The sequence below is a fragment of the Nocardioides sp. S5-5 genome (assembly GCF_054954065.1).
On sequence record NZ_CP199913.1, the window covers coordinates 4553991 to 4610276 of the forward strand.

General features: G+C 71.7%; 50 protein-coding genes and 1 pseudogene (2 of these 51 running past the window's edge). 19 read left to right on the forward strand and 32 right to left on the reverse strand.

Annotated features, from left to right (window positions below; all coding sequences use genetic code 11):
• Positions 1-536: the 5' portion of an isochorismatase family protein gene (locus ACUP6Y_RS22010; RefSeq protein WP_139622343.1), read on the reverse strand. It extends 100 nt beyond the left edge of the window; only the first 536 of its 636 coding nucleotides appear in the window; it begins with the start codon at positions 534-536; the stop codon falls past the left edge of the window.
• Between the two features lie 107 nt (positions 537-643).
• Between ACUP6Y_RS22010 and ACUP6Y_RS22015 the strand changes: the two genes are divergently transcribed.
• A complete protein-coding gene (locus ACUP6Y_RS22015) occupies positions 644-1597 on the forward strand; it encodes a GlxA family transcriptional regulator (RefSeq protein ID WP_462553116.1) in 954 nt (317 codons plus the stop codon).
• A gap of 210 nt (positions 1598-1807) precedes the next feature.
• Here ACUP6Y_RS22015 and ACUP6Y_RS22020 read toward each other — a convergent pair whose 3' ends face one another.
• The 9 genes and pseudogenes from ACUP6Y_RS22020 to ACUP6Y_RS22060 form a co-directional block, all read right to left on the reverse strand.
• Complete coding sequence (locus ACUP6Y_RS22020) at positions 1808-2605, reverse strand: CbtA family protein (protein ID WP_462553118.1); 798 nt, start codon at positions 2603-2605, stop codon at positions 1808-1810.
• Positions 2571-2774 (reverse strand): CbtB domain-containing protein, encoded by a 204-nt coding sequence (locus tag ACUP6Y_RS22025; RefSeq protein ID WP_367919492.1) that lies wholly within the window; start codon positions 2772-2774, stop codon positions 2571-2573. Before ACUP6Y_RS22025 ends, ACUP6Y_RS22020 begins: the two co-directional genes overlap by 35 nt.
• On the reverse strand, positions 2771-3157 hold the full coding sequence (locus ACUP6Y_RS22030; protein ID WP_218865836.1) for a nitrile hydratase accessory protein: 387 nt from the start codon (positions 3155-3157) through the stop codon (positions 2771-2773). Before ACUP6Y_RS22030 ends, ACUP6Y_RS22025 begins: the two co-directional genes overlap by 4 nt.
• A gap of 47 nt (positions 3158-3204) precedes the next feature.
• Entirely contained in the window at positions 3205-3804 is a 600-nt protein-coding gene (gene nthA, locus ACUP6Y_RS22035; RefSeq protein ID WP_462553121.1) for a nitrile hydratase subunit alpha, read from the reverse strand.
• On the reverse strand, positions 3801-4508 hold the full coding sequence (nthB, locus tag ACUP6Y_RS22040; RefSeq protein WP_462553123.1) for a nitrile hydratase subunit beta: 708 nt from the start codon (positions 4506-4508) through the stop codon (positions 3801-3803). The genes nthA and nthB overlap by 4 nt, the downstream gene beginning before the upstream one ends.
• Entirely contained in the window at positions 4505-6046 is a 1542-nt protein-coding gene (locus ACUP6Y_RS22045) for an amidase (protein WP_462553125.1), read from the reverse strand. Before ACUP6Y_RS22045 ends, nthB begins: the two co-directional genes overlap by 4 nt.
• Before the next feature lie 139 nt (positions 6047-6185).
• Positions 6186-7331, reverse strand: a pseudogene (locus ACUP6Y_RS22050) (acyl-CoA dehydrogenase family protein).
• Positions 7332-7381: 50 nt separating this feature from the next.
• Positions 7382-8716, reverse strand: a complete 1335-nt coding sequence (locus ACUP6Y_RS22055; protein WP_462553126.1) for an NAD-dependent succinate-semialdehyde dehydrogenase — start codon at positions 8714-8716, stop codon at positions 7382-7384.
• Between the two features lie 50 nt (positions 8717-8766).
• Positions 8767-10071 (reverse strand): IS256 family transposase, encoded by a 1305-nt coding sequence (locus tag ACUP6Y_RS22060; RefSeq protein WP_462553128.1) that lies wholly within the window; start codon positions 10069-10071, stop codon positions 8767-8769.
• Between the two features lie 519 nt (positions 10072-10590).
• Between ACUP6Y_RS22060 and mobF the strand changes: the two genes are divergently transcribed.
• The 5 genes from mobF to ACUP6Y_RS22085 all read left to right on the forward strand — a co-directional run bounded on the left by mobF (position 10591) and on the right by ACUP6Y_RS22085 (position 16620).
• A complete protein-coding gene (gene mobF / locus ACUP6Y_RS22065) occupies positions 10591-13275 on the forward strand; it encodes a MobF family relaxase (RefSeq protein WP_462553130.1) in 2685 nt (894 codons plus the stop codon).
• 262 nt (positions 13276-13537) lie between these two features.
• On the forward strand, positions 13538-13753 hold the full coding sequence (locus tag ACUP6Y_RS22070) for a helix-turn-helix domain-containing protein (RefSeq protein WP_462553132.1): 216 nt from the start codon (positions 13538-13540) through the stop codon (positions 13751-13753).
• A 9-nt stretch (positions 13754-13762) separates the two neighbouring features.
• Positions 13763-14026, forward strand: a complete 264-nt coding sequence (locus ACUP6Y_RS22075) for a helix-turn-helix domain-containing protein (RefSeq protein ID WP_179728248.1) — start codon at positions 13763-13765, stop codon at positions 14024-14026.
• Positions 14027-14052: 26 nt separating this feature from the next.
• Complete coding sequence (locus ACUP6Y_RS22080; RefSeq protein ID WP_462553134.1) at positions 14053-15237, forward strand: tyrosine-type recombinase/integrase; 1185 nt, start codon at positions 14053-14055, stop codon at positions 15235-15237.
• An 84-nt stretch (positions 15238-15321) separates the two neighbouring features.
• Positions 15322-16620 carry an ISL3 family transposase gene (locus tag ACUP6Y_RS22085; RefSeq protein WP_462551837.1) on the forward strand — a complete coding sequence of 433 codons (1299 nt, stop codon included), beginning with the start codon at positions 15322-15324 and terminating at the stop codon, positions 16618-16620.
• A 79-nt stretch (positions 16621-16699) separates the two neighbouring features.
• Here the strand turns inward: ACUP6Y_RS22085 and ACUP6Y_RS22090 are convergent, their stop codons facing one another.
• The gene (locus tag ACUP6Y_RS22090) at positions 16700-17662 is read right to left on the reverse strand and encodes a 1,4-dihydroxy-2-naphthoyl-CoA synthase (protein ID WP_462553136.1); all 963 of its coding nucleotides are present in this window, start codon (positions 17660-17662) and stop codon (positions 16700-16702) included.
• 145 nt (positions 17663-17807) lie between these two features.
• Here ACUP6Y_RS22090 and ACUP6Y_RS22095 point away from each other — a divergent pair, with 145 nt between their 5' ends.
• From ACUP6Y_RS22095 to ACUP6Y_RS22105, 3 genes are read left to right on the forward strand one after another with little or no spacing between them, the layout of a single operon-like run.
• Entirely contained in the window at positions 17808-18179 is a 372-nt protein-coding gene (locus ACUP6Y_RS22095; RefSeq protein ID WP_462553138.1) for a MerR family transcriptional regulator, read from the forward strand.
• The gene (locus ACUP6Y_RS22100) at positions 18176-18502 is read left to right on the forward strand and encodes a thioredoxin family protein (protein WP_462553140.1); all 327 of its coding nucleotides are present in this window, start codon (positions 18176-18178) and stop codon (positions 18500-18502) included. The genes ACUP6Y_RS22095 and ACUP6Y_RS22100 overlap by 4 nt, the downstream gene beginning before the upstream one ends.
• 28 nt (positions 18503-18530) lie before the next feature.
• Positions 18531-18977 (forward strand): nitroreductase family deazaflavin-dependent oxidoreductase, encoded by a 447-nt coding sequence (locus tag ACUP6Y_RS22105; protein ID WP_462553142.1) that lies wholly within the window; start codon positions 18531-18533, stop codon positions 18975-18977.
• A gap of 18 nt (positions 18978-18995) precedes the next feature.
• Here the strand turns inward: ACUP6Y_RS22105 and ACUP6Y_RS22110 are convergent, their stop codons facing one another.
• The 10 genes from ACUP6Y_RS22110 to ACUP6Y_RS22155 all read right to left on the reverse strand — a co-directional run bounded on the left by ACUP6Y_RS22110 (position 18996) and on the right by ACUP6Y_RS22155 (position 31875).
• Positions 18996-19604 carry an ACT domain-containing protein gene (locus tag ACUP6Y_RS22110; protein ID WP_462553144.1) on the reverse strand — a complete coding sequence of 203 codons (609 nt, stop codon included), beginning with the start codon at positions 19602-19604 and terminating at the stop codon, positions 18996-18998.
• A 68-nt stretch (positions 19605-19672) separates the two neighbouring features.
• Positions 19673-21442: an exodeoxyribonuclease V subunit alpha gene (gene recD, locus ACUP6Y_RS22115; protein WP_462553146.1), complete on the reverse strand. Its 1770-nt coding sequence runs from the start codon at positions 21440-21442 to the stop codon at positions 19673-19675.
• Positions 21439-24789, reverse strand: coding sequence for a UvrD-helicase domain-containing protein (locus ACUP6Y_RS22120; RefSeq protein ID WP_462553148.1), 3351 nt, complete (start codon positions 24787-24789; stop codon positions 21439-21441). The genes recD and ACUP6Y_RS22120 overlap by 4 nt, the downstream gene beginning before the upstream one ends.
• On the reverse strand, positions 24786-28181 hold the full coding sequence (recC, locus tag ACUP6Y_RS22125; RefSeq protein WP_462553149.1) for an exodeoxyribonuclease V subunit gamma: 3396 nt from the start codon (positions 28179-28181) through the stop codon (positions 24786-24788). The genes ACUP6Y_RS22120 and recC overlap by 4 nt, the downstream gene beginning before the upstream one ends.
• Positions 28182-28192: 11 nt before the next feature.
• Positions 28193-28330: a hypothetical protein gene (locus tag ACUP6Y_RS22130; RefSeq protein WP_462553151.1), complete on the reverse strand. Its 138-nt coding sequence runs from the start codon at positions 28328-28330 to the stop codon at positions 28193-28195.
• Positions 28300-29355 carry a TetR/AcrR family transcriptional regulator gene (locus ACUP6Y_RS22135; protein WP_462553153.1) on the reverse strand — a complete coding sequence of 352 codons (1056 nt, stop codon included), beginning with the start codon at positions 29353-29355 and terminating at the stop codon, positions 28300-28302. The genes ACUP6Y_RS22130 and ACUP6Y_RS22135 overlap by 31 nt, the downstream gene beginning before the upstream one ends.
• On the reverse strand, positions 29355-30311 hold the full coding sequence (locus ACUP6Y_RS22140) for a patatin-like phospholipase family protein (RefSeq protein WP_462553155.1): 957 nt from the start codon (positions 30309-30311) through the stop codon (positions 29355-29357). Before ACUP6Y_RS22140 ends, ACUP6Y_RS22135 begins: the two co-directional genes overlap by 1 nt.
• Complete coding sequence (locus tag ACUP6Y_RS22145) at positions 30308-30877, reverse strand: sugar O-acetyltransferase (RefSeq protein ID WP_462553157.1); 570 nt, start codon at positions 30875-30877, stop codon at positions 30308-30310. The genes ACUP6Y_RS22140 and ACUP6Y_RS22145 overlap by 4 nt, the downstream gene beginning before the upstream one ends.
• A gap of 12 nt (positions 30878-30889) precedes the next feature.
• Positions 30890-31378 (reverse strand): PGPGW domain-containing protein, encoded by a 489-nt coding sequence (locus ACUP6Y_RS22150; RefSeq protein WP_462553159.1) that lies wholly within the window; start codon positions 31376-31378, stop codon positions 30890-30892.
• A complete protein-coding gene (locus tag ACUP6Y_RS22155) occupies positions 31375-31875 on the reverse strand; it encodes a nuclear transport factor 2 family protein (protein ID WP_462553162.1) in 501 nt (166 codons plus the stop codon). The genes ACUP6Y_RS22150 and ACUP6Y_RS22155 overlap by 4 nt, the downstream gene beginning before the upstream one ends.
• Before the next feature lie 48 nt (positions 31876-31923).
• Here ACUP6Y_RS22155 and ACUP6Y_RS22160 point away from each other — a divergent pair, with 48 nt between their 5' ends.
• Together ACUP6Y_RS22160 and ACUP6Y_RS22165 are read left to right on the forward strand one after the other, a co-directional pair.
• A complete protein-coding gene (locus ACUP6Y_RS22160; protein ID WP_462553164.1) occupies positions 31924-33507 on the forward strand; it encodes an adenylate/guanylate cyclase domain-containing protein in 1584 nt (527 codons plus the stop codon).
• A 62-nt stretch (positions 33508-33569) separates the two neighbouring features.
• Positions 33570-35282 (forward strand): FAD-binding dehydrogenase, encoded by a 1713-nt coding sequence (locus ACUP6Y_RS22165; RefSeq protein ID WP_462553165.1) that lies wholly within the window; start codon positions 33570-33572, stop codon positions 35280-35282.
• Positions 35283-35321: 39 nt separating this feature from the next.
• Here ACUP6Y_RS22165 and ACUP6Y_RS22170 read toward each other — a convergent pair whose 3' ends face one another.
• On the reverse strand, positions 35322-36470 hold the full coding sequence (locus ACUP6Y_RS22170; RefSeq protein ID WP_462553167.1) for a zinc-binding dehydrogenase: 1149 nt from the start codon (positions 36468-36470) through the stop codon (positions 35322-35324).
• 106 nt (positions 36471-36576) lie between these two features.
• Positions 36577-38400, reverse strand: a complete 1824-nt coding sequence (locus tag ACUP6Y_RS22175) for a phosphoenolpyruvate carboxykinase (GTP) (RefSeq protein ID WP_462553169.1) — start codon at positions 38398-38400, stop codon at positions 36577-36579.
• Between the two features lie 232 nt (positions 38401-38632).
• Here ACUP6Y_RS22175 and ACUP6Y_RS22180 point away from each other — a divergent pair, with 232 nt between their 5' ends.
• Both ACUP6Y_RS22180 and ACUP6Y_RS22185 read left to right on the forward strand, forming a co-directional pair.
• On the forward strand, positions 38633-39475 hold the full coding sequence (locus ACUP6Y_RS22180; RefSeq protein WP_462553171.1) for a hypothetical protein: 843 nt from the start codon (positions 38633-38635) through the stop codon (positions 39473-39475).
• Positions 39476-39624: 149 nt separating this feature from the next.
• Positions 39625-39810, forward strand: coding sequence for a hypothetical protein (locus ACUP6Y_RS22185; RefSeq protein WP_462553172.1), 186 nt, complete (start codon positions 39625-39627; stop codon positions 39808-39810).
• Between the two features lies 1 nt (position 39811).
• On the opposite strand, the gene ACUP6Y_RS22190 is transcribed toward ACUP6Y_RS22185, so the two are convergent.
• Positions 39812-40309: an Lrp/AsnC family transcriptional regulator gene (locus tag ACUP6Y_RS22190; protein ID WP_462553173.1), complete on the reverse strand. Its 498-nt coding sequence runs from the start codon at positions 40307-40309 to the stop codon at positions 39812-39814.
• Between the two features lie 119 nt (positions 40310-40428).
• Here ACUP6Y_RS22190 and ACUP6Y_RS22195 point away from each other — a divergent pair, with 119 nt between their 5' ends.
• On the forward strand, positions 40429-41781 hold the full coding sequence (locus ACUP6Y_RS22195; RefSeq protein WP_462553174.1) for a pyridoxal phosphate-dependent decarboxylase family protein: 1353 nt from the start codon (positions 40429-40431) through the stop codon (positions 41779-41781).
• A 45-nt stretch (positions 41782-41826) separates the two neighbouring features.
• Here the strand turns inward: ACUP6Y_RS22195 and ACUP6Y_RS22200 are convergent, their stop codons facing one another.
• Positions 41827-42456 (reverse strand): TetR/AcrR family transcriptional regulator, encoded by a 630-nt coding sequence (locus tag ACUP6Y_RS22200; RefSeq protein WP_462553175.1) that lies wholly within the window; start codon positions 42454-42456, stop codon positions 41827-41829.
• Positions 42457-42591: 135 nt separating this feature from the next.
• Between ACUP6Y_RS22200 and ACUP6Y_RS22205 the strand changes: the two genes are divergently transcribed.
• Positions 42592-44127 carry a FadD3 family acyl-CoA ligase gene (locus ACUP6Y_RS22205; RefSeq protein WP_462553176.1) on the forward strand — a complete coding sequence of 512 codons (1536 nt, stop codon included), beginning with the start codon at positions 42592-42594 and terminating at the stop codon, positions 44125-44127.
• 26 nt (positions 44128-44153) lie between these two features.
• Complete coding sequence (locus ACUP6Y_RS22210; protein WP_462553177.1) at positions 44154-44897, forward strand: SDR family NAD(P)-dependent oxidoreductase; 744 nt, start codon at positions 44154-44156, stop codon at positions 44895-44897.
• A 22-nt stretch (positions 44898-44919) separates the two neighbouring features.
• Here the strand turns inward: ACUP6Y_RS22210 and ACUP6Y_RS22215 are convergent, their stop codons facing one another.
• Positions 44920-45369 (reverse strand): Lrp/AsnC family transcriptional regulator, encoded by a 450-nt coding sequence (locus ACUP6Y_RS22215; protein WP_462553178.1) that lies wholly within the window; start codon positions 45367-45369, stop codon positions 44920-44922.
• 131 nt (positions 45370-45500) lie between these two features.
• On the opposite strand from ACUP6Y_RS22215, the gene ACUP6Y_RS22220 reads away from it, so the two are divergent.
• Positions 45501-46598, forward strand: a complete 1098-nt coding sequence (locus ACUP6Y_RS22220; RefSeq protein WP_462553179.1) for a Glu/Leu/Phe/Val dehydrogenase family protein — start codon at positions 45501-45503, stop codon at positions 46596-46598.
• Entirely contained in the window at positions 46595-50110 is a 3516-nt protein-coding gene (locus tag ACUP6Y_RS22225; RefSeq protein ID WP_462553180.1) for an indolepyruvate ferredoxin oxidoreductase family protein, read from the forward strand. Before ACUP6Y_RS22220 ends, ACUP6Y_RS22225 begins: the two co-directional genes overlap by 4 nt.
• Here the strand turns inward: ACUP6Y_RS22225 and ACUP6Y_RS22230 are convergent.
• The 5 genes from ACUP6Y_RS22230 to ACUP6Y_RS22250 form a co-directional block, all read right to left on the reverse strand.
• A complete protein-coding gene (locus ACUP6Y_RS22230; protein ID WP_462553181.1) occupies positions 50053-51249 on the reverse strand; it encodes a M20 family metallopeptidase in 1197 nt (398 codons plus the stop codon). The two genes, ACUP6Y_RS22225 and ACUP6Y_RS22230, sit on opposite strands and share 58 nt — an antisense overlap.
• Positions 51246-52148 carry a DUF1028 domain-containing protein gene (locus tag ACUP6Y_RS22235; protein ID WP_462553182.1) on the reverse strand — a complete coding sequence of 301 codons (903 nt, stop codon included), beginning with the start codon at positions 52146-52148 and terminating at the stop codon, positions 51246-51248. Before ACUP6Y_RS22235 ends, ACUP6Y_RS22230 begins: the two co-directional genes overlap by 4 nt.
• Before the next feature lie 73 nt (positions 52149-52221).
• A complete protein-coding gene (locus ACUP6Y_RS22240) occupies positions 52222-53217 on the reverse strand; it encodes an LLM class flavin-dependent oxidoreductase (RefSeq protein WP_462553184.1) in 996 nt (331 codons plus the stop codon).
• A 1-nt stretch (position 53218) separates the two neighbouring features.
• Positions 53219-53767, reverse strand: a complete 549-nt coding sequence (locus ACUP6Y_RS22245) for a YybH family protein (protein WP_462553185.1) — start codon at positions 53765-53767, stop codon at positions 53219-53221.
• A gap of 35 nt (positions 53768-53802) precedes the next feature.
• A complete protein-coding gene (locus ACUP6Y_RS22250) occupies positions 53803-54606 on the reverse strand; it encodes an alpha/beta fold hydrolase (RefSeq protein ID WP_462553186.1) in 804 nt (267 codons plus the stop codon).
• 76 nt (positions 54607-54682) lie between these two features.
• Between ACUP6Y_RS22250 and ACUP6Y_RS22255 the strand changes: the two genes are divergently transcribed.
• Entirely contained in the window at positions 54683-55567 is an 885-nt protein-coding gene (locus ACUP6Y_RS22255; protein WP_462553187.1) for a MerR family transcriptional regulator, read from the forward strand.
• Here the strand turns inward: ACUP6Y_RS22255 and ACUP6Y_RS22260 are convergent.
• Positions 55551-56286 carry the 3' portion of a purine-cytosine permease family protein gene (locus ACUP6Y_RS22260; RefSeq protein WP_462553189.1) on the reverse strand. It continues 767 nt past the right edge of the window, so the window shows 736 of its 1503 coding nt (coding positions 768-1503); the start codon falls outside the window, past its right edge — the gene reads right to left on this strand; it ends in the stop codon at positions 55551-55553. The two genes, ACUP6Y_RS22255 and ACUP6Y_RS22260, sit on opposite strands and share 17 nt — an antisense overlap.

The window sequence follows — 56286 nt, forward strand, 5'->3', positions numbered from 1 at the left end:
CTGGCGACCGCTGCGAAGTTGGAGTGCAGCAGCACGAGCAGGGCCTGGTGCAGCTCGTCGGCGGAGACCTTGCCCGCCTCGTTGGCCAGGTGGATCGCACCGCTCGCATCAGAGAGGATCTCCGCAGCCAGGCCGAGCTCCTCGGCGCCCACCGCTGTGGCGATGTCGCAGTTGTTGGTCATAAAGCCGACGATGGTGATGGTGTCGACCTCCTGCTCGAGCAGCCATGCGGCGACGTCGGTGCCAGCGAAGACGCTGCCCTTGTCCTTGGTCACCCGCTTCCAGGAGGGCTTCAGGCGCCGCTCGATCTCGGGGCGCAACGACCAGCTGTGGCTTCCGACGGCGAAGACCGGCGCGCCCTCGGGCAGCTCGTGCTGGACGACGACCACGGGCATGTCCTGGCGCTCCGCGGTATCGAGCGCGGCCAGGATGTTGGCAAGAGACTGCTCGCGTGACGGGGACTGGATCTGGAGGATGCCGTCGAAGTACTCCTGCTGGACGTCGACGACGATCAGCGCGCGGCGGGGCGTGGACACAGAGACTCTCCTGCTTTAGGTGGGTGGGGCCTTCCCCTCCACTCTGGTCGCTGCGAGGCGGTACCGTGAGTGGCACGAAAGACGACCTTCGATGAGATCGGGCCACAATGCGCATCGTCGTGCACGCCTTCGACGGCATAACCATGTTCCACCTTGCCGCTCCGCTGCTGGTTTTCGGCGAGGTCAGCCGCCTCGGTCTGGCCGAAGGATGGACTCCCGTCGTGTGGACCGCGGACGGGCACGGCATCCGGACCGCCGAGGGGCTCCGGGTCGAAGCTGTCGCAGGACCCGACGTCGTCGAGGACGCCGACCTCGTGGTGATGCCGTCGTGGCCGAGCGACCTCCCGCCAACCGACGCGGTCCTGGCCGACAGGATCCGCGCCGCGCAGGCGCGGGGCAGCCACATCGCAGGGCTGTGCCTCGGAGCCTTCCCCGTCGTGGACAGCGGGGTCCTCGACGGAAGGGATGTCGTCACCCACTGGGGCGCGGTCGAAGAGCTCGCCAAGCGACGCCCGGATGTGACCGTCACGCCGGCAGCGCTCTATCGGGACCACGGCGACGTCCTCACGTCCGCCGGCACGGCGTCGGCAATCGACGCGTGTTTGTCGATCGTGCGCTCGCAGCTCGGATCGACCGCGGCAGCCACCGTCGCTCGCCATCTCGTCGTCGCGCCCCACCGCGAAGGCGACCAGGCTCAGTACGTCGACCGCCCCATACCGGCGGCGGGGGGCGTGGGCGACCTCGGAACCACAATCGACTGGGCCCTCGCCCACCTCGATGAGCGACTCTCGGTCGACGACCTGGCAGCCCACGCCCGGATGAGCCGGCGCAACTTCACGCGCCGATTCGCGGAGGTCACCGGCACAACACCAGCACGATGGGTCCTCACTCGTCGTCTCGACGAAGCTCGCCGCCTCCTCGAGACGACGACCTGGCCGATCTCCCGCATCGCAGAAGAGTGCGGCTTCAGCAGCGTCGTGACCTTCCGGCAGAACTTCACTACGGCGTTCGCGACGACGCCGACTTCCTATCGACGGCGATTCGCGCCAGCTGGACCATAGGCGTCACCGGTTGCGAGCCGCGCCAGTCCTCCGCGAGGCAGCACGTCGAAGTCTCCGATCAGCAGCCCGACCAGAGCAGGAGTCGCGCGACGATCTCGTCCAACGAGACCCGGCATGGCCGGTCTACGACGTCTCCATCAGAGGCGCCGCGCGGAGCCGAGGATGACTCATCCTCCGATTTGACGACGGGCGCACGGCGTCGCCTCCAGCTCATCGACCCCGAGCCATCAAGCTCACCGACTCACGCTCTCGTTCGCGATGCAGCAACACGCCATGAACGATCCCCATCGTCGTCCACAGGGCGGCCGTCTGCACCAGCGATCCGACACGGAAGTCCCAGACGAGATCAGCAGGAATTACCGAAGGCACTCGCTCCTCGACGTGCGGCACCGAAAAGACGACCAAGGCGCCGATCGCGACCGCCGCTGCAGTCAGGAGCCAGCGCCCCTCCGGCGCGATGCCCCTGTCGACCGCTGCCCGATGGAGCGCGAATACGACTCCGACGAAGAGCACGCCGACCAAGATGATCAACAGATACATCAGCGTCCGCCGGCCCACGGTGTCCGAGCTGCCGATCCCGGGCGGATTAGCCGGCACCATCACTCTCGGCACGGCAGCGACGACGGTGAACGCCAGCGCCGCGAGGCTCAGCGCCCTTCCCAGATCCGTCTCCTCAGAGAAGCGGTGCTGCACACACGCGTAGATCACGGCGAATGCAAGTCCGAGGAGCACGCCAACGACGAGAACGGTGATCGTGCCCCCGATCTGCTGCTGCAGGCGCGTCACCGTGGCGCCGTGTTCGTGAGAACCCCCGGCCTCGTGCCGGCCGTGCATCTCCTCCTCGAGCAGGATGGCTCGGCCGATGACCGGTTCGACCATCAGCCAGAGGACCACGACAGACGCTAGGCCGCCCGCTGCTCCCGCGACCGCACCACACCTGAGGCGCAGCCCCCAGGACGTCGCAGCCACGGTGTCAGTCGCACGGCACGCCGAGTGCATGCCGTCCATCGTGCGTGACCTCGTGCAGCCACGAGCCCATCTCGGCAGAGAGGAGAGAGTCGTTCCCCTGGAGGATCAAGAACACGGCAAGCAGCGCCACGGCCGCGAGTGCCGACGCCCAGAGCGGCACGGCCGACGGGGTGGGACGATGGGCGAGGGGGGTGGATTCGATGTTCACGGTGCCTCCGGGATCGACGTCGTCCTCGCGGGGTCGACGGCGATCGGCTCGTAATGCGGTTCGTGATGGTTGCGGTTCTTGGGGGTGGCGAGGACGTCGCACGTCCGTCGATCCACAGCGTTCCGGTCGACGGCCCCTCGCCCGGCCAGCACTGACTCGAGCGCCCGGACCCAGTGCTGGTAGTACGACCACGACGCATCGGTGTCGTCGGCGGATTCCTCCCACTCCCGAATGGACGCGATGAGCTCCTGCTGGAACTCGGCCCAGGCATACCCACCCGCCTCATGCGCGGCGACCACGAGCGCGAAGGCACGCAGCTCCCACGGCTCGTCGAACGCAAGATCGTTGGACCGGCCGGGGAGATCGCCGATCAGCTCGTCCACGCTGCGCCGCTCTCCGGCCGTCGACTCCGACCCCACGGCTGACGTCGTCATGACACTGCCTCGATGGGAGCGACGCCGATCATCGAGTCGCGGGTGACCAACCCGGCGAGCTGTTCCTCCGACCACCCCTCGGTACCCGGCGGACGCTGGGGCAGCACCCAGTAGCGGATCTCGGAGCTGGAGTCCCAGACGCGGATCTCCCTGGTTTCTGGGATCTCGTATCCGAAGTCCTCGGCCAGCACCTGTCGCGGCGCTCGGACCATGCGCGAGCGATACTGCGGCTCCTTATACCAGTTGGGCGGCAGGCCAAGGACGGGCCACGGGTAGCAGGAGCACAGCGTGCAGACGATGGCGTGGTGCACCTCATCGGTGTCCTCGATCACCACCATGTGCTCGCCCTGCCCCCCACCGATGCCCAGCTCGGCGCAGGCCGCAGTCCCGTCCTGAAGGAGCCGCTCCTTGAACTCCGGATCGGCCCAGGCCTTCGCCACCGCCTTCGCGCCGAGTTGCGGGCCGACCTCGTTCTCGTAGATGTCGACGTAGCGGTCGATCATCTCGGTGGTCAGCAGGCCCTGCTCGATCAGCATCGACTCCAGGGCCTTCACCCGCGCCGCGATCGCCTCCGACGTGCGGTCGGCTTCGCTCATGTTCCCGCTCCTTCGCTCACTCGCACCAGCTCGATGTAGGGTTCCCAGACGTCGAACGTCGAGGAGGTCCGGGGATCGGCGTATTCCTCGCCCCATAGCTCGGTGCCCTCGAGCCGGATCGTGTAGAGGTGGTGCGGATCCTCACCACGGTCGTTGCCGGCCGAGTCTGGGAACACGAACGAGCCGCGGTACGCAACGACCGTCCCGACCTTGCCGCGGACGTAGCGGGCCAGGCGCGTGTGGCCCAGGGGTGCGATGCCACGGACCCGGACGACGTCGCCCACCGCAAAGCCGATCGGCGCCTCGGTCGGTCGCGACGCCGGGGCACCGTGCGTCGAGAGCGCATCGACGATCTCGATCAGCTGCGGCTTCGGCTCATGGACCGGGAGCGCCGCGTCCGGGTGGTCCAGGAAGTACTGCGTCCGACGGTCCAGCTCGTCGGGGTCGATGTGACCCTTGGCGATGCCGTGATGCTCAAACGAATGGAGCCAGTGCTCGTAGTACGACGAGCTGAGATAGGTCACGGGGTCCATCAGCTCGATGCCGTGCCGGAAGGAATCCAGGCCAAACCAGCCGCCGATCATGCAGGACAGCTGCATGGTGAAGACGACCCGCTCCCAGTCATGGAAGAACGGCGGTTCTGAAGGGGATGCCTCGGTCGGCCCGAGGCCATCGGTCCCGCCAAGGTCGAATACTCCGTTCATGCGTGGTCCTTCGTTCGTTCCCATCGCTGGAATCCGCCCACCTCGGCTTCGAAAGCATGGGCGACGCGGAGCACAGCGGCGTCGTCGAATTTCCGGCCGATGATCATCATCCCTACCGGCAGACCCCCGGCCATGCCAGCGGGCACTGAGCACGCGGGGTGGCCAGTCACGTTGAAGGCGGCGGTGTTGGCGAGCATCTCGGTACCGCGAGCGAGGATCTCGGGAATCTCTGCGCCAGGTCCCGGAAGTGGCGTCGCTCGAATCGGCGACGTCGGCATCACCAGCACGTCATAGTGACGCAGGGCGTCGTCGTAGGCGGCGGAAAGCGTGGGCTCGAGGTTACGCGCCATCGCGTAGTGCCTGCCGTGGGCAGTGTTGCGGGCGTGGCGGCCGGCAAGCATCGTCAGGTGGAGCGACTCGGAGAACGCGGCGGGGTCCCTCTGCCGCCGCGAGCCGTAGTAAGACATCAGCTCGGGGTCGTACCGGCCCTTCCACCCAGAGCCGAAGGTGTTGCCGTCGACGAGCTGCGCGAGGGCGCCTTCGAAGGCAATGACGCTGAACAGCGCAGCGGCGTGAAGGTGCAAGGGGATGGACACCTCTTCCGCGACCATTCCCGCTGATCGGAGGAATCCGACAGCAGCACGAACCGTCTCGTCGACCTCAGGCTCGGAGTTGGCATGTCCGAAACCCTCAGTGACCACTCCGACCCGCAGGCCGGCCACTCCTTCGTCGAGCCGTCCGGCATAGTCGGTCGGCTCCAGGAAGGACGGCTGGCGTGGGTCGAGGCCATCGGTTCCGGCGATCACGGTGAGCATCTGGGCAGCATCCGTGACCGTCCGGGCCGTGGGCCCGAGGTGGTCCAGCGTGAGCTCGACCGGCACCGCGCCGGTATAGGGCACGAGTCCCCAGGTGGGCTTGTGCCCGACCACGCCGAGGCATGCGGCCGGGATGCGGATGGAGCCTCCCTGGTCGCCCGACACTGCCATGTCGGCCTCGCCCGTCGCGACGAGCACGCCACTGCCGCTCGACGAGCTCCCCGTCGAGCGGCTCGGATCCCAGGGATTGCGCACCGGACCGGTCTTGCTGGTGTGCGATCCCGCGGACATGCAGAGGTCTTCGCACACGGACTTCCCCACGATCACGGCGCCGGCCCTCAGCAGTCGGGAGACCACCGTCGCGTCCTCTCGAGGGGTGAAACCCTCGAGCATCCGCGAGCCGTTCATCATGGGTACGCCCGCGACGCTGGTGTTGTCCTTGATGACGATGCGCCGGCCAGCCAGCGGACCGTCATTGCACTCCTGGATCTCAGTCTGGACATACCACGCCCCCAACGGGTTGTCGTCGTCCGATGGACGGGTCCAGGTCCGGTCCGGCGCTGCTGGCACATGCTCGGCGTAGAGCAGCTCGACGAGGTCCCATGCGGCCATCGATTCGTCGGCCGCGACACGGTAGTGCTGCAGGTCATCCGGCGAGACGTCGAAACCGTAGGCTGCGGCGATCTGGGCGAGGGCCGACGCGGTGGGCCGCTCCATCGGCATGTTCAATCCTCTTCTCCTCCCGGGCGTATGTGGCGATCCTCACGCCGGAGGCGCGGTCAGGGGAACAGAGACACCCCAGAGCCGGAGGACAAGGCTTCTCGGAATACGCAAGCCCGTCGTCCGACCGCGGCGGAGGCGGTCACAGACCGAGGTCGCGCCCGATCAGCTCCTTCATGATCTCGTTCGAGCCGGCCCAGATCTTCGTGATCCGAGCGTCCCGCCAAGCGCGACCCACGCGATACTCGTTCATGAACCCGTAGCCGCCGTGCAGCTGTACGCAGCGGTCGAGCACCTCCGACTGCGCCTGGGCTGCCCACCACTTGGCCTTCGCGGCATCGATGGCGGTGAGCTCTCCCCGCACGTGGGCCATGACGCACTTGTCGACGTATGCCTCCGCGACCTCGATCTGGGTGAAGAGCTCGGCGAGCAGGAACTTGTTGTGCTGGAAGGTTCCGACAGGTTGCCCGAACGCCTCGCGCTCCTTGGTGTAGACCAGCGTCTCCTCAAGGATCTGCTTGGCATGAGCGACATTGCTGATGGCGGACCCGAGTCGCTCCTGCGGGAGCCACTGCATCATGTGGATGAAGCCGTGGTCGAGCTCGCCGATGAGCTCCGCATCCGTGACCCGCACGTTGTCGAAGAACAGCTCTGCCGTGTCCGACTCCTCCTGGCCGACCTTATCGAGCTTGCGGCCGCGGGAGAAGCCCTCCTTGGTGGTCTCGACCGCGAAGAGCGAGATCCCGCGCGCCTTCTTGTCGGGGCTGGTCTTGGCCGCGACCAGGACCAGGTCGGCGGAGTAGCCGTTGGTGATGAACGTCTTGGAGCCGTTGATCACCTACTCGTCCCCGTCACGGACCGCGGTGGTCTTCAACGCGGCCAGGTCCGATCCCCCGCTCGGCTCCGTCATCCCGATCGCACACAGGATCTCGCCCGACGCGATACCTGGCAGCCAGCGCTTCTTCTGCTCCTCGGTGCCCAGCTCGACGAAGTAGGGCACCACCGTGTCCGAGTGGATGCCCCAGCAGCTGTTGAGGGCCGCGACGACCTTCGAGGTCTCCTCCCCCAGCACCGCCGCGAACCGGAAGTCCTCGGCGCCGCTGCCGCCGTACTCCTCCGGGATGCCGAGGCCGAGCAACCCCTGCTCGCCCGCTGCAAGCCATAGCTCGCGAGGGAAGGCCTTGTTCTCCACGTAGGAGTCAAGATTCGGAATGACCGAGCGCTCCATGAATTCCCGGACGGACTTCCGGAACGCCTCGTGGTCACTGTCGTAGATCTCGCGTCTCACGTGCTGCTGCCTTGCCTTTCGTGATGTGGTGAGTCGGCGTTTCCGCACACTCAGCGGACGATCCGGATCATCTTCCGGTTCAGGAACTCCTCGATGCCGAGCCGGCCGAGCTCACGGCCGAAGCCCGATCGCTTGACACCACCGAAGGGCATCTCGGGTCCCATCGCGTTGACCCCGTTGATGAAGACCATGCCGGCGTCCAGCCGGGTCGCGACCCGACGCGCCTGCTCGGCGTCCGTGGTGAAGATGTAGGAGCCGAGTCCGTAGTCGGTGTCGTTCGCGACCCGGATCGCCTCCGCCTCGTCTCGAACCTTGAACACCATTGCGACCGGCCCGAACAGCTCTTCGCGAGCGACGGCGCTGCTCTCGACGCCCGTGAGCACACCGGGGGCGAACCAGGCACCTCCCTGCTCCTCGGCGCCGGCGAGGGTCGCGCCGTCAGCGACGGCCTGCGACACCTGCTCCTCCAACCGCTCCGCCGCAGCACCGGACGACAACGGCGCCGCGGGCATCGCCGTCAGCCGCGCACTGAACTTCGTCACGAAATCGTCGTACAGGTCCTCGTGGACGATCATGCGCTTGCCTGCGTTGCACGCCTGGCCGCCGTTGGCCACACGTGCCATCACGGCCGCGTCCACGGTTGCGTCCATGTCATCGGTGCTGAGCACGATGAACGGGTCGGAACCACCGAGCTCGAGGACGACCTTCTTCAGGTGCCGGCCGGCGATCTCGGCGACTGCCGCGCCGGCCCGCTCGGATCCGGTCAGCGACACACCCTGGACGCGGCGGTCGGCGATCACGGCCTCGATCTGGGCGTTCGTCGCGTAGATGTTGTTGTACGCGCCGGCCGGGAAGCCGGCGTCGGCGAAGAGCTGGGCCAGCGCGGCGGCGGACTCCGGGCACTGTGGGGCGTGCTTGAGGACGATCGTGTTGCCGGCCACCAGGTTCGGCGCGGCGAAGCGGGCGACCTGATAGACGGGAAAGTTCCACGGCATGATGCCGAGCAGCACTCCGAGCGGCTGCCGCTGGATGAGGGCGGAGCCGCCGCCCCACTGGACCGGGATCTCCTCGTCGGCGAGGAAGGCCTCTGCGTTCGCCGCGTAGTAGGCGAAGATGCTGGCGCTGAAGTCGACCTCCATGAGCGCCTGGTCGAGCGGCTTTCCCATCTCGCGGCTGATGATGGCCGCGAGCTCGTCCCGCCGCTCCGTGTGGAGCTCGGCGGCGCGCCGCGTGCACCTCGCCCGGTCGCTGACGGCGGCGTCGCGCGCCCAGGTCTCGTAGGCCTCGGACGCGTTCGCCACGGCTGCCATCACGTCGTCGTCGGTGGCCGTCGGATAGGCGCGGACCTCCTCGCCCGTTGCGGCCCAAGGCGCTGACGTGCACATGCCCCGCGCCTGAGCACGCGAGCAATAGTCAAGACCTGTGGATCGGCGTGTCATGCGGCGTGAGCGTCACCTCCTGATTCGTGGCTCGAGGGCTGCCCGTCTTGGTCGTTGGGGCGTTCGACGAGTACTCCGTTCTTGAACGTTGCGCCGGCACGGACGAGCGCGACGAGGTGGGGTGCGTTCACGGCACGCCACCTGGCCTGTGCGGACTCGATCAGTTTGAACGCCATCGCGATCCCGGCCGCTCGGGAGCCGGGCCCCTTGGTGATCCGCTGACGCAGCCGCACGGTCGCGAACGTCGACTCGATCGGGTTGGTGGTTCGTAGGTGGACCCAGTGCTCGGCGGGGTAGTCGTAGAAGGCGAGCAGCACGTCGAGGTCATCGGCGACCTTCGCGACGGCCTTGGGCCACTTCGTGCCGTAGTCGGCGGCGAACGCCTTCACCGCCGACCTCGCGTGGTCCTTGTCCTCGGCGTTCCAGATCTGCGCCAGTGCCGTCTTCGCGCCCGGCTGGGCCGACTTCGGGAGCGCGTTGAGGACGTTGGCGATCTTGTGGAACCAGCAGCGCTGCTCGTGGGTTTCGGGCCAGACCTCGCGCAGCGCGGCCCAGAACCCCAGCGCCCCGTCACCGACCGCGAGGACCGGTGCCCGCATCCCACGCCGCTTGCACGAGCGGAGCAGGTCGAGCCAGGACTCGGTGGACTCGCGGTGTCCGTCGTCGAGCGCGATCAGCTCCTTCGAACCGTCGGCACGCACGCCGATCATCACCAGCAGACATACCTTGTCCTGCTCCAGGCGGACCTTGAGGTGGATCCCGTCGACCCACACGTACACGTAGTCGGGCCCGGCCAGGGAGCGCTTGTTGAACGCGGCCGCCTCGTCTTGCCAGTCCTTGGTCAGCCGGGTGATCGTCGCTGGCGACAGGCCGTGGCTGGTGCCCAGGAACTGGGTCAACGCTGGCCCGAAGTCACCGCTGGACAGGCCGTGCAGGTACAGCAGCGGCAACACCTCCGCCACCCGCGGCGACTTCCGTGCCCACGCTGGCAGGATCGCCGAGGCAAACCGTCGCCGCTCCCCGGTCGCCTCGTCGATGCGCTTGTCGTTGACCCGCGGCGCCCGTACCGGGACCGCACCCGCGGCCGTGGTCACCTCCCTCGGCTGGTGGAACCCGTTGCGGACCACCAACCGCCGACCCTGCTCATCGACCTCGTCAGCGAACGCCTCGACATAGGCGGCAACCTCGGCCTGCAACGCCGCAGCAAGCATCTGCCGAGCGCCGTCGCGGACGATCTCATCAAGCAGCGACCCACCGGCCGCCTCGTTGGACGCCGAAGCGTCGTGAACTACCTTGAGCATGGACGTACCTTCCCGAGCCGGCGCGCCAACGCCGACCCCGATCCGAACTTGAGCATGGGCTTCGATCTTGCTCGGGAGGTACGTCCACTTCACGTCACCTCGCCGAGAGCCATCCACAGGTTCTGATCATTGCTCTGAGCACGCACACTCGAAGAGACGTTCAGCTCGGTGCGTTCGTTTCGCTCCTGGCAGTCGCCGCTGTCCGGGAGGACGGCGGCCCGACTTACGTAAGCCATGGCTACTGGCGTTGGAAGTCGAGCAGGTTCTAGATCCCGAGTCTCGTCGTAAGACCTCGGAGCCGTCAGCACGATCACACCAGCACGCTTCGGATCGTTGTCGTCCCGCCCCTGATGACGTCCATTGACGAGTTCACCTACCACTTCCGGCAACGCCCTTCACAACCTCCCCACCGAGCGGCACGCATGCTACGAAGGTTCGTAGTTCGGTCCGTCCCCTTGGGACGGGCCGTGCGTCATTTCTGGGGTGATTGACGAGTTGTGACGGGCGGTGACTCGGGCCATGCACGGTGGGGTGAAGTTCTACCGCGGCTGCGCGAAGGCAGCCCGGACCTACGTGGAGGCAGACCGCTCGCGGGCCGATGACTACTACCTGACTGAGGGTTCCGGGGTGGCGCAGCGCTTCGTCGCGACGCGAATTCCTGACGGTGGCACGACCGTCGCCGCGACCGGCGACCTCGACGGGGACGGGTACGAGGCATGGGTCGCGGGCTACGACACCAACCGGCATCCGAAGGGCCGGCTGCGCACGGACGAGAAGGGGCTGCGGTTCGTCGAAGTCGTTGTCAATGGTCCGAAGACGTGGTCGCTGGCCGCGTCGCTGCACCCTGAGATCGCCGACGCCTACGACGCCGCGCAGGACCGGGCGGCGGTCGAGATCATCGGCTGGCTGGCCGAGCACTCCACCACCCGGGTCGGACCACGCGGCCTGCAGGTCCAGGTCCCGGTCGAACGGCTTGAGGCCGCGGTGGTGCGGCACTACACCTCCCGCGCCGGCGACCCGCACCGCCACCTTCATCTCCAGGTCAACGCACGGGTGTTCGCCCAAGGCCGGTGGCGGGCCCTGCACTCGGTCGGAGTGGTGGACTCGATCGAGGCCATCAACGGCATCGGGCACGCCGCCGTCATGTGCGACCCCGAGTTCCGTCAGGTTCTTGCTGCCTACGGGTACACGCTCGCCCCCGACTCCGGCGAGATCGCGGAACTGGCTCCGTTCGCCGGCGAGTTCAGCCACCGCGCGGCGCAGATCGGCCGGCACGTCGACCGGTACGAGGCCCAGTGGCGCGCCGAGCACCCCGGCCAAGAGCCCGGCACCGGGCTGCGGCGGGCCTGGGACCGGCGGGCGTGGGCCGAGGCGCGGCCGGACAAGGTGGTCCCGACCGACGGCTCCGAGCTGGTCGCCCGGTGGCGCGAGGAGCTCCACGACCTCGGGTTCCGACCGCCCATCGTTGCCGCAAGGTTGTCGACTGCCTCGGTCGGTGGGATCGATCGCGACGGCGTCACCGATCTGGTGCTCACCCGGCTCGGGTCACGTCGCTCGTCGTGGAACAGCGCGGACGTCCGCGGCGAGGTCGAACGGATCGTCGCGACCGCCGGCGTCGTCGTAGAACCGGTCGTGCGACGCGAGCTGGTCGAAGACCTCACCGCCCGAACCGTCGGCGCCTGTCTTCGGCTGGTGGACCGTGAAGACGTTCCCGATCACATCCGCTCGCTGACCTCCGAGCGGGTGCTCGCGGTCGAGACGGACCTGATCGGCCTCATCGCGCGGCGCGCTGACCAAGGCGGTCAGGATCCGTCGGCGACGCGACCGGTCCGGATCGGTCCCGTCGTCGCCCGGCGGCGCCTCGACGCCGGTCAGCGGCAGGTGGTCGCGACGCTCGTTGGTCGCAGTCCGTTGGTAGTCGTCGAGGGCGCCGCCGGCGCGGGCAAGACCACCACACTTGCGGCGACCGCTGCAGTCCTCGGGATGGAGGAGCGCCGGATGATGGTGGTGACGCCGACCCTGCGCGCCGCGCGCGTTGCCGAGGCCGAGGTCGGGTCGACTGCGTCATCGGCGGCCTGGCTCGCCCACCAGTACGGCTACCGGTGGGACGCCGACGGCCGCTGGACCCGCGAACCATTCGACGCCCGTACCGACCGACATCTCCTCGACCCACGAGCACGACTGACGCCGGGCGACCTGCTGCTCGTCGACGAGGCCGGGATGCTCGACCAGGACACCGCCCACGCCCTATTCACCATCGCCGACGAGACCGGCGCCCGGCTCGCTCTCATGGGTGACCGCCACCAGCTACCCGCCGTCGGCCGCGGCGGTGTTCTCGACCACGCCACCCGTTGGGCACCCGCCCATGCCCAGGTCGCGCTCGACACGGTCCACCGGTTCACCGATCCGGCCTACGCCGAGCTGTCCCTGCTGATGCGCACAGGCAACCGCCCGGTGCACGTCTTCGACGAGCTCCTCGGCCGCGGCGCCATCGTCATCCACCGTAGCGACGTCGAACGCACCGCCGCCCTCATCGGGGCCGGGGCCGACGGTGACACCGTCATTACCGACACCCGGGACCAGGTCGCCGACCTCAACGCCGGCATCCGCGACCGCCGCCACGCCGACCACCGCTCCGGGCACGGTGCCGACTCCAGCGACGCTCCGGTCGGTCGCACCCGGTCCGGCGAACCACTCTGGATCGGCGATCAGGTCACCACCCGACGCAACGACCGCGACCTCGACGTCGCCAACCGCGACCGCTGGACCATTACCGGAACCGATCACCATGGCACCCTCCAGATCCGAGGCGACCGAGGCACCCGAGCCCTCCCCCGCGACTACGCACAGGCCCATGTCGAGCTCGCCTACGCCACCACGGTCCACGGCGCCCAGGGCGACACCGTCGACCACGCCCACTTCGCCCTCAACGAGACCACCGGCGCCGCCGCGACCTACGTCGCCATGACCCGCGGCCGGCACTCCAACACCGCCCATCTCGTCGCCGACAGCGTCGAGGACGCCCGTCAGCAGTGGCTCACGACGTTTGCCCGTGACCGGGCCGATCTCGGCCCCGCCCGTGCGCGCGAACGTGCCCTGGACGACATCGACCGCTACGGCCCCACCCCACGCCCAAGGCGACCCGAGTATCAGCTTCCCCTACCCGTCCGGCAGGTTCCCCCCAGCCCGACCATCGGCTTCTGAACCTCCCCGCACCCGTCACCGGCACCGTCACCGGCACCGCGTCAAGACCATCTGGAAAACGACTTAGGGGAACCTGCTGACCTGCGCAAACACCAGGTTCCCCCCAGGTATCCCCCTCCTCGAGGCGCAAAAGGGGGGTACCTGCGTCGTCATCATCGGTCCGTCCGGGATCGCACCCGTCGAGATCACTCGTCAGGAACTGATCGCTCCCAGTGCCTCTCCGGACCTAGGTGACTATCCACGACACCGAAGGGACCACCTGATGAACCCGATCGACATCCCCACCGAGTGGAACGACAGCGCGCTGCTCACCTTCGAGGAGTTCTGCGCCCTCATCCACATCCCCCAACGCACCGTCCGCGACTGGCGCCGACGCGGCGTCGGCCCACGCTTCTGGCGCTTCAACGGCACCGGCCGGCTGTACACGACCGTCGCCGAAGTCCGGCGCTTCACCAATCCCGTCAACGCCTCGCGCTAGGAGTGCCCGATGTCCACTGCCCGTCCCGACAACGACGACCACGCGAACGACGAGATGCTCACCATCGACGAGGCTGCGGCTTTCCTCCGGGTCCCCGTCGCGACCATGCGCTACTGGCGCTACTGCGGCACCGGCCCGTTCAGCTTCAAGATCCAGCGCCACGTCCGCTACTGGCGCGCCGACCTCGTGCTCTGGCGCGCAGAGCAGGGTCGTCAGCCCGAGGGTTCTCCACAGGCTGCGCGGAGCGCACGACGCTCCGCCGCCGACGACTGACACTGGAAGTCAGGAAGGGAGCAGCCATGGCCGGAAACATTGCCAAGCGGCCCGACGGTACCTGGCGCGCCCGCTACCGCGACGAGCAAGGGCGCGAGCGGTCCCGCCACTTCGACCGCAAGATCGACGCGCAGCGCTGGCTCAACGAGGTCGGGTCCGCCGTCCTGACCGGGACCTACGTCGATCCCGACGCGGGGAAGGTGACGTTCCGAGAGTTCTATGAGCGATGGTCGGCCCGGCAGCTGTGGGTGTCCTCGACCCGGACCAACGCCGACCTCGCCACCCGATCGGTGCCCTTCGCCGACCTGGCGATGCGAAGCATTCGTCGCTCGCACATCGAGGAGTGGGTGAAGGACCAGAGCAGTCGTCTCGCGGCCACGACCATCAAGACACGGTTCGTCGTCGTCCGCTCGGTCTTCCGGGCCGCGGTCACCGAGCGGGTGATCACCGCTGACCCGTGCACAGGCGTCGTCCTGCCCCGACGCCGCCGGGCAGACGCCGCGATGAGGATCCCCACGGTCGAGGAGGTGGGACGTCTGCTCGAGCACGCCGACAGCGAGCGGGTCTCGACACGCAAGGGCTTCCGCGCCTACGTCGCGCTCTGCGCCTTCGCCGGCCTGAGGAAGGCCGAGGCCGCCGCAGTACAGCTCGGCGATCTCGACCTGGCGCGCGGGCAGCTCGCGGTCACCCGGCAGCTCCAGCGGGAGGGGTCGACGTACGTCCTGCGTGCTCCCAAGTACGGCTCGGAGCGAACCGTCTACCTGCCCGACCAACTCGTGAGCATCCTCGCCCGTCACGTCCGCGACCACGTCAGGGAGCGCACCACGGAGCACTGGCTGTTCACCGTCGGCGACGAGCCGATGTACGACAACGCCATTCACTGGCGGTGGCGGGCCACCCGCTCAGCCGCCCACCTCGCCCGCATCCGGCTCCACGACCTGCGCCACTTCTACGCCTCCGGCCTGATCGCGGCCGGGTGTGACGTCGTCACGGTGCAGCGGGCACTCGGCCACTCCAGCGCGACCACCACGCTCAACACCTACAGCCACCTGTGGCCGACGGCCGAAGACCGCACCCGGGCGGCAGCCGCCGACCTGATGCGGCAAGCGCTGGCGACGCCCGCCGGAGGCGCGTCTGAGGGCCCAGCGGAGGGACCTCTCTCGAATTTTGCGGACTTTTTCGGCTCTCCTGACGTACCTGTGGGTGTCTGAGCGCGCCTGAACGAGCCGCACGCCGCTTCCTGTCTAGGTTTCTGAGCTGTCTAGGAACAGGAACCAGGTGCACAGGAGAGCGGCGTGCGTGATGTCAGCCTATGGCGAGGCGTGTTCGGGGTCGAGAAGACGGTGATCGAGAAGGTCGAGTACGACGAGGACGCCCAGGTCCTGATCGCTCATGTCCGACCCACCAGCAGGCAACAGGGCCGGTGCGGGATCTGTCGGCGTCGGTGTCCTGGCTACGACACCGGGCCGGGACGGCGTCGCTGGCGGTCGCTCGACCTGGGCACGACGGTCGCGATGCTCGAGGCAGACACCCCTCGGGTCCGCTGCCGCGACCACGGTGTCGTGGTCGCGCATGTCCCGTGGGCTCGGCACGACGCCGGTCACACGCTGGCCTTCGATGATCAGGTCGCCTGGCTGGCGACGCGGGCCTCGAAGACCACCGCGACCGAGTTGATGCGAATCGCGTGGCGCACTGTCGGGGCGATCATCACCCGGGTCTGGGCTGACATCGATGCCCAGCATGATCGTCTGGCCGGCCTACGGCGGATCGGGATCGACGAGATCTCCTACAAGAAGGGCCACAAGTACTTGATGGTCGTGGTCGACCACGACACCCGACGCCTCGTATGGGCCGCCCCGGGACGCAACTCAGCGACCGTGCGGGAGTTCTTCGACCTCCTCGGCCCCGAACGCTGCAAGCTGATCACCCACGTGAGCGCGGATGGAGCCGACTTCATCGACGCCATCGTCGCCCAGATGTGCCCGGCCGCGGTCCGGGTCGCTGACCCGTTCCACATCGTGAAGTGGGCCACCGACGCCCTCGACGAGGTCCGCCGCGAGGCATGGAACGACGCCCGCAAGCAGGCCAGGAAGGAGCCGAAGCGTGGTCGTGGACGCCCACCCGCGGACGCGCCGCCCCGGCCCGGCAACGAGCGGGCCAAGACGCTCAAGGGTGCCCGGTACTCGTTGTGGAAGAACCCCGAAGACCTCACCGAGAACCAGCAGACGATGCTGGCCTGGATCGCTGCGACCGACCCGAGGCTGTATCGGGCCTACCTGCTCAAGGAAGGGCTCCGGATGGTGTTCCGGGTGCCCTACAAGGCCGCCGTCGCTGCGCTGGACCGCTGGGTCAGCTGGGCCCGTCGCTGCCGGATCCCAGCGTTCGTGAAGCTGCAGAAGAGCATCGTCAAACACCGCGCCCGGATCCTCGCAGCGATCGAGCACGGCCTGTCCAACGGGCTCATCGAGTCGACCAACACCAAGATCCGCCTCATCACCCGCATGGCCTACGGATTCCACTCCGCCCACGCTCTGATCGCCCTCGCGATGCTCAACCTCGGCGGCTACCGCCCAGCACTCCCCGGCCGAAACTGACCCACAGATGCGTCAGGAGAGCCACTTTTTGCGGACTAGAGAGGGTCCGCAACGCTCTGACCTGCGCAAACAGGCCGATTCAGTAGTACCAGGGGTACGCCGACCAGTCCGGCTCCCGCTTCTCCAGGAACTGGTCGCGCCCCTCCTGCGCCTCATCGGTCATGTACGCGAGCCGGGTGGCCTCGCCGGCGAACAGCTGCTGGCCGACGAGTCCGTCATCGAGCAGATTGAAGGAGTACTTGAGCATCCGCTGGGCGGTGGGGCTCTTGCCGTTGATCAGCCGGCCCCACTCGAGGGCGGTGGCCTCGAGCTCGGCATGGGGGACGGAGCGGTTGGCGGCGCCCATCCGGACGGCGTCGTCGGCGTCGTACTCCTGGCCGAGGAAGAAGATCTCGCGGGCGAACTTCTGGCCGACCTGACGCGCGAGGTACGCCGAGCCGTAGCCCCCGTCGAAGGAGCCCACGTCGGCGTCGGTCTGCTTGAAGCGGGCGTGCTCGGCCGACGCGAGGGCGAGGTCGCAGGTGACGAACAGACTGTGGCCGCCACCGGCCGCCCAGCCGGGTACGACGCAGATGACGACCTTCGGCATGAATCGGATCAGCCGCTGGCACTCGAGGATGTGCAGCCGGGCGAGCTTGGCCCTGTCGATCGGGCTGGGCTCCTCGGCGCCGGTGTCGCCAGAAAGATGCGCACCGCCGGCCTCAGCGGCAGCGTCCTCGTACTGGTAGCCGGCACGGCCACGGATCCGCTGGTCGCCGCCGGTGCAGAAGGCCCACTTGCCGTTCTTGGCGCTGGGGCCGTTGCCGGTCAGCAGCACGCAGCCGACGTCACCGGAGGTGCGGGCGTGCTCGAGGGTGCGCAGCAGCTCGTCGACGGTGTGCGGGCGGAAGGCGTTGAGGACGTCGGGGCGGTCGAAGGCGATCCGGACCGTGCCGTGCGCCTTCGCGCGGTGGTAGGTCAGGTCGGTCAGGTCCTCGAAGCCGGGGACGACGTCCCACTGGCTCGCGTCGAACGTCTCGCTCACGCCCTCGATCGCACTCATGGCACCGAACGCTAGACGGTATGACGTGACCCACTTGGGTTAGGTCGCGGTGGGACCTAACCCAAGTGGGTCACGTCATACCGTCTAGTCCCTCCCGGATCCGCGGCTTGACCTTGCCCCTGGGGGCAGGGTCTACGGTCGACGCGTGCTCATCAAGGACCTCGCCGAACGCGCCGGCGTCAGCGTGAAGGCGGTGCGCTACTACGAGTCGCGCGGTCTCATCACGCCCGGCCGGGCGGCCAACGGCTACCGGGAGTACGACGACGCGGACGTACTCGTCGTACGCGAGATCCGGGCGCTGCTGTCGCTGGGTCTCACCGCCGACGAGACGGTGCCGTTCGTCGAGTGCCTGCGGGCCGGCAACGAGCGGGCCGACGTGTGTCCCTCGTCGCTGGACGCGTACCGGCTGCGGATCGCCGAGATCGACCGGCGGATCGAGGAGCTGAGCCGGCTGCGTGGCGAGCTGTCCGGACTGTTGAGCGACGCCGAGAGCTACCGACCCGAGGAGAAGCGATGAGTAGCCTGCAGGAGATCACCGACGCCGACTTCGAGGCCGAGGTGCTGACCTCGGAGGTGCCGGTCCTCGTCGAGTGGTGGGCCGAGTGGTGCGGGCCCTGCCGCCAGCTCGGGCCGGTGCTGGAGCGGCTGGACGAGGAACGGGGCGACGCGCTGCGGGTCGTCCGGATCAACCAGGACCAGCAGCCGCTGCGCGCCGCGGAGCACCGAGTGCTGGGGCTGCCGACGATGATCCTGTTCCGCGACGGTGTGCCACTCCTGCAACTGGCCGGCGCCCGTACGAAGGCCGCGATCGAGCGCGCGGTCGACGGCGCTCTGGAATAGCGGTGCCCGGCGTGGTCTTGTGGTGGACATGACCCTTCACGGTGAGTACGAGCCCAGCAGTCAGCAATGGGTCCGCGACCAGGTCGCGGCGTACGAGGCATCCGGTGGCCGCGAGGCCAACACCCTCCAGGGCGGCACGGACCCGATCGTGGTGATCACCTCGGTCGGCGCCAAGTCCGGCAAGCTCCGCAAGAACCCGGTCATGCGGGTCGAGAAGGACGGCGTGTACGCCGCCATCGCGTCCAAGGGCGGCGCCCCGGACAACCCGAGCTGGTACGAGAACTTCGTCGCGAACCCGCTCGTCGACCTCCAAGACGGCCCGGAGCCGAAGGCGTACACGGTGCGCATCGCCGAGGGCGAGGAGCGCCGCCAGTGGTGGGACCACGCCGTCGCGACCTGGCCGACCTATGCGTCGTACCAGGAGAAGACCGACCGCGAGATCCCCGTGTTCCTGCTGGAGCCGGCCGACGCCTGAGCTTGGACGACTGGCCGGTCAGCTGTTCGCGATGGTGACGGCGAGGCCGCACAGGTGACCGAGCCGCATGATCTCCGAGTCGGCGAACTCCGGTCCGCCGCGCCGGCCGATGACGACGATCTCGTTGCCGTCGAGCCGCGCCGCGGCGAACAGGGTGACTTCGTCCTCGGGCGCCTCGAGGCGGGTCGGGGACTCGAGCTCGACGAACTCGAGCTCGTCGGGCGCGGCGCTGGTGCCGTAGGCGACGCCCTTCGCGCGGTGGACCCGGGCCGCCCAGTCGACGCGGAAGGTCGCGGGCAGCAGGTCGATCAACCTGTCGAAGGCCTCCCCGGGGGAGGCGGTGAGCTCCTCGACGGCCTCGAGGTCCATGACCAGGTTGCCGCCGGCGGGGTACCGGCTGATCCAGAGCACCTCGACGGCCTCGAGCGCGTTGCACGCCGAGACCACCGAGTCCGGCATCATCCCCTGGTCGAGCTCGAGAAGCACGTCGTCGACGGCGGTGCCGTCGTCGCGCTTCTCGACGATCTCGATCGCCTCGATGTCGCCGCCCGCCATACCGATCGCCGTCGCGACGCGACCCAACGACCCGGGGACATCGGGCAGCAGTACGCGGAGCAGGAAGGGCATGGTCTCGACACTAACCCGGTCAGGTTTCGGCCCGGTTGCGGGCCCACCGGTTGGTCCCGGCGCCCGATTCAGGGCGCGAGGCGGTGGCGCAGGCCGGTGGCGCGCTGGGCGGTCGTCGTCACCGCTGCGCGTACGGCGGCCTCCGAGCCCACCACGAGCAGGCTCGCCCGCGCCCGGGTGACGGCGGTGTAGAAGAGCTCGCGGCTGAGCAGGCGCGAGCCCTCCTCGGGCAGCAGGACGGCGATCCGGGTGGCCTGGCTGCCCTGGCTCTTGTGGATCGTCATCGCGTGCATCGTCTCGATCGCGTCGAGGCGGGCCGGGGCGAACGGGCGGGGCGCCCCAGCGCCGGCGATCCAGGCCCGGGGCCGACCGGCCGGGTCGGTCACGACGACGCCGGTCTCGCCGTTGTAGACGTCGAGGGCGTAGTCGTTGCTGGTGACCAGGAGCGGGCGACCGGCGTACCAGGCCGAGCCGAGCGGCGCGCCGAGCTCGGCGGCCAGCCACTGCTCGACGTGGCGGTTCCAGACGCGGACGCCGTAGGGACCGTCGCGGTGGGCGCAGAGCAGCCGGAAGCCCTCGATCTCGGCGAGCGCGGCCTCGGGTCCCGCATCGACGGCGGCCGAGCGGACCCGCAGCGCGGCGGCGGTGCATTCGGCCTGCAGCGCGGCCACCGGGTCGTCGGTCTCGATCCACCGGACCTCACCGGTGCCGGCGCGCAGCACCTCGAGCACCCGGTCGACCGCGTCGGGCGAGTCGTCGCGCAAGGCCGCGGCCAGCCCCTTGATCTCCTCCGTGGAGCGGTGGTTCTCGGTGAGGGCCACGACGGGCGGGTCAGGGTGGGCGGCGAAGCCGGCGACCAGGTCGGAGAGCACCGCGCCGGCCCCCACCGAGGTGAGCTGGCGCGGGTCGCCGACCAGGACCAGCCGGCTGTCGGGGCGCACCGCCTCGAGCAGTCGGGCCATCATGGTCAGGTCGACCATGGACGCCTCGTCGACCACGACCAGGTCGTACTTGAGCCGGTTGGCGCGGTCGTGGCGGAACCGGGTGGCGTTGTCGGGCCGCCAGCCCAGCAGCCGGTGGAGGGTCACGCCCTGCGGCGGCGGCATCTGGTCGGGTCCCTCGCCGAGGGCGCCCAACGCGCGCAGCTCCTCCTCGACGGCCTGCTCCAGCCTGGTCGCGGCCTTGCCGGTCGGCGCGGCCAGCGCGATCGACATCCGCCGCTGGTGGGCGACCGCGAACTGGTCGGCCAGCGCGAGCACCAGCCGCGCGACCGTGGTGGTCTTGCCGGTGCCGGGACCGCCGGTCAGCACGGTGGTGCGGTGCCGGGCGGCGTGCTCGACGGCGGCCGCCTGCTCGGCGCTGAGATGGTCGCCGCTGACCCGCCGCAGGGTCGCCGCCAGCACGCCCTCGTCGACCACCGGCCGGCCGAGGGCGATCCGGGCGGCGAGGTCGTCGGCGACCTGGCGCTCGAGCCGGTGGTAGCGGTCGAGGTAGACCAGGTCGTGCTCGACGTGCAGCACCCCGGCGGCCACCAATGCGGACCCCCCGATCGCAGCCACCCAGTCGGTCCGGTCGGGCCAGGAGAGGTCGGTCCCGTCGAGGTCCGGCAGGGCGTCGAGGTCGAGGCCGACCGAGCCGCCCCGGACCGAGCGGACCGCGAGCGCGACCGCCAGCAGCACCCGCTCGTCGTCCTCGCCGGCCAGCGCGGCCACCCGTTCGGCGACCCGGACGTCGGCCGCGTCCACCACTCCCGCGACGTTGAAGGCGCCGAGCAGCCCGTCGACCCGACGGGCCAGGCGCGGGTCGTGGGCCGAGGTCGGCTCGAAGATCTCGGTCATGGCCGCACCCCGTCGAGCAGGTCGGACAGGGCCACCACGAGCGCGACCGGCGGGCGCCAGGTGAAGATGCCGCACGGGTCGCCGTCGACCCGCGGCGTCTCCGGACCGCACATGCCGCGCAGGTAGAGGTAGGCCACGCCGCCGAGGTGGCGCGCGGGGTCGTAGCCGGGCTGGCGCCAGCGCAGGAAGCGGTGCAGCACGACGGCGTACAGCAGCGCCTGGAGCGGATAGTCGGAGTGCCCCATCGCCTCGTCGAGGGCCCTCGGCCGGTACGCGCCCGCGGTCAGCGGCTCGTCGGTAGGTCCGAGCCAGTTGGTCTTGTAGTCGATGACGACATAGCGCGGCTCACCGTCGGCCGAGGGCAGCCGGAGCACCACGTCGATCGAGCCGGTGAGGTAGCCGCGCAGCACCTGGCCGCCGAGCAGCGGGTTGTCGAGCGCGTCGGCGTACGCCCGGACCGGGTCACCCTCGGGCAGCTGCGCCCGCAGCAACGACGCGACGTCGCCGAGCAGCACCTCGTCACTCGAGCGCGCCTGGTGGACCGGGTGGTCGCCGCCGGAGAGCGGCAGCTCGAAGTCGAGCTCGCAGAGCCGGTCGGTCGTGCCGATCCGCCGCAGCGTGGTGTCGTCCATCAGCGGCCCGAGCGGGGTGTCGAGCACCGCGACCAGGGCGTCGGCGAGGATGTCGGGGTCGAGCGCGACCGGCCACCAGGTCAGCTGCTCCTCGATGTGGCCGAGCAGCTCGGCACGCAGGTCGGGCACCGCCGGGTCGGCATGCTCCAGGACCGCGTGGACCAACGAGCCGAAGGTGGCGCCCACCGGAAGCCCCGCCATCGGCGAGGGTACGGCGAGCGCCGGGTCGGGCGTCGCGACCTCGACCACCGGCGGCAGGTCCTCGTCGTCCTTCGGCGCGACCTCGGGCTCGCTGCCGACGCCGGGGACGGGAGCGCCGAGGTCGACATGGCTCAGCGCGGAGTAGGAGGTGCGCCGCCAGCCGGTGTCGACGGCGCGGGTGAAGTCGCGGGCGCCCAGCGCGGCCGGCGGGTCCCGCGGCACCGGCGGCAGCGCGGGCCCGGGCTCGGCGACCTCGGGCACGAACGCGCCCCGGTCGCGCCAGGTCGCGAAGAGCCGCGTCGCCGCGTCCTCGTCGGGCACCGCCGGGTCCACCGGGACCACGCCGCTCAGGCCGTCGCCGTCGGCGGCCGGACCTCGCAGCAGCAGCCGATGGAGCGGCGAGGCCTCGGCGTTGCGGGTCGGCGCCCACCAGGCGACGACCTGGCACTGTGCGCGGGTGAGGGCGACGTAGAGCAGTCGCAGCCACTCGCCGTTCTCCTCGTCGCGCCAGCGCCGCACGTGACCGCTCCAGTCGGGGCCGGCGCCGGCGACGTCGAGGCACCGACGACCGGACGCGTCGTGGAACAACGGCTTGTCGGGCTTGCCGACCCAGCGGTCGGCGAGCGAGGGGAGGTAGACGACGGGGTACTGCAGGCCCTTGCTGGCATGGATCGTCACCAGCTGCACGGCGTCGGCGTCGGAGTCGAGGCGCCGGGTCCGCTCGGCCCCCCGACCGTCGCGCGCCTCGAGCACCTGCTGGCGCAGCCAGGCGAGCAGCGCCACGGCACCCATCTGCTCGCGCAGCGCGGCCTCGTGGAGCACCTCGCCGATGTGGCGCAGGTCGGTGAGGGTGCGCTCCCCGCCGACCTGGCTCAGCAGCCGCTCGGGCATGCCGCCCGACGTGGCGGCCTCCACGACCGCGGCGACCCCGCGGCGGCCGAGCGCCTCGGACCACGACCGGAGCCGGTCGCCGAGGTCGTCGCTGAGATCGTCGCCACCGGCGTCGAGCGTCGCGGCGTCGTAGCCCAGGAAGGAGGTGAGCGCCGCGGCCCGCACCCGCGGAGTGCGGTGGGGCTGCTCGAGCGCCTCGAGCAGCGAGAGCCACTCGACGGCGGCCGGGGTCGCGAACACGCTGCCGCCGCCGGCGATCACGGCCGCGACGCCGACCTCGAGCAGGGCGCTGCGAGCGGCGGCGAGGTCGGCGTGGCGGTAGCAGATGACCGCGATGTCGTCGGGACGCAGCGCACGTCCGGCGAAGGTCGCGCCGCTGGTGACCAGCGCCCGGATGTCGTGGGCGAGGTCGCGGGCGATGTGGGGCCGGACCTGGTTGACCGGAAGGGCGGTGCTGCCCCGCTTGCGGAAGGTCTCGCGACGCACCACCCGCATCCGGAACGGCGCCGGCTTCGGCGCCCCTGCCAGCCGCGGCTCCTGGTGGTGGGCCTGCACGTCGTGGACCACGATCCGCGGGTCGCCGAGCTCGGCACCGCCGAGCAGCCGACCGAAGCCGGCGACCAGGCCGGCGTCGCTGCGCCGGTTGACCGCGAGGGTCTGGCGGGTGGTGGCGGTCTCCGCGGCGGTGAGGTACGTCGTCACGTCGCCGCCGCGGAAGGCGTAGATCGCTTGCTTGGGGTCGCCGATCAGCACCATCGTGGCGTGGCCGCTGAACGCCCGGTCGAAGACCTTCCACTGCACCGGGTCGGTGTCTTGGAACTCGTCGACGAGCACGATCCGCCACCGCGCGCGCATCCGCGCCCTGGCCGGGGAGCCCTCCTCCTCGAGCGCGTGGGCGAGCTGGTCCAGCAGGTCGTCGTAGGACAGCACGCCGAGGCGGCGCTTGCGGCGGCCGATCTCCTGGCGCACCGCCGTCGCGAACGCCACCCGCCGCCCGGCCGGGTCGTCGCGGGGCAGGTCGGCGGGCTCCAGGTCGGCCTGCGAGTCGCCCACGACCCGGCGCGCGATGGCGAGCCCCTCGGCGTGGGTGAAGGCCGGCGCGGTGCCGGCGGGGAGCTGGGCGAAGGCGCGCAGGTAGAGGTCGTCGACCACCTCGACCAGCATGTCGTCGAGGTTCTCGACCAGCCGCGCCCGGGCGTCGGTGTCGCCCGCGACACCGAGCGAGTCGAGCACCAGCGAGCAGAACTGGTGGATGGTGGCGATGGTCGCGGCGTCGAAGTCCGCGAGCGCCTGCGCGACCCGGCGGTGCCGGATCAGACGCTCCTCGGGCGGGCAGTCGAGGAGCTGCTCGATCACCTCGGTGGGCTCGTCGTCGGGCGTTCCGGCGAGAGCCCGCTCGGCCTCGACCAGCTGGCGGCGTACCTGCTCGCGCAGCTCCTGGCTCGCCGCCCGCCCGAAGGTGACGACGAGCAGCTGCTCGAGCGGCACGCCCTCCTCGGCGACGTAGCGGGTCACCAACGCGCCGATGGTCCAGGTCTTGCCGGTGCCGGCGCTGGCCTCGAGCAGGGTGGTGCCGGTCGGCAGCGGGCCACGGATGTCGAAGGGGGTCATCGGGGTGGTCACAGCGGACCCACCTTCTCGGCACCGGCGAGCAGCGGCTCCCACAGCGTCCACGCGTACGACGGCAGCCCGGCGTCGACCAGCACCGACACGGGGGCGTCGTGCCCCCAGATCCGGCGGTGCGCGGCGTCGTCGTCCTCGCCGGCGATGCCCCACTGGTTGAACGGGTCGGTGGTCCAGGCGCGCGCGGCGGCCTCGACCGGGTCGATGTCCATCCCCCGCAGCTCCTTGGCCCGGGCCTCGGCCCAGGCGTGCGCGGTCTTGAGCGGGATCGGGAGCGGACGGGTCGCGCCCTCGTCGTAGAGCGCGACGACGGCGGCCAGCCACTCGGCCGCGCGGTGGTCGAGGGGGCCGCACAGCGCGCGCTGGGGACCGCTCCGGCCACGGGCGATCGCGTGACCGGTCCAGTTCTCGTCGGGGTGGCTGGCGCTGAGCGCGACGACCTGGAGCCAGGAGGCGAGGCGCTGCTTGGGACCGGGCCGGGAGTAGCCGACGTCGACGAGCTGGCTGCCGTGGACGCGGGGGACGGTGCCGGTGAGCCGGCGGCCACCGCCCAGGTCGACATCGACGTCGACGCTGCGCGCGGGGGCCGAGCGCAGCGGCGCGCTCTGCTGGAGCAGGGCCTGGCAGTCGCGGACGACGTCGCCGAGGGCGTCGCGCCCGAGGGCGAAGGGGGGCAGCGAGCCGCGCAGCTGCTCGGCGAGCATCACCGCCTCGCCGGTGGTGGCCGGGTCGTCGGAGGAGAGCACGGCGCGCAGCAGCCGGTCGCCGATCGCCCACTTCTCGAGGTTGTCGAGATCGACGGGGATCGCGTCGGCGACCTCACCGGGCTCGAACGGCGTGGCGATGTCGAGGCGGCCGCGCAGGAAGGTGCGCGCCGGGCGATGGACGAAGTCCACCAGATCGGCGAGCGACACGTCCTGCCGCGCCCGCGCGGGCAGCGCCCCGTCGAGGAACGCCGGGACCGGCGTCCGCTCCCGCACCGACGCCCGCGCTCCGGCGAGCGAGGCCCGGTCGAAGCTGAACGGCCCCGGACCGACGAGCTCGCCGGGCAGGTGGTTGCGCGGGTCGAAGCCCTGCAGCGGATGGCGTACGACGACCCGCTCGCGCACGGGCGCGGCGGCGGTGCGGTCGAGCGCGTCGAGCAGCTCACCCAACGGCACCGCCGGGGGTCGCTCCTGTCCGGTGTGCTCGGCGGCGCCGGTGTAGGTGACGACCAGCCGCTCGCCGGCCGCGAGGATCGCGTCGAGCAGCAGCTGGCGGTCCTCGCCACGCAGGTCGCGCTCGCCGACCCGTGGCCGGCGGCCGAGCACGTCGTCGCCGTTGACCCCGCTGGTGCGCGGGAAGACCCCGTCGTCGAGGCCGACCAGGCACACCACCCGGTGGGGCACCGAGCGCATCGGGACCATGGTGCTGACCGTGAGCATCCCGGTGCGGAAGTTGCCACGGGTGGGGCGGCCGGCCAGCCGGCCCTGCAGGAGGGCGCGCACGTCGGCCAGCCGCAGCGGTACGTCGGGATCGCTCTCATCGGCGCTCGCCCGGGCGCGGGCCAGCTCGCGCTCGAACTGCGGGACCTGCCAGGCGTCGTCGTCCTCGACCTCGCACAGGTCGCGCACGCCCGCAGTGAGCGCGGCGAACCACTGCTCCGCGGCGGTCGCGGCGTCGAGGGCGGCCAGGCACGCGCCGAGCCGGGCGACGGCCTCGCTCAGTCGGCCGACCAGCTCAATCTCGCCGCTGGCGATGTCGTCGACCGGCAGCCCGCGCCCGACGTGGCGGTGCTCGTCGTCGCTCATCGCGACGCCGAGCAGCAGCCGGTCGAGCCCGGCCCGCCAGGTGTTGTGCTCGAAGCCCTCCATGGCGTACGCCGCTCGCTGGGTCGCGTCGATCCCCCACCGAACCCCGGCCTCGGCCACCCAGCGGGTCATCCGGGCGAGGTCGTCGTCGGTGAACCCGAACCGCCGCCGGCACACCGGCCGGGCCAGCAGGTCGAGCACCTGGGACGCGGTCGCCCGGCCGCCCGCGAGCTCGACCAGCACCACGGCGACCGCGAGCAGCGGGTTGGTGCTGCTGGTGGCGCGGTCGGCGAGCCGGACCCGCAGCTGGTGGGCCGGGTGCAGCCCAGCGGCACCTGGGCCGCCGGATCCCTCGCCGATCAGCTCGCCCATGCCGAAGCCCGCGGAGATCAGCGGCGCATAGGTCTCGATGTCGGGGCACATCACGACGATGTCGCGCGGCTCCAGGGTCGGGTCGTCCTCGAGCAGGCCGACGAGCAGCTCGCGCAGCACCTCGACCTGACGCGCCGGACCGTGGCAGGCATGCACCTGAAGGGACCGGTCGTCGGCCCGCAGCACCCGCGCCGCCCGGTCCTCGGCGGACAGCGCGGCGTTGGCCCGCAGGTCGGCCTGCAGCCAGCCCAGCAGGTCGTCGGGCGCCTCCGGATCGGGCGCCGCGCCGGCGTCGGTCGCCTCCCCCGCCCGCACCCGCCCCCCCAGCACGCTCGCGAGCTCCCGGGCGTCACGGCCGAGCGAGGCGAGCAGCGGGTGGCGGGCCAGCTCGGCGGACGTGGACGCGTCCCGCGCGCCCACGGCGACGCCGGCGGAGACGACGGCCGACCACAGCGCGGCCGACGGCTGCGCCAGCCAGAGGTGGACGTCGCGATGAGCGGCCAGCGCGACGAGCAGGTCGATCTCGGTCTCGGGCAGCCGGGTGTGGCCGAACAGCGAGAGCCGGCCGGGCAGGTCGAGCCCGGCGACCTCGCCGGCCCGCAGCGCCGCGCAGACCCGGTCGTGGCGCACGTCGGGAGACTCCGCGTGCCCCGCCGCGGCCATCCGCGCGAGCAGCCGGCGCCACAGCTCGGCCTCCCACATCAGGTCCGGCGCCAGCGGCTCCGCCGCGCCGTCGGTGTCGCGGCCCTCGCGCCAGTCGCGGACCAGCGCGGGCCGCTGGACGGCGTACGACGCGAACAGCTCCGCGAGGCGACGCGCCACCGACCACCGGCGGCTGCGGCGCAGCTCGCCCTCCTCGCCGTCGAGACCGTGACCGAGGTGGGTCGCCAGGGTCGCGCACCACGACTCGCCGAGCGACTCGTCGATGGTCGCGAGCAGCGGCCAGACCAGACGGTCGGGATGCCAGGGGTCGTCGCGGTCGCGGCCGAGCAGCAGCCCGACCAGCGAGGCCGGCTGGAGGAAGCGCACCCCCGCGCAGACCCCGTCGCCCCCGGCCGGCCCGGCGCCGAGCCGGTGGGACAGCCGCTGGGTGAGCCAGCGCTCGACACCGCGCGCCGGCACCACCACGACCTCGCTGGCGAACGGGTCGGCCAGCGGCGTCGCCAACAGCCCGCCGAGCTCGTCGGCGAGCAGGTCTGTCCGCGCGGCGCGGTGCAGCTGGAGGGTCATCGCGGTCGAGGCTAGAGGAGACGTTCGGCAGAACCCGACGGTGTCCCCAGGACGGCCCGGCCGATCCGCAGCAGCGCGTCGCACTGGGCCGCCTCGGCGAGCGGCAGCCGCAGCCGCATCAGGTTGACCACCGTCTGCGTGGTCCGCACCAGCGCGTGTGCGTCGGATCGCGCCAGCTCGGGACGGCACGCGACGAGCAGCACCACCCACTCCTCGACATAGTCCCGCTGCATCCGCCGGATCGGCGCCCGCTCGTCCTCGGGGACGTGGACCAGCTCGTGAACAGCGCGGCCAGCGCGTCCCCCTGGGCGACGTTGATCCGCACCAGCGAGGCCAGCGCCTTCTCCAGCGCCTCCGCCGGGTCGCCGGTGGTGGCCAGGACGCCGGCGAGGTCGAACTGCATCGCGTCCAGGCAACGGGCGAGCACGTGGGTCAGCAGCGCCGACTTCCGCGGGAAGTGGTGGTAGAGCGTCGGCCCGGAGATCCCCGCCGCGGCACCGATGTCGTCCATGCCGACGGCGTGGAAGCCCCGTTCCGCGAAGAGACGTACGGCGGCCGAGAGCGCCGCCTCGCGCCGCGACGCCGGCCGCAGCCCACTGCCGGGGCCTGGCAGCCGCGGCACGACCGCACCGCCCGGCAGCAGGTCGGCCAGCTGAGCCACCGCGCTGGCCGCCCCCACCATCAGCTGACGCGCCCGGTCACGGTCGACCCGCGCCCGCTCGAAGGCTCGCCCCTCCGTGAGCACGGAATGCACCGCCCAGGCCGGCACCTCCCCACCGACGACGCGCCGGAGGGGCTCCAGGGCGTCGCGGTAGCGCACCTCCAGACCCGCCGCGCGATCCGGCTCCAAGAACACCTGCCCGCGCTGCCACACGCTGCCGGGCCGGTCGGGACGCAGCAGCAGCGTCGCTGCGTGGTCGAGCAGCGCGGGCAGGCCGGCCGGACCGTCGTACGCCTGCTCGAGCAGCTCGATCTCCTGCTCGACCGCGGCAGCGAGGAGGTCGGACTTCCCCTTGAAGTGCCGGTAGAGCGCGGAGGCCGAGACGCCCACCTCCGCGGCGATGTCGGCGACCGACGCGTCGTGGAAGCCGGCCCGCTCGAACTGCCGCGCGGCGGCCGCGACGATCAGCTGCTTGCGGTTGCGCGGGCGACGCTGCGGGACGGTCTCGGGCATCAGCCGGGCAGCCGGTCGAGGTACTCGGCCATCACCAACCGGCCCCGCTCGATCGCGTCCTCGATCGCGAACAGGTCGGCGCTGAGCCGCGACACGTCCGGCGAGCCGAGCGGCGGGCGCACCTCCACCAGCGTCGGCACCTCAGCGAGCGTGCCCGCGGCGAGGCGGAGGTCGTCGGCGGCGTACGAGCGGAACCGCTCGACGTGCGCGGCGCCGGCGGCCCGCCCGTGCCGCAGGAAGTACGGCGCCAGCAGGGCCCGCTCCAACCGGGACGGCGGCACCGCGCGCTGGTCGGTACGGCGGGTGCGCAGCACCAGCACGTGGGTGGCGCCCTGGGCCAGCGCGGTGCGGTACGGCACGCCCTCGGACAGCCCGCCGTCGACATACCTCCGGTCGCCCAGGCGCACCGGCCGTCCCGCGAGCAGCGGGATGCAGGAGCTCGCCCGCAGCGCGGTCTGGGCACCGAGCCGGTCCACGACGTACGGCGCCAGGTCGGTCTCCTTGCCGGTGGCGGCGTCGGTCGCGATCGGGTGGAAGCCGATCGGGTTGGCGACGATCGCGTCGAAGTCCATCGGCGTGATCGACTCGTAGACGTGGTGGACCAACCGGCGCAGGTCGACCACCGGGCCGCCGCGGAACAGGCGCCGCGGGTCGGTCACCCTGGCCTCCGCGACCTCGGGCCAGGCCCAGCTGCGCAGCCAGCGCCGTGCTTCGCCGGTCAGCAGCCAGGCGCCGTTGAGCGCGCCGCCGGAGGTCCCGTAGACGTGGTCGAAGCAGTCGGTGAGCCCGGCCTCGTCGAGGGCGAGCGCCATCCCGGCGGAGTACGCCGCCCGGCTCCCGCCGCCCTCGATGGCCAGGGCGATCCGGAACCCGTCGCTGCGCTGCCCGGGCCGGCTGCCCGCATGCCGCCGCTCCCGGAGCGCCGCCAGCAGGGATGTCGTGAGGGGCCGCCTCATGCGGGCAGCTCTCGCACCACCCGGGCGGGGTTGCCGACCGCCAGCACGCCGGCGGGCAGGTCGCGGGTCACGATCGAGCCGGCCCCGACCACCGTGTCGGCGCCGATGGTGACGCCGGGACAGACGATCACGCCGCCGCCGAGCCAGACGTTGTCGCCGATCGTGATCGGGGCGGCGTTCTCCCACTTGTCGCGGCGCGGGCCGGCCGCGAGCGGGTGCAGCGGGGTGAGCAGCTGCACGTTGGGCCCGATCTGCACGTCGTCGCCGATGGTGATGTCGGCGACGTCGAGGGCGACCAGGCCGAAGTTCGCGAAGACCCGCGCCCCCACGCGGATCTGGCTGCCGTAGTCGACCCGCAGCGGCGGGCGGATCGCGCTCTCCTCGCCGATCCCGCCGAGGAGCTCGCCCAGGATCGCCGTACGCCGCTCGCGCTCGTGGATGCCGGTCGCGTTGTAGGCCTCGGTCAGCTCCTGGGCCCGGATGTGGTCGGCGACGATCTCGGGGTCGTCGGCGAGGTAGAGGTCGCCGGCGAGCATCCGCTGCCTCATCGAACGCGGGTCGTCCACGGGTCCGTCCCCTCAGTCGTCATGGTGCCGCCGTACGTCGGCCTCGCTGATCTCACCCTCGAGCGCGGCCCGGGCCTCGGGCTTCCCGTGGAAGCGGCGGTACGAGTAGACCAGCAGGCCCAGCGCGATGGCGCAGGACAGCAGCAGGGTGATGCCGGTCCACATGCCGCCGGGCAGCCACCAGCGCTCGCCGACCGGCCACCAGTCGGGCAGGTCGGGGTCGACCAGCCAGACCACGCCGAACGCGCCGATCGCGAGCGCGCCGATCGTGGAGGCGATGATCCGCGGCCAGGTCTCGACGCCCTCCGCGGCCGCGCGCAGCGCGCGCAGCAGGACGGGGTCGAGGAGCCGCTCGGCCCAGGTGTACTGCTGGGACAGCACGGCGAGCCCGGCCGCCATCAGCAGCAGTCCCGGGCCGGGCAGCACCAGCGCGGCGATGCCGGCGAGCAGCAGGACCCAGCCCAGGACCTCCAGCAGGATCCGCTTCGCGGCCCCGGTCACCGGCCACCGCCGAGCCACGCGAGCACGTCCTCGTCGGCGTTGCCGTGGTCGGCCGCGATCCGCGCCCACCGCTGCGCCATGGCGTGGAAGCGGAGCGGGTTGTAGACGTCCTCCTCGCGGGAGAAGAGCCCGTCGCCGGCGTACGTCATGATCGTGATGTTGGGCTCGGTCAGCATCGTCCCGTCGCCGGGATCCGGCATCGGGTTGAGCACCTCGCAGACCAGCCGATTCTGCGCGGCGTCCACGACCTGCCAGGTGATCGGGAACTCCGGCATCATCCGGCCCGGGTACGACGTCATGGTGCGCGTCGACCAGGCCCGGATCTCGTCACGGCCGCGGAAGGTGCCCATCGCGTGCTCGACGTACTCCGCGTCGGGGGTGAACAGGTCGGCGTAGCCGTCCCACTCGCCGGTCTTCGCGAAGCCCGCGACCTGCTGGTGGAAGGCGGCGTAGGCGTCGGTGATCTCCTCGGCGGTGAACGAGGGGGCTGCGTTCATGGGTCGATCCAATCAGGTCCCGCCAACGTCGGCACTACGCTTCGGCCCATGCCGCGCGGGACCGCCTCTCGACGACGCAGCCCGTTCGGCTCGCGCGTCCTCGGCCCGCGCGACCAGGAGCCGCGCCAGCTCCGGGTGCGGATCCAGGTGCTGCTGACGGTGATGCTGCTCGTCACCAACGTCGTCGGCGCGGTCGTGGTGTTCGTGATCAACACCTGGGCGATCCCCTCCCCGCCACCGACCGAGCGGATGGTGGTGGCGCTGGCGATCGCGATCCCGACGTATGTCGTCTCGGCAGCCGTCGTCGGCGTCGTGTGGGGCACCACGGCGGCCCTGCGCTCGTTGCGCTGGGCGACCCAGCCGGACACCGACCCGGACCGCTCGCAGCGCGCGCGGGCGCTGCGGGTGCCGCTCGACCTGACCCTCATCCAGTTCGCGAACTGGGCGGTCGGCACCGTGCTGTTCACGGTGCTGACCGTGATCCTCCAGCCGTCACGCACCCTCGGCACGGCGTTGACCGTCGGCATCGGCGCCGTCGTCGTCGCCGGCATCTCCTACCTGCTCGCCGAGTTCTCGCTGCGCCCCGTCGCGGCGCGGGCCCTGGCCGACGTACGCGTGACGCAGCGGGTGCGGGGCGTCGGGGTCGGGCCGCGGATGGCGATCTTCTGGACCCTCGGCACCGGCGCCCCCGTCGTCGGACTGCTCATCGCCGCGATCCTCGCCCTCACGCCCGCCGGCTCCGACGCCACGCTCACCCAGCTCGCCGTGGTGACGATCATCGTCTGCGGCGCGGTCCTGGTCTTCGGCTTCCTGCTCACCGACCTCAACGCCCGCTCGGTCGTGGCCCCGCTGCTGTCGGTGCGCGATGCGATGCAGGAGGTGGAGAAGGGCCGGCTCGACGCCGACGTGGTGGTGTACGACGGCACCGAGCTCGGCCAGCTCCAGAGCGGCTTCAACTCGATGGTCCACGGCCTGCGCGAGCGCGAGCAGATCCGCGACCTGTTCGGCCGGCACGTCGGCCAGGAGGTCGCCGCGGCCGCGGCCGCGCTGGGCGCCGGCGAGATCGAGCTCGGTGGCGAGACCCGGGTCTGCTCGGTGCTCTTCGTCGACCTGGTCGGCTCCACGACGTACGCCACCCGGCACGGGCCGACCGAGGTGGTCGCCGTGCTCAACCGGTTCTTCGGGGTGGTCGTCGACGAGGTCGACCGCCACCACGGCCTGGTCAACAAGTTCATCGGCGACGCGGTGCTGGCGATCTTCGGCGCCCCCGTCGAGCTCGCCGACCACGCGGATGCCGCACTGTCGGCGGCGCGGGCGATGGCCGCACGGCTGGCCGCCGAGGTGCCCGAGGTCGGCGCCGGCATCGGTGTCGCCACCGGCCAGGTGGTCGCCGGCAACGTCGGCCACGAGCAGCGCTTCGAGTACACCGTCATCGGCGACGCCGTGAACTCCGCGGCCCGGCTCACCGACCTCGCCAAGGACGTGCCCGGTGGCGTCCTCGCGTCCTGGGAATCGGTGGCGGCCGCTGGTGATTCCCAGGCCGCGCACTGGCGACCCCACGGCGAGGTCGTGCTCCGCGGCCGGACGGAGCCGACCCGGCTGGCGGTTCAGGCCGGCGCCCCCAGCACCTGACCTATCACCAGCGGGGAAGCTGTGCCACGAGAGGCGCGGCTCGATGTGGCAGGCTCGCCCGCGTGAGCCACGCAGCCGATGAGCAGGGATTCGAGCCGGACGCGATCGTCGTGGGGGCCGGCCTCGCCGGACTGGTCGCGACCTACGAGGCCACCCGGGCGGGCAGGCGGGTCCTGGTCCTCGACCAGGAGAACCGCGCCAACCTCGGCGGTCAGGCGTTCTGGTCGCTCGGGGGTCTGTTCTTCGTCGACTCCCCCGAGCAGCGCCGGATGGGGATCAAGGACTCCCGCGAGCTCGCCTGGCAGGACTGGCAGGGCTCGGCGGGCTTCGACCGCATCGGCACCGGCGAGGGCCCCGACCGCGGCGAGGACCACTGGGGCAGCCGGTGGGCCAGGGCGTACGTCGACTTCGCCACCGACGAGAAGCGCGACTACCTGCGCGGGCTCGGCCTCAAGTCACTCACCTTCGTCGGGTGGGCCGAGCGCGGCGACGGCTCGGCCAGCGGCCACGGCAACTCCGTGCCCCGCTTCCACCTGACCTGGGGCACCGGTCCCGAGGTGGTGCGGATCTTCCGCGAGCCGGTCGAGGCCGCGGAGGCTCGGGGACTGGTCCGGTTCGCCTTCCGGCATCAGGTGGACGAGCTGATCGTGGAGGACGGCGCCTGCGTCGGCGTCCGCGGCTCGGTGCTGGCGCCGTCCGACGCTCTGGCCCGCGGCGTGAAGTCCTCCCGCGAGGTCGTCTCCTCGTTCTCCTTCCGGGCTCCGGCGGTGATCGTGACCTCCGGTGGGATCGGCCACAACTTCGAGCTGATGCGCGCCAACTGGCCCACCGACCGGGTCGGACCCGCGCCCGCGCACATGATCGCCGGCGTACCCGCGCACGTCGACGGCCGGATGCTCGCCATCTCCGAGTCAGCCGGCGCGAACCTGGTCAACAAGGACCGGATGTGGGCCTACGTCGAGGGCATCCACAACTGGGACCCGGTCTGGCCCGATCACGCCATCCGGATCCTCCCCGGCCCGTCGTCGATGTGGTTCGACGCCGACGGCCACCGTCTCGTCGGGATGTCGGGCGTTCCGGGCGCGGACTCGATCGGCTCGATGAAGCAGATCCTCGCGACCGGCGCGGACTACTCGTGGTTCGTGCTCACCCAGTCGATCATCGAGAAGGAGTTCGCGCTCTCCGGCTCGGAGCAGAACCCGGACTGGACCGAGAAGGACATCAAGATGATGCTCAAGGAGCGGCTCGGCAAGGGCGCGACCAGCCCGGTCGAGGCGTTCAAGGAGCACGGCTCGGATTTCGTCGTCGCCACCTCGTTCGAGGAGCTGGTCGCGGGGATGAACCGGATCGCGCGCGGCGGCCGGGTCCTCGACGCCGCGCTGCTGCGCCGGCAGATCGAGGACCGCGACCGGCAGGTCGACAACGCGTACTGCAAGGACGCCCAGGTGATGGCGATCCACAACGGGCGGCGCGACCGGACGGGCAAGATCATGCGCGTCGCCAAGCCCCACAAGATCCTCGACCCCGCGCACGGTCCGCTGATCGCCGTACGCCTCAACATCTTGTCCCGCAAGACCCTCGGCGGCATCGAGACCGACCTCGACAGCCAGGTGATCCGGCCCGACGGCTCGGTGATCCCGGGGCTGTACGCCGCCGGCGAGGTCGCCGGCTTCGGCGGCGGTGGCGTCCACGGCTACAACGCGCTCGAGGGCACCTTCCTCGGCGGCTGCATCTTCTCCGGCCGGGCGGCGGGGCGGGCGGTCGGGCGGGGCTGAGGCGGTTCAACGAGTTACCCCGGCCCGCCGGGGACGGACCTACGCCGTCGGGTCCACCAGGATCTTCGCGTGCCGCTCCGGATCCCCGAGATCCTCGAACGCGCCCGCCACGCCCGCCAGCCCGACCACCCCCGTGACCAGCGGGCGCACGTCGACCTTGCCCGACGCGATCCACTGCAGCGTCTGGTGGAACTCGCTGGGGTCGTAGGCGAAGACGAAGCGCAGGTCGATCTCCTTGTTGATCGCCATCGACGGACGGAAGGCGTCCTCGCCCATGCACACGCCGACCACGACGACACGCGAGAGCAGCGGGGCGTTGGCGACGACGTGCTCGATCATGCCGGGGACACCGACGCACTCGAAGACGACCGGACCGCGCGGGGTCGCGCCGGCCTTGTCGGCGGCGCGCATCAGCTGAGCCCAGGGCAGGAGCGGTACGGCGCGCAGCCTGTCCATCGCGTCGATGCCGAGGTCGGCCAACGCGATGGCCTCGGTGAGATAGCGCTTCGACTCGGCGAACCCGGCCCAGGGCGACTCGTCAGCCGGGTTCACCACGACGTCGGCGCCCATCTGCTCGGCCAGCGCCCGCCGGCCCGCGGAGAAGTCGCTGGCGATCACGTGGCGCACGCCGGTCGCCTTGAGCATCGCGATCACGGCGAGGCCGATCGGGCCGCAGCCGATCACGACGGCGGTGTCCTTCGCACCCACCTCGCCGCGGCGTACGGCGTGCAGCGCGACCGCCATCGGCTCGGTGAGAGCCGCGGCGTCGGCATCGAGCCCGTCGGGGACCTTCATCGTCATCGACGGCACGGCGAGCACCTGCTCGGCGTACCCACCCGGGGCGAGCGGACTCAGGCCGGTCAGGTGCGTGGACCCGCCGGCGCGCAGCACGGGAAGTGCCACGACCCGGGTGCCGACGGGGAACGACCGGCGGGTGCGCGGGCCGTAGTCGGCCACGGTGCCGACGAACTCGTGGCCCAGCACCACCCGGTCGGTCGACCTCATGAAGTGGTCGTAGCCGAGCTCCGCGGCGCCCGCGGCGGTGTCGTCGCAGTGCAGCCGGGCGTGCAGGTCCGAGCCGCAGATCCCGCACCGCTCCACGTCGATGAGGACCTGCCCCCGCTCGGGCGTCAGGTCGGGGAGGTCCTCGACGGTGAGCTCGGCCTGGTGGCAGACGACGGCACGCATGCGGACATCATGCCGCCCGCCCCGGGACGAGGAGACTCGCGCTGTGGAAAACCCACGGCACCCCGGCTCCGAGGAGCCGGGGTGCCGTGAAGAGCGGACCGTGAACTCAGGCGTCGTCGAGCGCGGAGGCGACCCGACGGTGCGCCTCCCAGATCTCCTCGGGGAGACCGTCGAACTGCGCGAGGTGCTTCTCGCGGAAGCCCATCTCCTGCTGCCAGCGCGGGACGTCGATCGTGAGCAGCGTGTCCAGGTCGGCCAGGGCCTGATCGTCGAGGCCCTCGAGGTTGAGCTCCTCGCGCTTCGGCAGCACACCGACGGCCGTCGGGACGCCCTCGACCTCGCCGCCCAGGAACTCCATCAGCCAGTTCAGCGGACGCAGGTTCTCGCGGTAGCCGGGCCACAGGAAGCGGCCGTCCTCGCCACGCTGGAACCAGTTGACGTGGGCGAAGATCGGCTTGGTGGTGGCGCGGCCGATGACCTCGAGCCAGTGCGCGGCGTAGTCCGCCTCCGAGTACGACATGAACGGGCGCATCGACATCGGGTCGTAGCGCAGCACGCCCTCGAGGCCGTCCGCGGCCGCGGTGGCCTCGGCGCCCAGGGTGAGGCCGTCGTAGACGCCCTCGGCGATGTCGGTGATCGCGCGGATCAGCGGCTCACGGTCGCGGGTGCGGCCACCGAAGATGATGCCGTGGATCTCGACGCCCTTCGGGTCCTCGAAGTCCTTGGCGACGTTCGGGACGTTCGCGAGGGTGGTGGTGAAGCGGCTGTTCGGGTGCGCCCACGGGTCGTCGGCGTGCTCCGGGGCCCGGTCGGCGATGATGTCGCCCTTCCAGTCCTCCCAGCCGTCGAGGTCGGTCGGCTTCTCGCCGCGACCCTCCCACCAGACCTCCTGGGTCTTCGGGTTGTAGGCGACGTTGGTGAAGATGGCACCGGTGCCGTCGACGATCGAGTCGATCGCGGTCGGGTTGGTCTTCTCGTTGGTGTCCTTCGCGACACCGAAGACGCCGTTCTCCGGGTTCATGCCGTAGAGCTTGCCGTCGTCGCCGACCCAGATCCACGCGATGTCGTCGCCGTAGAACTCGACGTAGTAACGGTCGCCGAGAGCGTCGGGGGCCAGCGTCATCGCGAGGTTCGTCTTGCCCGAGGCCGACGGGAAGCCACCGCAGATGTTGTACTTCTTGCCGGTCTGCTTGTCGGTGATGCCGAGGAGCATGAACTGCTCCACGAGGAAGCCGTTCTTCCAGCCGTCGTAGGAGCCCTGGCGCAGACCGTGGGCGATCTTGCCGAGCAGCGCGTTGCCGCCGTACGACGAGCCGAAGTGCAGGATCGTGCGCTCGTCGGCGACGGTCACGAAGTAGCGCTTGTCGTCGGGGGTGCCCTGGCCGAGGTTCTCCAGGTCTCCGGTGACGTGGACGGCCTTGACGAACGAGTCGCCGAGGTCGTTGACGTACTCGACGCCCACGCGGGCCATGCGGATCATCTGCATGACGACGTTGCGGTTGTCGGTCAGCTCCACGCCGGCGGCGAACCTCTCGACCGGCGAGCCCTTCGGCGACATGAGGTAGGGGATGACGTACATCGTCTTGCCCACCGAGGCGCCGGTCATCAGCTCGACGAGCTTCGGCTTCATCTCGGCGGCGGGCTTCCAGTTGTTGTAGACGCCCTTGTCGGCCTCGTTCGAGGTCGCGACGATGGTGCGCTCCTCCGCGCGAGCGGTGTCCTTGAAGTAGGAGCGCGAGTAGTAACGGCCCTCGCCGGCGGGGAGCAGCTCGCCCGCGTCCAGTGCCTCCTGGATCAGGCGCGCGTCGTCGGCCGCGGATACGACCTCGATGCGCTCTGCTCCGGTGATGTTGGCCCAGTGTGCGACGTACTCACGAACGTGGGGGTTGGTGAGACCCGCCTCGTCGAGCGTCCGCTCCACATCAACCATGTGCTTCGCCAGCCTTTCGGTCCTTGACAAGGTGTGGGCACGCTACCCCACAGCCCACCCGGGTCTTTCCGGGGTTCGAATCGTGCGATCCGTGGACACCGTCGTCCGCGTGACAGTCACCATGACACCCGTTTTGCGCTGACGCACATCGGCGCGGTTTGGATCGTTCAACCGCCTCCTCTCCCCAGGTCGGCACCGGTTGAGCGCCTGGAGGGGCGGGTAGGAGAGGCGCATGAGCCTCCCGCCCCCGCCACCACCGCAGGGACCGCCGCCCGGCTGGAGCCCGCAGCCGCCGTACCCGCCCTTCGGCCAGCCGCCCCGGCGCGGCAACGGCGCCCGGGTCGCGTTGGTCGTCGGCGGGGTGCTGCTGGCGATCCTGCTGCTCGGCGGGGTCGCGGTCGGCGCCTTCCTGGTCGCCGGCGGGGGCGACGACGACGAGGCAGCGGACCGGCCGACCCGCAGTCGTACGTCGCAGGCGACCACGACGCCCACCTCCGAGGCCACGACCGATGCCACCACCGACGGCAGCACCGACGGCAGCACCGACGCCACCCCGACCTCGCCGGGGACCGGCCCGTCCACGCCGTACACGCCCTCCGACGACACCGACGACGACATCCACAACGACGTCAAGGTCGCCGACTTCCCCGGGAACTGGGACTTCAAGCTCGGCGACGTCGAGCACCACGCCACCCTGGTCAGCGCCACCGACCACCCGACCTGTGCGCCGGTCGAGAAGAGCTCGGTGCTGACCGCCCAGCGCTGCACGTACGCCGCGCAGTGGGTCTTCAACGCCCTCGGCGGCAAGGTCCGGCTGACCCAGCTGTTCCTCGTCTTCGACACCGAGCGGCACGCCAAGGCGGCGCAGTCGGCGCTGAAGGACAAGGACCTCGACCTGCCCGACGGCAGCCTGTACCCGTCGTTCGTGCAGGGGCAGTGGAACTCCAGCGTCTACGGCAACATCATCTCGGTGACCGTCGGCACCTCGAAGGTGAAGGTGCCGCAGAAGAAGCTGGTCTCGCTGGTGAGCTACATGAACACGGACTTCAAGACCGCGCTGCTCTTCACGTCCTGAGCAGGGCCAAAAAGTTGGAAGCCGCCGCAGGCGTCTCGGGTCACCTGCGGCGGCGTGAGAAGCATGCCAGAGGGCGCGCGCTGTTGTCACCAGGTTGCGAGAAAAAGTTTCCGGCCCCGTCGCGCCACGCGTCGATCTAGGCTCGTCCCATGGGGGAGCAGCGAGCCGACGACACCCGTCCGGGTGACGAGTCGAGCCTGGCCGCGCTGTACGAGCTGGTGCCGGCGGCCGAGGACTACGACGCCCCGCCCAGCCCGGGTCAGGTCCAGGGCATGGTCGAGCATCTGCTCGACGGTGAGGTGATCGAGGACGCCGACGAGCCCGACGAGGAGTAGCTCAGCGGTACGCCGGCGCCCGGCGGCTCGGCACCGGCTCCGCGCTGGCCAGCAGCGGCAGCACCCGCGGCGGCACCAGCACCGACAGCACCATCACGCTGGTCGAGCGGACCACCGCCGCCGCCTGGTCGATGCGGACCAACGTGGCCTGGAGCTCGGGGTGGGAGCGGGTCGCGACCCGGCACAGCACGTCGAAGGAGCCGGTGGTGACGTAGGCCTCCAGCACCTGGGGGATCGCCTCCAGATCGCGGGCCACGTCGTCGAGGGCGCCCTGCGCGATCTCGAGGGTGACATAGGCCTGGACCTCGAAGCCGGCCGCGGCGACGTCGAGGGTCGGGTCCCAGTCGGCGATCACGCCGGCCTCGGTGAGCCGGCGCAGCCGGCTCTGCACCGTCGCCCGCGCGACCTTGGTCTGCCGGGACAGCTCGAGGTCGCCGGCGCGCGGATGCGCGGTCAGGGCCGTGAGCAGCGCGAGATCGATCCGGTCCAGGGTGAGCACGGCTCCAACCTAGTCAATCTGTCCACTTGTCAGCGACTCTGACGGGCAGGAATACGCATCATGCCTATCTTCAGATGGTCAGGTTGAGCGGCTCCGTGCCGACCTGCTCTGCTCTGCCCATGCAGGCCACCCACATCTGGGGCGACGAGCGACGCGTCACCGAGGCCGCCGTGAGGATCGCGTCCGCCCGGATCTCCAGCCCGTCCGATCCCAAGACCACCGCGCGCCCCATCTCCGCGCTGCGCGCCGACGCCGGTACGACGATCACCCCCGCGGGCATCGGCGTCGACCGGGCGTTCGCGCTCTTCCAGGACGTGATCGCCCCCGCCACCCGCGCCCAGGACGACCCGCTCAACCTGGCCTACATCGCGGCGGCCCCGACCCGGGCCGCGCTCGCGTTCGACGCCGTGGTGTCGAGCTTCAACATCTTCGGCGGCACCTGGGAGGCCGGCGCCGGCGCGATCTTCGCCGAGAACGAGGCGCTGGCCTGGTTGGTCTCGCTGCTCGGCTGGCCCGAGGAGGCCGGCGGCTGCTTCGTCTCGGGCGGCACGTCCGGCAACCTCTCGGCGCTGGTCACCGCGCGCCACACCGCGCTCACCCGCCGCGGGTCCCGCCCCGAGGGCGGCTGGAAGATCGCCTGCACCACCGGCGCGCACTCCTCGATCCTCGCCGACGCGCGGGTGATGGACGTCGGCGTCGTCGAGGTCCCCGAGGACGACCGCGGCCGGCTCACCGGCGCCGCACTGCGCGTCGCCCTCGCCGACGAGCCGGGCGTGTTCGCCGTCGTCGCGTCCGCCGGCACCACCAACGCCGGCATCATCGACGACCTCGCCGACGTCGCCGACGTCTGCGAGGAGCACGGCATCTGGCTCCACGTCGACGGCGCGTACGGCGGCGCCGGGCTCGCCGCTCCCTCCGTCCGCGCCCGGTTCACCGGCATCGAGCGGGCCGACAGCTTCATCGTCGACCCGCACAAGTGGCTGTTCGCGCCGTACGACTGCTGCGCGCTGCTCTACCGCGACCCCGACCTGGCCCGTGTCGCGCACAGCCAGCACGCGTCGTACCTCGACCGGATCGACCGGGAGGTCTGGAACCCGACCGACCTCGCGGTCCACCTGTCGCGGCGGGTGCGCGGGCTGCCGTTCTGGTTCAGCCTGGCCGTCCACGGCACCGACCGCTACACCGCGGCCGTGGAACAGACCCTCACCACGACCCGGGCGGTGGCCGAGGCGATCGAGGAGAGCGTCACGCTGCGGCTGCTGATGGAGCCGGACCTCTCGGTGCTGCTGTTCGACCGGCCCGGCTGGACCCGCGACGACTACTACGCCTGGTCCGACGAGCTCTCCCGCGCCGGCCGGATCCTCTGCGTCCCCACGTCCTGGCGCGGGCAGACCGTGTTGCGGCTGGCGTTCGTGAACCCGGCGACCGACCCCGCCGCGGTCATCGACATCCTGAGGACCACGACGGGCTGACCCGGCTCTCGGGCGCCGGCGCCGAGCGCGTCGTACCCACGCAGGTCAGGCGAGCAGGCCGCCGTGGAGCATCTCGAGGTACTGGTCGGCCAGCGCCTTGTGCTGCAGGCGACCGCGCGGGTTGTACCAGCGCACGGTGGACCAGATGGCGTCGCGGATGAAGCGGTACGTCGTGCCGGGGTCGAGGTCGGCGCGGAAGTCCTCCTCGCGCTGCCCCTGCTTGAGCACGTCGAGCCAGACCTTCTCGACCTCGAGGCTGGCCTTGGCGACGAAGGCGAACTCGGGCGTCGTCGTGAGCAGGGCCGCCTCGTTCTGGTAGAGCGCGACCGCGAACGGCACCTTGTGGATCGTCTCGAAGGAGTTGTAGACCAGCCCGTCGAGCGCCTCGCGCGGGGTCTGCCGGGCCTCGGCGATGTCGCGGATCTCGCTCAGCAGGTTGCCCATGAACTCGCGGAGGATCTCCGTGAGCATGGTCTCCTTGGAGTCGAAGTGGTGGTAGAGGCTGCCCGACAGGATGCCCGCCTCGTCGGCGATGTCGCGCACCGTCGTCTGCGAGTAGCCGCGCGTCGCGAACATCTCCGCCGAGATCGCCAGGAGCTCGGCGCGCCGCGACGAGCCCGCGCCACCGCCCCGCCGTCGACCGCCGCGGGTCGCCCCGTTGTTGCTGCTCGCCATGACCTGATCCTCTCCCACGCGCGGCACGACGCCGCAGCGGCCCGCCGATGCTCGTTCCGGACAGGACGGACCGGTCTCGTAGCGCGTCGCGGCTAGAGTACCTAACAAGCACTTGCTCATGAGGAGTCTCGTCTGATGGCACGGACCATTCCCGCCCTCCTGGCCCAGGCGGCCGTGGCGCACGGCGGCCACCCGGCCGTCGTGGACGGCAGCACGACGGTCACCTACGAGGGCCTGCGAGACCTCGCGGTGGCCGCCGCCCGCTCCTACCGCGCCCTCGGCGTGGAGCCCGGCGACCGGGTCGCGATCTGGGCGCCGAACCGGGTCGAGTACCTCGTGGCGCTGCTGGGCGCGCAGTACCTCGGCGCGTCCGTCGTACCGCTCAACACCCGCTACCGCGGCCACGAGGCGCGCGTCGTCCTCGAGCGCTCGCGCGCGGCCGTGCTCGTGGTGGCCAACGGCTTCCTCGGCGCCGACTACGTCGCGATGCTGCGGGAGGCGGCCCCTGCGGGCGAGCTGCCGCACCTGCGCGAGATCGTCGACCTCGACACCGGCTGGACCGCGTTCCTCGCCGCCGGCGAGCAGGTGCCGGTCGCGGAGGTCGAGGAGCTGGCGGCCGAGGTCACCCCGCAGACCGTCGCCGACATCCTCTTCACCTCGGGCACGACCGGGATCCCGAAGGGCGTGATGAGCTCGCACTCCCAGACCATCGGCGTGGCCGAGGTGTGGGCGCACGGCGCGAGCCTGGGCGAGGCTGACCGGTACGCGATCGTCAACCCGTTCTTCCACAGCTTCGGCTACAAGGCCGGCGCCATCGCCTCGCTGACGGCGGGGGCGACGATCTACCCGGTCCTGACCTTCGACGCCGAGGCGCTCCTGGGCCTGATCGAGGCGGCCGGGATCACCGTGCTCCCCGGCGCCCCGACCATCTTCATCACGCTCATCAACCACCCTCGGCGCACCGACTTCGACCTGTCCTCGCTGCGCTTCTCCATCGCCGGCGCCGCCACCGTGCCCGAGACCCTCTTCGAGCAGATGCAGGAGGTGCTCGGCTTCGACGAGGTCGCCCAGGCCTACGGCCTGACCGAGTGCGTCGTCGCCACCCGCTCCCGCCCCGGCGAGGACCCGCGGCACATCGCCCAGACCACCGGCCCCGGCGTCCCCGGCATCGAGGTCCGCGTCGTCGACGGCGCCGGCTCCGACGTACCGACCGGAGAGGACGGCGAGGTCTGGCTGCGCGGCGAGAACGTCATGCTCGGCTACTTCGAGGACCCGGAGGCCACCGCCGCCGCGATCGACACCGCCGGCTGGCTGCACACCGGCGACGTCGGACGTCTCGACGAGCACGGCTGCCTGAAGATCACCGACCGGATCAAGGACATGTTCATCGTCGGCGGGTTCAACGTCTACCCGGCCGAGGTCGAGAACACCCTGGCCGCGCATCCCGCGGTCATGGAGAGCGCCGTCGTCGGCACACCCGACGAACGGATGGGCTCGGTCGGGCGCGCCCACGTCGTCCTCCGGCCGGGCGCGTCGGCCACCGCCGACGAGCTGTCCGCCTGGGCACGCGCGCGACTCGCCAACTTCAAGGTCCCCCGCGAGATCGTGTTCGTGTCCGAGCTGCCCCGCAACGCCAGCGGCAAGGTGCTCAAGACCGAGCTGCGGAGCTGAGCCCCGGCAGGGCGGTGAAGACACGGATGACCTACGGAACCACTCTCGTCACCGGCGCGACCGGCGGCCTCGGCGCCGCGATCTGCCGGCGGCTGGCGACGGACGGGGCGCAGCTGCTCCTGCTGCACCGTCGTACGGCGCCCGACGCGCTCGTCGCCGAGCTCGGCGCCAGCGTCCGGTGTGCCCGCGCCGTCGACCTCGCCGACGCGGTGGCGGTGGCGACCGCCGTCCAGGAGCTGGAGGCCGAGCACGGGCCGGTCCGGACGGTCGTCCACGCGGCGGGGCCGCACGTGCCGATGGTCCACCTGTCCAACGTGACGCCCGGGCAGCTCGCCACCCAGCTGGACCAGGACGTCGTCGCGTTCTTCAACCTGGCCCACGCCGTCCTGCCGGCGCTGCGCACGACCCGGGGCACGCTGACCGTGGTCACCACGGCGGCGACCGCTCGCCACCCGGTCCGCGACGGACTCTCCGCCGGCCCGAAGGCCGCGGTCGAGGCGCTGGCCCGCGGACTCGCCGCGGAGGAGGGCCGGTACGGCGTCCGGGTCAACTGCGTCGGCCCCGGCATGCTCACCGACGGCATGGCCGAGCGCCTGATCGCCGAGGGCGACCTCGACGAGCGGGCGCTCGACGTGGCCCGCGCCGCGATCCCGCTCCGGCGGTTCGGCAGCGCGGTCGACGTCGCCGAGGCCGTCGCCTTCCTGGCCGGCGAGCGGGCCGGGTTCATCACCGGCCAGAAGCTCGACGTCGACGGCGGCTACGGGGTGTGAGCAACGCGGCCGGCCCCGGCGCTCAGCCGAACCGGGTCCACTGCTCCAGCACGACGAGCGTCTTGGTGCTCGCCACGGCCCGCCCGGAGCGCAGCAGCCCCACCACCCGGCGCAGGTCCTCGACCCCGTCGACGCGGATCCGCACCAGCGCGTCCGGGTCGCCGGCGAGGGTGAGCACCTCCTCCACCTCCGGGATCTGCGCGACGAACTCCATGATCTGGGCGAGGTCGAGGTCGTCGCCGAAGTGCAGCTCGGTCATCGCCTCGATGCCGGTCGCGATCCGGCCGTGGTTGACCTTCACCGTGTAGCGCTCGATCACCCCCAGCCTCTCCAGGCGCGCGATCCGGCGCTGCACCGGCGCGACGGTCAGCCCGACGGCCGTCGCGATCTCGCGCAGCGGGCGCCGGGCGTTCTCCCGCAGCAGGTCGAGGATCGCACGGTCGGTGGCATCGAGGACGGCGGCATCGCTCACGCAACGAAATCTATCTCGATGATTCGATCTGTTGCGCAATCACGGGCATGCTCGTCGTACGAATTGCGGATCGACGCCAAACCGGGCGACAAGTCTTGTGACCCGGCCCACCAGGCCCCAGGCTCGTGCGCATGACCCTCACCGCCGCCCCCACCGACCCCGTCGACCTGGTCTTCGAGCGCGCCGACGAGCTCGGCTCCGCCGGTCACGAGCAGGTCGTGTTCTGCCGTGACGAGGCGACCGGGCTGCGCGCGATCATCGCGATCCACGACACCCGGCTCGGGCCCGCGCTCGGCGGCACCCGGTTCTACCCGTACGCCGGCGAGGCCGAGGCGCTCACCGACGTGCTGCGCCTCTCGCAGGGCATGACCCACAAGGCGGCCGCGGCGGGCATCGCGCTGGGCGGCGGCAAGGCGGTCATCATCGGCGACCCGGCGGCGATCAAGACGCCCGAGCTGATGGCGGCGTACGGCCGGTTCGTGGACACGCTCTCCGGGCGCTACTTCACCGCTGCCGACGTGGGTACGACGGCGGCCGACCTCGACGCCGTGGCGACCGCGACCCGGTACGTCGTGGGCCACAACGGCGGCTCGGGCGACAGCGGCCTGTCCACGGCGTACGGCGTGTTCAGCGCGATGCGGGCGACCGCCGAGCACCGCTGGGGTCCCGACGGACTGCGCGGGCGCACGGTCGGCGTCGAGGGGATCGGCAAGGTCGGCACCCACCTGGTCGCGCTGCTCCTCGAGGAGGGCGCCGAGGTCGTCGTGTCCGACGCGTCCGAGGCCGCGCTGGCCCGCGTCGTCGAGCAGCACCCCGCCGTCACCACGCGCGAGACCGTGCTCGACGCCCCCGTCGACGTCTACGCCCCGTGCGCCCTCGGCGCGACGCTGACGCCGTCGTCGGTCGACGCGATCCGCGCGAGCATCGTCTGCGGCGCCGCCAACAACCAGCTGCTCGACTCGTCGATCGCGCCGCTGCTGCAGCAGCGCGGCATCACCTGGGTGCCCGACTACGTCGCCAACGCCGGCGGCCTGATCCAGGTCGCCGGCGAGATCTCGGACCGCACGCCCGAGGAGGTCCGCGGCAACGTCGCCGCGATCGCGAGCACCGTGCGCGCGATCCTCACCCGCTCCGACGAGAGTGGCCGGCTGCCCAGCGAGGTGGCCGCCGAGATCGTCGCCGAGAGGCTCGCCGCGGCACCCCGTCCGACCGAGGGAGTCTCCGCATGACCGAGCTGCTCGCGCGCCCGGCCGGCGAGCCGGCCGCGCCGTACGACCTCGACGACCGGTTCCGCGTCGACGCCCCGCCGACGCTGCTGACCGGCGTCCAGGCGATCGCCCGCCTCCTCGTCGAGCACCGCGCGCTCGACCGTCGTCGCGGCCTCACGACCGCGTCCTTCGTATCCGGCTACCAGGGCAGCCCGCTCGGCGGCCTGGACCGGATGCTCGCCGACATGCAGGACGTGCTCGACGAGAACGACATCCGCTTCGTACCGGGCCTCAACGAGGAGCTCGCCGCCACCGCCGTGTGGGGCAGCCAGGTCGACCTGCCGCTCGGCACCAGCAGGTACGACGGCGTGACCGGCTTCTGGTACGGCAAGGGCCCCGGCGTCGACCGGGCGACCGACGCGCTGCGCCACGCCAACATGTACGGCGTCAACCGCCGCGGCGGCGCCGTGCTCCTCGTCGGCGACGACCCGGCGTCGAAGTCCTCGACCGTGCCGGCCGTCAGCGAGCGGTCCCTGGCCGCGCTCGGCATCCCGGTGCTCTTCCCGCGCAACGCCACCGAGATCGTCACGCTCGGCCTGCACGCGATCGACATGTCGCGGGCCACCGGCTGCGTGGTCGCGCTCAAGATCGTCGCCGACGTGGCCGACGGCGCGTGGGTGGTCGACGGCGCCGACATCGACGTCACTCCCGTCGCCCCGGCGATCGACTGGAACGGCCACCCCTACGCCTACACGCAGAGCCCGATCGTGCTGCGCCCGCCGATGATCGTCGGCGCCGAGGCCGAGCTGGTCGGGCCGCGCACCGCGCTGGTCCACGACTACTCCGCCCGCAACGGCCTCAACGTCGTGGAGGTCGATGCGCCGCACGCCCGGCTCGGCCTGGTCGCGTCCGGCAGCTGCTTCGACTCGCTGCGCCAGGCGCTCACCGACCTCGGCGTCACCGACGAGGCGCTGGTCGAGGCCGGCGTCCGGGTGCTGCGGATGGGCATGATGAGCCCGGTCGAGCCCGAGGCCGTACGCCGGTTCGCCGACGGCCTCGAGGAGATCGTGGTCGTCGAGGACAAGACGTCCTTCATGGAGATGCAGGTCCGCGACCTGCTCTACGGCAGCGCGAACGCGCCGCGGATCCTCGGCAAGCTGGACGCCGCCGGCCAGCGGCTGATCCCCGCCGACGGCGAGCTCACCGCCGGCCGGCTGCTCGCGCCCCTGCGGCACGCGCTCGAGGGCTGGCTGAGCGTCGCCCCACCGCAGCGCCCCCGCACCTCGCTGCCGCTGCTGCCGGTCAACCGGTCGGCGTACTTCTGCTCCGGCTGCCCGCACAACCGTTCCACGGTGCTGCCCGAGGGCTCGATGGGCGGCGGCGGCATCGGCTGCCACGCCATGGTGACCATCTCCGACCGTCCCGAGGACACCGTCACCGGCGTGACCCAGATGGGCGGCGAGGGCGCCCAGTGGATCGGCCAGGCGTGGTTCACCGACGCCGGCCACATCTTCCAGAACGTCGGCGACGGCACCTTCTTCCACTCCGCGCAGCTCGCGGTGCAGGCCTGCATCGCGGCCGGCGTGAACATCACCTACAAGGTCCTCTACAACGACGTCGTCGCGATGACCGGCGCCCAGGACGCCGAGGGCGCGCTCTCCGTGCCGCAGCTGACCCACAAGCTGCGCACCGAGGGCGTCGCGAAGATCGTCATCTGCGCCGACGACCCGAAGCGTCACCGCCGCCGCGACCTCGCCCCCGGCACCCTGCTCTGGGACCGCGACCGCCTGGACGAGGCGCAGCGGATGCTCCGCGAGGTCCCCGGCGTGACCGTGCTGATCTACGACCAGCACTGCGCCGCCGACGCCCGTCGCCAGCGCAAGCGCGGCGGCCTGCCCGCCCGCACCCAGCGGGTCGTCATCAACGAGGCGGTCTGCGAGGGCTGCGGCGACTGCGGGGTGAAGAGCAACTGCCTGTCGGTGCAGCCGGTCGAGACCGAGTACGGCCGCAAGACCCGCATCGAGCAGACCTCCTGCAACACCGACTACAGCTGCCTCGACGGCGACTGCCCGTCGTTCGTCACCGTGGAGACCGCGCCCCGGAGGTCGAGGAGGTCGCGCAGCGACCGTCACGAGACCCGCGGCAGGAAGAAGGGCTACCCCACCCCGCCGACGGTCGCGGCCAGCATCGCCGACCAGCCGATCACCACGACCCAGAACGTCTTCATGGCGGGCATCGGCGGCACCGGCATCGTCACCGTCAACCAGGTGCTGGCGACCGCCGCCCTGCGCGCCGGGTACGCCGTCGAGTCGCTCGACCAGACCGGACTGAGCCAGAAGGCGGGCCCGGTCACCGGCCACCTGCGCTTCGCCGCGGGCGACCTCGAGCCGGCCAACCGGCTCACCCCGGGCTCGGCCGACTGCTTCCTCGGCTTCGACCTGCTCACCCTCGCCGAGGACCGCAACCTGACGTACGGCGACCCGGAGTCGACCCGCACCGTCGTCTCGACCAGCCGCACCGCCACCGGCGCGATGGTCCACGACCCGAAGGTGCAGCACCCCGACGAGTCCGGCCTGCTGGAGCGGGTCGGCACCGCCAGCGTCGAGCTCTTCGACTTCGACGCGCTCGAGGCCGCGGACCGGATCTTCGGCAACACCGTCGCCGCGAACTTCCTGCTGGTCGGCGCGGCCCACCAGACCGGCGCGCTGCGGCTGCCCGCGGCCGCGATCGAGGAGGCCATCGAGATCAACGGCACCGCGGTCGCCGCCAACATCGCCGCCTTCCGCTGGGGCCGCGTCGCGGTCACCGACCCGGCCGCCTTCCGCGCCGCCGGCACGGTCGCCGCCGCCCCCACTCCGGTCCGCGAGGTCCCCGCCTCGGTGGCCGCCTCCGGCCTCGACGGGGAGCTGCTGCGCCTGGTCACCACCCGGGCCGCCGACCTGGTCGACTACCAAGACGAGCGGCTCGCTGACGCGTACGTCGCCCTGGTCGCCCAGGTCGCCGCCGCCGAGCGGGCGGTGACCGCCGAGACCCGGTTCAGCGAGGCCGTCGCGCGCAACCTGTTCAAGCTGACGGCGTACAAGGACGAGTACGAGGTCGCCCGGCTGCTCACCGACCCGGCCTTCCTCGCCGCCACCGGCGACGCCTTCCCCGGTGGCACGGTGGCCTTCAAGCTGCACCCGCCGGTGCTGCGGGCGATGGGCCGGAAGAAGAAGATCTCGTTCGGCCCGACGTCGCACGGCTCGCTGCGCGCCCTGGCCCGGATGAAGTCGCTGCGCGGCACGCGCGCGGACATCTTCGGCTACGCCCACCTGCGCAGGGTGGAGCGCGAGTTGCGCGACCACTACCGCACGGTGGTCGCCGACCTGACGTCCGAGCTGGGCGACGCGGCGTCGTACGACCGGGCGGTGCGGATCGCCGAGCTGCCCGACCTGGTCCGCGGCTACGAGGGCGTCAAGCTGGGCAACGTGGAGCGCTACGTCGCCGAGCTGGCCGAGCTGGGCGTGACCCCGCCGGCCGTGAAGCTCGCGTAGGCCCGCGCGAAGGTGCGCGCCGCCGTGACCAGCTCACCGACCTCGACCCACTCGTCGGCCGTGTGTGCCTGGCGGATCGAGCCCGGACCGTAGACGACGGTCGGGATGGCGAGCTGGTTGCGGAGGAAGCGCCCGTCGGTGCCGAGCGAGAGCCCCACGACGTGGTCGGCACCGGTCAGTCCCGCGACGAAGCGGGGGAACGGGTGGTCGGCGGGCACCTCGGAGGGCTCCACCACGACGAGCGTCTCGAGGTCGTAGACCGCGCCGGGGCAGGCCTGCTCGATCACCCGGCGCAACCCGGCGAGCACCTGTTCGACCGACTCCCCCGGTGCCGTACGCCGGTCGAGCACGAACTCGCACCGCGGCGCGATGACGTTGCGCGCCACCCCGCCCTCGACCAGCGCGACATTGCAGGTGGGCGTGCCCACGTAGGGGTGGGCGGCGTCGGAGACGGCGCCGTCGTGCAGGGCGGTGATCATCCGCGCCGCGTCGGCGATCGCCGAGCGGGCGGCGCCTGGCTCGGAGCCGTGGCCCGCGTCGCCCTCCACTGTGACCCGCACCTGCACGGTGCCGCGCTCGGCGACGGAGATGCCGAGCTCGGTCGGCTCCGAGACGATGCAGGCGTCGGCCCGTACCCGCCCGGCCGCGACGAGCGCCTCGGTGCCGTGGGCTCCGCCGGTCTCCTCGTCGGCGACCAGGTGCAGCACGATCGTCGACGGCGGCTCGACTCCCGCGTCGCGGCAGGCGGACAGACCTTCGATCGCGGCGGCGATCCCGCCCTTCATGTCGGCTGTCCCGCGGCCGTGCAGGCGGGTGCCGACCAGGGTCGGCTCGAAGGGCGGGTGGGTCCAGTCGTCGGCGACGACGGGGACGACGTCGAGGTGCCCGTTGACCAGCAGCGTGCCCGCCGATCCGCCGCCCGCGGGCCGGTAGGTCGCCAGGACCGACGGCCGCCCGGCGACGGGCTCGACGACCTCGACCTCGCAGCCGAGGCCTTCGAGGACGCCGACGAGCGCCGGGACGACGGACGTCTCGCGACCCGGCGGGTTCTGGGTGTCGCACCGGACGAGCGCCTCGGTCAGCGCGACCACCCGGTCGCGGGAGACGGCGGCGGCCGCGGCCGCGGCGGGCGCCGTCATCGCAGGTCCTCCGGAGCCAGGATGCCGACCTCCACGAGGCCGTCGACGAACCCGCCGAGCACCGGCCGGTCGGCCAGCAACACGGCGAGGATCTCGCGGCCGAGCGCGGTCCGTCCCGACCGCAGCGCGACCACCGCGCGCCACAAGGTCGCCTCGCGGTTGTCGGCGAGCAGGTCCTGCGCCGCGGCGAGCCGGGCGAGCATCGCGTCGGCCTGGGCCGGGTCGATCGCGGCCCGGCTGCCGATCACCAGTGGCGCGGCGAAGAGGGCGGCGCCGACGGCGCCGAAGCCCTCGTGGACCGGCAGCATCCGCTCCAGCTCGGCGACCGGATCGTGGTGGTCGTCGACGCGGAGATCCGCGATCACCTCCCGCCACGGGGTCGGCGTACGACGGCCGCTGACGACGGTCACCACCGCCGACTGGGATCCGCGGACGTCCCCGCCGGCCGCCTCGCCCGCACGGAGCGCGCCGACGAGCTGCCGCACCAGCGACGGGCCGGTGGGGGCTCCGAGCAGCAGCGCCTGCGCGACGTCGGCCGAGGCGAGCATGTTGCCGCCCGCGACCGAGGTGGCATCCGCCGCGCTGCTCACGGCCGGCGCGCAGGCAGCGCCGTGGTGGGCGGCGCTCCGTCCGGAGGCGTCCATGACCAGCAGCTGCCGGTGCGCCGCGAGCCGGTCGTCCGCGACGAGGAGGCGAACGACCTCGTCGGGAGCGGCGCCCTCGCGCAGGAGCGCGAGCGCCAGGTGCGGCCAATCCGTGTTGGCGAACGCCTGACTGACCACCGCGCCGACCCCGGCCTCGGCGCGGCCGACGACCGCGCCGACGCCGAAGAAGTGGGACTGTGACGCGAACCCGAGGGACCCGTCCCTCGGGTCGAAGCCGATCACCGAGAAGGTCATCGCCCACCCACCGGTCTCGAGGCCAGGCGGACCCGGATCCCGATCAGGGCCACACTCAGCCCGGGCACGCCCGTCATCGCTCGCCTCGGACCCGCGGGAGCAGCTCGGTCGCGAGCCGCGCCACCTCGGCGGCGGCGTCGTCGCCGGGGACCAGGCAGAAGCTCACCGCCGTGGCCCCGGCCTCGCCGAGCCGCCGGATCTTGCGGGCGCAGGCGTCCGGGTCGCCGACGATCGCGAGGTCGTCGATCCAGGCGTCGGGGATCTTCGCCACCGCCTCCTCGAACGGCAGTGTCGCGAGGTGGGCCGCCTCGTCGGCGATGCCGTGCGCCTCGGTCATCGGGTTGCGCGGCCCGGCCAGCAGGTAGATCGCGAACAGCTCACGCAGCCGCTCCCGGGCCTCCAGCGCGTCCTCGGCCATGCTCACGAAGGTGTAGGCGACGAGGTCGAAGCCCTCGCCCGCCCCGCCCTCGGCCACCGCGGCAGCCGCCCAGCGGACGTACTCCTCGCCCGCGAGCACCGACAGGATCGCGCCGTCGGCGACGCCGCCCGCGGCCCGCAGCGCCTTGGGACCGCCGACACCCACGAAGAGCGCGGGCGGCGTGCCCGGAGCGTGCTCCAGGCGGACGCCGGAGGCGACGAAGTCGTCGTTGGCCGTGGTGAGCTCGCCACCCTCGAGCAGCAGCCGCAGCGCGCCGAAGGTGTTCTTGAGCGCGGTCAGCGGCTTGGCCGGGCCGATGCCCATCTGCTCCAGCCAGTCCGGTACGCCGACGCCGACACCGGCGGTGAGCCGGCCGGGGTAGATCTCCGCCATCGTCGCGAGCTCCATCGCCAGGAGGGCGGGGTGTCGGGAGCTGGTCGGCAGGATGCCGATGCCGACGGGCAGGGCGGTGTGTGCCAGCGCGGCGCCGGCGGTGGCGATGCCACCGGTGAAGAAGTAGTCCTCACCGACCCACAGCTCGTCGAAGCCGCCCTGCTCGGCGGCCCGGGCCAGCGCGATGGTCTCGCCCGGGGGCTGCGCGCTGCCGAGGACCAGGCCGATCCGGGGGCCGCGGCTGCTCGTCGTACCCATCTCAGATCCCCTCGGGCAGCGGGTTCCACGGAACCCAGCCGAGGCCGCGAGATGCCGTGGAGCCGCCCAGGCCGGGCCGCTCCTCGTCGAGCGCGGGCAGCGCGGTGATCTGCGTGTGCCACATCCGCCACTCGGGCTCACCGGAGCCGTTGTCGCGGTGGTAGATCTCGGTGGCCCGGCCGACCGTCGCGTCGACGTTGTCGGCCGTCCACTCGCCGCCGTCGACCATCTCGGCCTCGATCGAGAACTCACAGGCAAGCCAGGCCATGTCGCCCTTGATCTCCAGGCGCATCACCTCGGTGGTCATGCCGCCGGACTGGTCGACGATGTCGCGGTAGAACTCCCAGAGGGCGACCTTCTCGCGCATGTTGAAGTAGGGGTGCCCGTTGAAGTTGAACATGAGGTACTCCTCGCCGGGCTCCGGGAAGACCTTGCTCATGCGCGGGATGTCCCAGTCCAGGTTGGACTCCCACCACTCGCGGTGCAGGTGCAGGATCTGGTCGATGTCCTCCTGCGGTGCCGTACGACGGGCGAAGCTCGGTGCGGTCATGGGGATGGTTCCTCTCTCGTTGGTGGGTGCGGCAGTCAGCAGTCGCCGACGTGCGCGCGGACCAGGTCCGCGACGTCGCGGGCGGCGCCGTAGAGGGGCAGATGGCCCTGGCCCGCGAGCACCGCGAGCCGTCCTCCGGTTCGCCGAGTGAGCTCGGCCGAGTCCGCGACCGGGCAGGCGTGGTCGTGCTCGCCGACGACGGCGAGCACCGGGCAGCTGATCCGGTCGGCGTGGTCGAGGGCGGCGCTCGCGGCGGCGGCCCGCCAGATCGCGGCGACCTGGGCCCGGCCGGCCCGGGACACGGTGTGCGCGGCGGCCTCGGCGGCCTGCTCGGAGGTGAGTCCGGGCTCGCCGGCGACGATCGTGCGCAGCAGCTCGCGGGCGCCGAGACGGTCGAGCTCGCCGAGGAACTCGGCGGTGTCGGCGGCGCTCGCGGCCCGACAGGCACCACCCACCGAGGTGAGCGTGAGGACCCGGGCCGGGTCGGTGGCGGCGAGCGCGGCCAGGACCGCGGCGCCGACGGAGGCGCCGACACCGTGCGCGTCGGGCCAGCCGAGCTCGTCGAGCACGTGCCTGCACGACGCCGTCCAGGTCGCGAGGTCGTAGCCGGCGCGCGGGGCGGAGCGGCCGTGGCCGGGCAGGTCGACGGCGGCGCAGGACCAGTCCGCGGGGAGCTGCGCGACGACCCGGCCCCAGCTCGCCGCCTGCAGGTTGGCGGGATGCACGAGGAGCACCCGGTGGGCCGGCCGGCCGGCCGGACCGGGCGCCTCGCGGAGCAGGACGGACACGCCGCCGCGCAGCTCGACTCGTCGCGGGAGGACCTCGTCATGGGTGAGCATGATTCAAGACTCTATATCTTTCTTGTAAGTTTGGTCCATGGCGAATCACCGCGGAACCGGCCGATAGGGTGGCGCGATGACCCACCCCGCGGAGAGCTGGCGCACGATCGGTGACGTCGCCGCCGAGATCGGCGTGAGTCCCCAGACCCTGCGCGTGTGGGAGAAGCAGGAGCTCCTCGTCCCGGACCGCACCGGGGGCGGCCAGCGTCGCTACGCGCCCGAGCACGTCGCCCGGGCCCGCCAGATCGCCGAGCTGCGCCGCCGGCACGGCTGGAACCCCGCCGCGATCCGGATCTCGCTCGGCGACGCCGACGCGCCCGAGCAGACCGCCGCGGCGCCGCAGCCCGACGGCGCTCGGCTGCGCCGCGCCCGGCTCGCCCGCGGGCTCTCGCTCGCTGCGCTCGCCGGCGAGGCGGAGACCTCGACCGCGCACCTGTCGTCGATCGAGCGCGGCCTCGATCGCCCCTCCACCCAGCTCGTCGCCCGGCTCACCGACGCCCTCGGCATCCCGATGAGCGGCCTGGCGGACTTCCACGCGACCGACGCGACCGTCGTCCGGCTCGCCGACCGGGCGCCCGTCGAGCTCGAGAACGGCGCGCGCTGGGAGGAGCTCTCGATGCCCGGGCACCAGCTCGAGCCGGCCATGCTCACCCTCGCGCCCGGCGGCTCGAGCGGCGGCCCGTACTCCCGGCCGGGCGAGACCTTCGCGCACGTGCTCGACGGGGAGATCGAGTTCCGGCTGGGCGGCACCTCCCACGACCACGAGCAGACGGCCGACGCGACGACCGTCGGTCCGGGCGACTCGATCACCGTGCCGCCCAACATCTTCTTGTCGTGGCGCAACCCTGGCGCCGCCCCGGCCCGATGCCTGTGGATCGAGCTGCTGCCGCCGCACGCCTGGTCGGACCCGATGACCCAGCGGATCGTGCGTGCCGCATCGGGGGTCACGCCTGTCGGCTGAACGACTCCGGGCGACCCCTGCTCACCGCGAGGTCACCGTCGAGCCGCTGACGGCTGCGGAGCACCGCCGCCTCCTCCCGCGACGCGTCGTGCCCGCGGGTGAGCAGCCAGTAGACCGCGCCCGGAACGACGAGCCCGATCACGAACGCCAGGTCGACCCCGCCCACGTCGTCCAGCAGCGGACCCTCGATCGAGCCGACCCGGACGAACGGCGCGAGCGCGACCAGACCGAGGACGTAGGCGAGCAGACCCCGCCAGCCCCACAGCCCGTAGATCCCGTCGGGCCGGAAGATCTCCTCGACCGCATAGTGGCCACGGCGCACGAAGTAGTAGTCGACGAGGTTCACGGCGGTCCACGGCACGAGCACGTAGAGCATGATCGTGACGAAGTCGTTGAAGCTCCCGAGGTACGACGCCGGCAGCCACTGCGCGACCGCGAACACCGCGACGGCGCCGCCGACGATGCCGAGCGCGCGGTTGCGGGCCGAGGCCCGCAGGCTCGGACGGAACGACTGGACGATGCTCAGCGACGACAGCATGGCGCCGTAGAGGTTGACGCCCATCAGCGCGATCGCGCCCGGGACGAGCACGAGCACCACGGCCAGCTCGCCGAAGCCGTCGAACCACTGGTCGCCGACGTCCTTCAGGTTGCTCAGCGCGTCGGGCACCGGGACCGACGCGGCGATGAAGTTGCCCAGCGACATCAGCCACAGCGCGGAC

Excerpts from the sequence above, each read along its gene's own strand:
- ACUP6Y_RS22100 (WP_462553140.1), top strand. The coding sequence starts at position 18,176 with ATGAGTAGCCTGCAGGAGATCACCGACGCCGACTTCGAGGCCGAGGTG.
- ACUP6Y_RS22200 (WP_462553175.1), bottom strand. The coding sequence starts at position 42,456 with ATGGCGAGCAGCAACAACGGGGCGACCCGCGGCGGTCGACGGCGGGGC.
- recD (WP_462553146.1), bottom strand. The coding sequence starts at position 21,442 with ATGACCGAGATCTTCGAGCCGACCTCGGCCCACGACCCGCGCCTGGCC.
- ACUP6Y_RS22210 (WP_462553177.1), top strand. The coding sequence starts at position 44,154 with ATGACCTACGGAACCACTCTCGTCACCGGCGCGACCGGCGGCCTCGGC.
- ACUP6Y_RS22020 (WP_462553118.1), bottom strand. The coding sequence starts at position 2,605 with ATGGACGGCATGCACTCGGCGTGCCGTGCGACTGACACCGTGGCTGCG.
- ACUP6Y_RS22230 (WP_462553181.1), bottom strand. The coding sequence starts at position 51,249 with ATGACGGCGCCCGCCGCGGCCGCGGCCGCCGCCGTCTCCCGCGACCGG.
- ACUP6Y_RS22235 (WP_462553182.1), bottom strand. The coding sequence starts at position 52,148 with ATGACCTTCTCGGTGATCGGCTTCGACCCGAGGGACGGGTCCCTCGGG.
- ACUP6Y_RS22205 (WP_462553176.1), top strand. The coding sequence starts at position 42,592 with ATGGCACGGACCATTCCCGCCCTCCTGGCCCAGGCGGCCGTGGCGCAC.
- ACUP6Y_RS22225 (WP_462553180.1), top strand. The coding sequence starts at position 46,595 with ATGACCGAGCTGCTCGCGCGCCCGGCCGGCGAGCCGGCCGCGCCGTAC.
- ACUP6Y_RS22105 (WP_462553142.1), top strand. The coding sequence starts at position 18,531 with ATGACCCTTCACGGTGAGTACGAGCCCAGCAGTCAGCAATGGGTCCGC.
- ACUP6Y_RS22045 (WP_462553125.1), bottom strand. The coding sequence starts at position 6,046 with ATGCCGATGGAGCGGCCCACCGCGTCGGCCCTCGCCCAGATCGCCGCA.
- ACUP6Y_RS22015 (WP_462553116.1), top strand. The coding sequence starts at position 644 with ATGCGCATCGTCGTGCACGCCTTCGACGGCATAACCATGTTCCACCTT.
- ACUP6Y_RS22180 (WP_462553171.1), top strand. The coding sequence starts at position 38,633 with ATGAGCCTCCCGCCCCCGCCACCACCGCAGGGACCGCCGCCCGGCTGG.
- ACUP6Y_RS22070 (WP_462553132.1), top strand. The coding sequence starts at position 13,538 with ATGAACCCGATCGACATCCCCACCGAGTGGAACGACAGCGCGCTGCTC.
- mobF (WP_462553130.1), top strand. The coding sequence starts at position 10,591 with ATGCACGGTGGGGTGAAGTTCTACCGCGGCTGCGCGAAGGCAGCCCGG.
- ACUP6Y_RS22220 (WP_462553179.1), top strand. The coding sequence starts at position 45,501 with ATGACCCTCACCGCCGCCCCCACCGACCCCGTCGACCTGGTCTTCGAG.
- recC (WP_462553149.1), bottom strand. The coding sequence starts at position 28,181 with ATGACCCTCCAGCTGCACCGCGCCGCGCGGACAGACCTGCTCGCCGAC.
- ACUP6Y_RS22160 (WP_462553164.1), top strand. The coding sequence starts at position 31,924 with ATGCCGCGCGGGACCGCCTCTCGACGACGCAGCCCGTTCGGCTCGCGC.
- ACUP6Y_RS22055 (WP_462553126.1), bottom strand. The coding sequence starts at position 8,716 with ATGTGCACGTCAGCGCCTTGGGCCGCAACGGGCGAGGAGGTCCGCGCC.
- ACUP6Y_RS22240 (WP_462553184.1), bottom strand. The coding sequence starts at position 53,217 with ATGGGTACGACGAGCAGCCGCGGCCCCCGGATCGGCCTGGTCCTCGGC.
- ACUP6Y_RS22080 (WP_462553134.1), top strand. The coding sequence starts at position 14,053 with ATGGCCGGAAACATTGCCAAGCGGCCCGACGGTACCTGGCGCGCCCGC.
- ACUP6Y_RS22195 (WP_462553174.1), top strand. The coding sequence starts at position 40,429 with ATGCAGGCCACCCACATCTGGGGCGACGAGCGACGCGTCACCGAGGCC.
- ACUP6Y_RS22255 (WP_462553187.1), top strand. The coding sequence starts at position 54,683 with ATGACCCACCCCGCGGAGAGCTGGCGCACGATCGGTGACGTCGCCGCC.
- nthB (WP_462553123.1), bottom strand. The coding sequence starts at position 4,508 with ATGAACGGAGTATTCGACCTTGGCGGGACCGATGGCCTCGGGCCGACC.
- ACUP6Y_RS22140 (WP_462553155.1), bottom strand. The coding sequence starts at position 30,311 with ATGAGGCGGCCCCTCACGACATCCCTGCTGGCGGCGCTCCGGGAGCGG.
- ACUP6Y_RS22175 (WP_462553169.1), bottom strand. The coding sequence starts at position 38,400 with ATGGTTGATGTGGAGCGGACGCTCGACGAGGCGGGTCTCACCAACCCC.
- ACUP6Y_RS22110 (WP_462553144.1), bottom strand. The coding sequence starts at position 19,604 with ATGCCCTTCCTGCTCCGCGTACTGCTGCCCGATGTCCCCGGGTCGTTG.
- ACUP6Y_RS22250 (WP_462553186.1), bottom strand. The coding sequence starts at position 54,606 with ATGCTCACCCATGACGAGGTCCTCCCGCGACGAGTCGAGCTGCGCGGC.
- ACUP6Y_RS22135 (WP_462553153.1), bottom strand. The coding sequence starts at position 29,355 with ATGCCCGAGACCGTCCCGCAGCGTCGCCCGCGCAACCGCAAGCAGCTG.
- ACUP6Y_RS22090 (WP_462553136.1), bottom strand. The coding sequence starts at position 17,662 with ATGAGTGCGATCGAGGGCGTGAGCGAGACGTTCGACGCGAGCCAGTGG.
- ACUP6Y_RS22185 (WP_462553172.1), top strand. The coding sequence starts at position 39,625 with ATGGGGGAGCAGCGAGCCGACGACACCCGTCCGGGTGACGAGTCGAGC.
- ACUP6Y_RS22060 (WP_462553128.1), bottom strand. The coding sequence starts at position 10,071 with ATGCTCAAGGTAGTTCACGACGCTTCGGCGTCCAACGAGGCGGCCGGT.
- ACUP6Y_RS22075 (WP_179728248.1), top strand. The coding sequence starts at position 13,763 with ATGTCCACTGCCCGTCCCGACAACGACGACCACGCGAACGACGAGATG.
- ACUP6Y_RS22245 (WP_462553185.1), bottom strand. The coding sequence starts at position 53,767 with ATGACCGCACCGAGCTTCGCCCGTCGTACGGCACCGCAGGAGGACATC.
- ACUP6Y_RS22155 (WP_462553162.1), bottom strand. The coding sequence starts at position 31,875 with ATGAACGCAGCCCCCTCGTTCACCGCCGAGGAGATCACCGACGCCTAC.
- nthA (WP_462553121.1), bottom strand. The coding sequence starts at position 3,804 with ATGAGCGAAGCCGACCGCACGTCGGAGGCGATCGCGGCGCGGGTGAAG.
- ACUP6Y_RS22170 (WP_462553167.1), bottom strand. The coding sequence starts at position 36,470 with ATGCGTGCCGTCGTCTGCCACCAGGCCGAGCTCACCGTCGAGGACCTC.